Origin of the sequence: Peptoniphilus olsenii, assembly GCF_040545475.1 — a bacterium.
GTDB classification, from domain to species: domain Bacteria; phylum Bacillota; class Clostridia; order Tissierellales; family Peptoniphilaceae; genus Peptoniphilus_A; species Peptoniphilus_A olsenii.
In genome coordinates this window covers 1-57671 of the sequence record NZ_JBEPMA010000007.1, presented here as the reverse complement: position 1 = coordinate 57671, position 57671 = coordinate 1, and the positions used below count along the sequence as shown (strand labels likewise).

The 57671-nt window shown below is 29.7% G+C and carries 55 protein-coding genes and 2 riboswitches (1 of these 57 running past the window's edge); of the genes, 7 read left to right on the top strand and 48 right to left on the bottom strand.

Annotated elements, in window-relative coordinates:
• The 3 genes in view from ABID14_RS06590 to ABID14_RS06580 are tightly spaced (each overlapping or abutting the next) and all read right to left on the bottom strand, a layout consistent with a single transcriptional unit that may run on beyond the window.
• On the bottom strand, positions 1 to 838 hold the 5' portion of the coding sequence (locus tag ABID14_RS06590) for a UDP-N-acetylmuramoyl-tripeptide--D-alanyl-D-alanine ligase (protein WP_354368381.1). It extends 698 nt beyond the left edge of the window; only the first 838 of its 1536 coding nucleotides appear in the window; it begins with the start codon at positions 836 to 838; its stop codon lies off the left edge, out of view.
• Complete coding sequence (locus ABID14_RS06585) at positions 835 to 1614, bottom strand: alpha/beta fold hydrolase (RefSeq protein ID WP_354368411.1); 780 nt, start codon at positions 1612 to 1614, stop codon at positions 835 to 837. The genes ABID14_RS06590 and ABID14_RS06585 overlap by 4 nt, the downstream gene beginning before the upstream one ends.
• The gene (locus ABID14_RS06580) at positions 1604 to 2062 is read right to left on the bottom strand and encodes a hypothetical protein (RefSeq protein ID WP_354368379.1); all 459 of its coding nucleotides are present in this window, start codon (positions 2060 to 2062) and stop codon (positions 1604 to 1606) included. Before ABID14_RS06580 ends, ABID14_RS06585 begins: the two co-directional genes overlap by 11 nt.
• 113 nt (positions 2063 to 2175) lie before the next feature.
• Here ABID14_RS06580 and ABID14_RS06575 point away from each other — a divergent pair, with 113 nt between their 5' ends.
• Positions 2176 to 2415: a glutaredoxin family protein gene (locus ABID14_RS06575; protein WP_354368377.1), complete on the top strand. Its 240-nt coding sequence runs from the start codon at positions 2176 to 2178 to the stop codon at positions 2413 to 2415.
• Positions 2416 to 2829: 414 nt separating this feature from the next.
• On the opposite strand, the gene ABID14_RS06570 is transcribed toward ABID14_RS06575, so the two are convergent.
• The 15 genes from ABID14_RS06570 to ABID14_RS06500 all read right to left on the bottom strand — a co-directional run bounded on the left by ABID14_RS06570 (position 2830) and on the right by ABID14_RS06500 (position 15697).
• Complete coding sequence (locus ABID14_RS06570; RefSeq protein ID WP_354368375.1) at positions 2830 to 4626, bottom strand: oleate hydratase; 1797 nt, start codon at positions 4624 to 4626, stop codon at positions 2830 to 2832.
• Positions 4627 to 4827: 201 nt separating this feature from the next.
• Positions 4828 to 5400 (bottom strand): TetR/AcrR family transcriptional regulator, encoded by a 573-nt coding sequence (locus ABID14_RS06565; RefSeq protein ID WP_354368373.1) that lies wholly within the window; start codon positions 5398 to 5400, stop codon positions 4828 to 4830.
• Between the two features lie 116 nt (positions 5401 to 5516).
• On the bottom strand, positions 5517 to 5684 hold the full coding sequence (locus tag ABID14_RS06560; protein WP_354368371.1) for a hypothetical protein: 168 nt from the start codon (positions 5682 to 5684) through the stop codon (positions 5517 to 5519).
• A 6-nt stretch (positions 5685 to 5690) separates the two neighbouring features.
• Entirely contained in the window at positions 5691 to 6227 is a 537-nt protein-coding gene (locus ABID14_RS06555; protein ID WP_354368370.1) for an NYN domain-containing protein, read from the bottom strand.
• Positions 6228 to 6231: 4 nt separating this feature from the next.
• Positions 6232 to 6939 carry a 23S rRNA (guanosine(2251)-2'-O)-methyltransferase RlmB gene (gene rlmB, locus ABID14_RS06550; protein WP_354368368.1) on the bottom strand — a complete coding sequence of 236 codons (708 nt, stop codon included), beginning with the start codon at positions 6937 to 6939 and terminating at the stop codon, positions 6232 to 6234.
• Positions 6940 to 6947: 8 nt separating this feature from the next.
• On the bottom strand, positions 6948 to 7706 hold the full coding sequence (gene thyX, locus ABID14_RS06545; protein WP_354368366.1) for an FAD-dependent thymidylate synthase: 759 nt from the start codon (positions 7704 to 7706) through the stop codon (positions 6948 to 6950).
• On the bottom strand, positions 7703 to 8110 hold the full coding sequence (locus ABID14_RS06540) for a Mini-ribonuclease 3 (protein WP_354368364.1): 408 nt from the start codon (positions 8108 to 8110) through the stop codon (positions 7703 to 7705). Before ABID14_RS06540 ends, thyX begins: the two co-directional genes overlap by 4 nt.
• Entirely contained in the window at positions 8095 to 9492 is a 1398-nt protein-coding gene (cysS, locus tag ABID14_RS06535; protein WP_354368362.1) for a cysteine--tRNA ligase, read from the bottom strand. Before cysS ends, ABID14_RS06540 begins: the two co-directional genes overlap by 16 nt.
• 40 nt (positions 9493 to 9532) lie before the next feature.
• The gene (locus ABID14_RS06530; RefSeq protein WP_354368360.1) at positions 9533 to 10027 is read right to left on the bottom strand and encodes an NUDIX hydrolase; all 495 of its coding nucleotides are present in this window, start codon (positions 10025 to 10027) and stop codon (positions 9533 to 9535) included.
• 187 nt (positions 10028 to 10214) lie between these two features.
• Positions 10215 to 11093 carry a CPBP family glutamic-type intramembrane protease gene (locus ABID14_RS06525; RefSeq protein WP_354368358.1) on the bottom strand — a complete coding sequence of 293 codons (879 nt, stop codon included), beginning with the start codon at positions 11091 to 11093 and terminating at the stop codon, positions 10215 to 10217.
• 42 nt (positions 11094 to 11135) lie between these two features.
• On the bottom strand, positions 11136 to 11558 hold the full coding sequence (locus ABID14_RS06520) for a helix-turn-helix domain-containing protein (RefSeq protein WP_354368356.1): 423 nt from the start codon (positions 11556 to 11558) through the stop codon (positions 11136 to 11138).
• Positions 11559 to 11573: 15 nt separating this feature from the next.
• Complete coding sequence (locus ABID14_RS06515; protein WP_354368354.1) at positions 11574 to 11741, bottom strand: hypothetical protein; 168 nt, start codon at positions 11739 to 11741, stop codon at positions 11574 to 11576.
• Positions 11742 to 11898: 157 nt separating this feature from the next.
• Positions 11899 to 13488 carry a CTP synthase gene (pyrG, locus tag ABID14_RS06510; RefSeq protein WP_354368353.1) on the bottom strand — a complete coding sequence of 530 codons (1590 nt, stop codon included), beginning with the start codon at positions 13486 to 13488 and terminating at the stop codon, positions 11899 to 11901.
• A gap of 293 nt (positions 13489 to 13781) precedes the next feature.
• Positions 13782 to 15005 (bottom strand): sensor histidine kinase, encoded by a 1224-nt coding sequence (locus tag ABID14_RS06505; RefSeq protein ID WP_354368352.1) that lies wholly within the window; start codon positions 15003 to 15005, stop codon positions 13782 to 13784.
• Positions 15005 to 15697, bottom strand: a complete 693-nt coding sequence (locus ABID14_RS06500) for a response regulator transcription factor (protein WP_354368351.1) — start codon at positions 15695 to 15697, stop codon at positions 15005 to 15007. The genes ABID14_RS06505 and ABID14_RS06500 overlap by 1 nt, the downstream gene beginning before the upstream one ends.
• A 95-nt stretch (positions 15698 to 15792) precedes the next feature.
• On the opposite strand from ABID14_RS06500, the gene ABID14_RS06495 reads away from it, so the two are divergent.
• A complete protein-coding gene (locus ABID14_RS06495; protein ID WP_354368349.1) occupies positions 15793 to 16716 on the top strand; it encodes a YihY/virulence factor BrkB family protein in 924 nt (307 codons plus the stop codon).
• Here the strand turns inward: ABID14_RS06495 and ABID14_RS06490 are convergent.
• From ABID14_RS06490 to ABID14_RS06470, 5 genes are all read right to left on the bottom strand, one after another.
• Complete coding sequence (locus tag ABID14_RS06490) at positions 16713 to 17312, bottom strand: ComF family protein (RefSeq protein WP_354368347.1); 600 nt, start codon at positions 17310 to 17312, stop codon at positions 16713 to 16715. The two genes, ABID14_RS06495 and ABID14_RS06490, sit on opposite strands and share 4 nt — an antisense overlap.
• Entirely contained in the window at positions 17296 to 19479 is a 2184-nt protein-coding gene (gene recD2 / locus ABID14_RS06485; RefSeq protein WP_354368345.1) for an SF1B family DNA helicase RecD2, read from the bottom strand. The genes ABID14_RS06490 and recD2 overlap by 17 nt, the downstream gene beginning before the upstream one ends.
• Before the next feature lie 180 nt (positions 19480 to 19659).
• Positions 19660 to 20544: a histidine racemase CntK family protein gene (locus tag ABID14_RS06480; RefSeq protein WP_354368343.1), complete on the bottom strand. Its 885-nt coding sequence runs from the start codon at positions 20542 to 20544 to the stop codon at positions 19660 to 19662.
• An 89-nt stretch (positions 20545 to 20633) separates the two neighbouring features.
• Positions 20634 to 21803 carry a methionine adenosyltransferase gene (metK, locus tag ABID14_RS06475; RefSeq protein ID WP_354368341.1) on the bottom strand — a complete coding sequence of 390 codons (1170 nt, stop codon included), beginning with the start codon at positions 21801 to 21803 and terminating at the stop codon, positions 20634 to 20636.
• A gap of 67 nt (positions 21804 to 21870) precedes the next feature.
• Positions 21871 to 21964, bottom strand: a riboswitch (SAM riboswitch).
• A gap of 43 nt (positions 21965 to 22007) precedes the next feature.
• Positions 22008 to 22961 (bottom strand): AEC family transporter, encoded by a 954-nt coding sequence (locus ABID14_RS06470; protein WP_354368339.1) that lies wholly within the window; start codon positions 22959 to 22961, stop codon positions 22008 to 22010.
• 150 nt (positions 22962 to 23111) lie between these two features.
• On the opposite strand from ABID14_RS06470, the gene ABID14_RS06465 reads away from it, so the two are divergent.
• From ABID14_RS06465 to ABID14_RS06450, 4 genes are all read left to right on the top strand, one after another.
• Entirely contained in the window at positions 23112 to 24020 is a 909-nt protein-coding gene (locus tag ABID14_RS06465) for a hypothetical protein (protein ID WP_354368337.1), read from the top strand.
• 59 nt (positions 24021 to 24079) lie between these two features.
• Positions 24080 to 24289 (top strand): DUF1858 domain-containing protein, encoded by a 210-nt coding sequence (locus ABID14_RS06460; RefSeq protein ID WP_354368335.1) that lies wholly within the window; start codon positions 24080 to 24082, stop codon positions 24287 to 24289.
• A gap of 90 nt (positions 24290 to 24379) precedes the next feature.
• Positions 24380 to 26380: a YcdB/YcdC domain-containing protein gene (locus ABID14_RS06455; protein ID WP_354368333.1), complete on the top strand. Its 2001-nt coding sequence runs from the start codon at positions 24380 to 24382 to the stop codon at positions 26378 to 26380.
• 73 nt (positions 26381 to 26453) lie between these two features.
• Entirely contained in the window at positions 26454 to 27494 is a 1041-nt protein-coding gene (locus ABID14_RS06450; protein WP_354368331.1) for a polysaccharide deacetylase family protein, read from the top strand.
• Between the two features lie 301 nt (positions 27495 to 27795).
• On the opposite strand, the gene ABID14_RS06445 is transcribed toward ABID14_RS06450, so the two are convergent.
• The 10 genes from ABID14_RS06445 to ABID14_RS06400 form a co-directional block, all read right to left on the bottom strand.
• Positions 27796 to 28356, bottom strand: coding sequence for a manganese efflux pump MntP (locus ABID14_RS06445; protein WP_354368329.1), 561 nt, complete (start codon positions 28354 to 28356; stop codon positions 27796 to 27798).
• Between the two features lie 248 nt (positions 28357 to 28604).
• On the bottom strand, positions 28605 to 28832 hold the full coding sequence (locus ABID14_RS06440; protein WP_354368327.1) for a glutaredoxin family protein: 228 nt from the start codon (positions 28830 to 28832) through the stop codon (positions 28605 to 28607).
• A 50-nt stretch (positions 28833 to 28882) separates the two neighbouring features.
• Positions 28883 to 29233, bottom strand: coding sequence for an ArsR/SmtB family transcription factor (locus ABID14_RS06435; RefSeq protein WP_354368325.1), 351 nt, complete (start codon positions 29231 to 29233; stop codon positions 28883 to 28885).
• A 6-nt stretch (positions 29234 to 29239) separates the two neighbouring features.
• The gene (rsmA, locus tag ABID14_RS06430) at positions 29240 to 30091 is read right to left on the bottom strand and encodes a 16S rRNA (adenine(1518)-N(6)/adenine(1519)-N(6))-dimethyltransferase RsmA (protein ID WP_354368409.1); all 852 of its coding nucleotides are present in this window, start codon (positions 30089 to 30091) and stop codon (positions 29240 to 29242) included.
• Positions 30084 to 30635, bottom strand: coding sequence for a ribonuclease M5 (rnmV, locus tag ABID14_RS06425; protein WP_354368323.1), 552 nt, complete (start codon positions 30633 to 30635; stop codon positions 30084 to 30086). Before rnmV ends, rsmA begins: the two co-directional genes overlap by 8 nt.
• Entirely contained in the window at positions 30632 to 31396 is a 765-nt protein-coding gene (locus ABID14_RS06420; RefSeq protein ID WP_354368321.1) for a TatD family hydrolase, read from the bottom strand. The genes rnmV and ABID14_RS06420 overlap by 4 nt, the downstream gene beginning before the upstream one ends.
• Before the next feature lie 10 nt (positions 31397 to 31406).
• Positions 31407 to 33374, bottom strand: coding sequence for a methionine--tRNA ligase (metG, locus tag ABID14_RS06415; RefSeq protein WP_354368319.1), 1968 nt, complete (start codon positions 33372 to 33374; stop codon positions 31407 to 31409).
• A gap of 648 nt (positions 33375 to 34022) precedes the next feature.
• Complete coding sequence (locus ABID14_RS06410; RefSeq protein WP_354368317.1) at positions 34023 to 34754, bottom strand: amino acid ABC transporter ATP-binding protein; 732 nt, start codon at positions 34752 to 34754, stop codon at positions 34023 to 34025.
• A 1-nt stretch (position 34755) separates the two neighbouring features.
• The gene (locus tag ABID14_RS06405) at positions 34756 to 35526 is read right to left on the bottom strand and encodes an amino acid ABC transporter permease (protein WP_354368315.1); all 771 of its coding nucleotides are present in this window, start codon (positions 35524 to 35526) and stop codon (positions 34756 to 34758) included.
• A 1-nt stretch (position 35527) separates the two neighbouring features.
• Entirely contained in the window at positions 35528 to 36367 is an 840-nt protein-coding gene (locus ABID14_RS06400; RefSeq protein WP_354368313.1) for a transporter substrate-binding domain-containing protein, read from the bottom strand.
• A gap of 91 nt (positions 36368 to 36458) precedes the next feature.
• Positions 36459 to 36625: riboswitch (Lysine riboswitch) on the bottom strand.
• Positions 36626 to 37041: 416 nt separating this feature from the next.
• On the opposite strand from ABID14_RS06400, the gene ABID14_RS06395 reads away from it, so the two are divergent.
• Positions 37042 to 37740, top strand: coding sequence for a GntR family transcriptional regulator (locus ABID14_RS06395; protein ID WP_354368311.1), 699 nt, complete (start codon positions 37042 to 37044; stop codon positions 37738 to 37740).
• Between the two features lie 90 nt (positions 37741 to 37830).
• On the opposite strand, the gene ABID14_RS06390 is transcribed toward ABID14_RS06395, so the two are convergent.
• The 15 genes from ABID14_RS06390 to ABID14_RS06320 form a co-directional block, all read right to left on the bottom strand.
• Positions 37831 to 39006 carry a M20 metallopeptidase family protein gene (locus tag ABID14_RS06390; protein WP_354368309.1) on the bottom strand — a complete coding sequence of 392 codons (1176 nt, stop codon included), beginning with the start codon at positions 39004 to 39006 and terminating at the stop codon, positions 37831 to 37833.
• A gap of 19 nt (positions 39007 to 39025) precedes the next feature.
• On the bottom strand, positions 39026 to 40003 hold the full coding sequence (locus ABID14_RS06385; RefSeq protein WP_354368307.1) for a molybdopterin-binding protein: 978 nt from the start codon (positions 40001 to 40003) through the stop codon (positions 39026 to 39028).
• Entirely contained in the window at positions 40003 to 40785 is a 783-nt protein-coding gene (locus ABID14_RS06380) for an XdhC family protein (protein ID WP_354368305.1), read from the bottom strand. Before ABID14_RS06380 ends, ABID14_RS06385 begins: the two co-directional genes overlap by 1 nt.
• A complete protein-coding gene (gene yqeB, locus ABID14_RS06375; protein WP_354368303.1) occupies positions 40775 to 41584 on the bottom strand; it encodes a selenium-dependent molybdenum cofactor biosynthesis protein YqeB in 810 nt (269 codons plus the stop codon). The genes ABID14_RS06380 and yqeB overlap by 11 nt, the downstream gene beginning before the upstream one ends.
• Positions 41577 to 42149, bottom strand: coding sequence for a nucleotidyltransferase family protein (locus tag ABID14_RS06370; RefSeq protein WP_354368301.1), 573 nt, complete (start codon positions 42147 to 42149; stop codon positions 41577 to 41579). The genes yqeB and ABID14_RS06370 overlap by 8 nt, the downstream gene beginning before the upstream one ends.
• Positions 42139 to 42855, bottom strand: coding sequence for a selenium cofactor biosynthesis protein YqeC (gene yqeC, locus ABID14_RS06365; RefSeq protein WP_354368299.1), 717 nt, complete (start codon positions 42853 to 42855; stop codon positions 42139 to 42141). Before yqeC ends, ABID14_RS06370 begins: the two co-directional genes overlap by 11 nt.
• Positions 42856 to 42908: 53 nt before the next feature.
• The gene (xdh, locus tag ABID14_RS06360) at positions 42909 to 45542 is read right to left on the bottom strand and encodes a selenium-dependent xanthine dehydrogenase (RefSeq protein ID WP_354368297.1); all 2634 of its coding nucleotides are present in this window, start codon (positions 45540 to 45542) and stop codon (positions 42909 to 42911) included.
• Between the two features lie 14 nt (positions 45543 to 45556).
• Complete coding sequence (gene hydA, locus ABID14_RS06355; protein ID WP_354368295.1) at positions 45557 to 46927, bottom strand: dihydropyrimidinase; 1371 nt, start codon at positions 46925 to 46927, stop codon at positions 45557 to 45559.
• Positions 46928 to 46939: 12 nt separating this feature from the next.
• Positions 46940 to 48652 (bottom strand): adenine deaminase, encoded by a 1713-nt coding sequence (ade, locus tag ABID14_RS06350; RefSeq protein ID WP_354368293.1) that lies wholly within the window; start codon positions 48650 to 48652, stop codon positions 46940 to 46942.
• Between the two features lie 80 nt (positions 48653 to 48732).
• On the bottom strand, positions 48733 to 49332 hold the full coding sequence (gene xdhC / locus ABID14_RS06345; protein WP_354368291.1) for a xanthine dehydrogenase subunit XdhC: 600 nt from the start codon (positions 49330 to 49332) through the stop codon (positions 48733 to 48735).
• Positions 49322 to 50209, bottom strand: coding sequence for a xanthine dehydrogenase subunit XdhB (xdhB, locus tag ABID14_RS06340; RefSeq protein ID WP_354368289.1), 888 nt, complete (start codon positions 50207 to 50209; stop codon positions 49322 to 49324). The genes xdhC and xdhB overlap by 11 nt, the downstream gene beginning before the upstream one ends.
• 1 nt (position 50210) lies before the next feature.
• On the bottom strand, positions 50211 to 52514 hold the full coding sequence (gene xdhA / locus ABID14_RS06335; protein WP_354368287.1) for a xanthine dehydrogenase subunit XdhA: 2304 nt from the start codon (positions 52512 to 52514) through the stop codon (positions 50211 to 50213).
• A 727-nt stretch (positions 52515 to 53241) separates the two neighbouring features.
• Positions 53242 to 55002 (bottom strand): ABC transporter ATP-binding protein, encoded by a 1761-nt coding sequence (locus tag ABID14_RS06330; protein ID WP_354368285.1) that lies wholly within the window; start codon positions 55000 to 55002, stop codon positions 53242 to 53244.
• Between the two features lie 49 nt (positions 55003 to 55051).
• On the bottom strand, positions 55052 to 56260 hold the full coding sequence (locus tag ABID14_RS06325; protein WP_354368283.1) for a lanthionine synthetase LanC family protein: 1209 nt from the start codon (positions 56258 to 56260) through the stop codon (positions 55052 to 55054).
• A gap of 33 nt (positions 56261 to 56293) precedes the next feature.
• Positions 56294 to 57226 carry a CPBP family intramembrane glutamic endopeptidase gene (locus ABID14_RS06320; RefSeq protein WP_354368281.1) on the bottom strand — a complete coding sequence of 311 codons (933 nt, stop codon included), beginning with the start codon at positions 57224 to 57226 and terminating at the stop codon, positions 56294 to 56296.
• Positions 57227 to 57671: the final 445 nt, after the last annotated feature.

The window sequence follows — 57671 nt, the reverse complement described above, 5'->3', positions numbered from 1 at the left end:
TAAAAATCGCTATTCCATCTTGTGGCAAATCCTCAATCAGTTCATATTTTGTCCTTTGAATATTTTCTATAGTTTTAAAAAGATGCATATGTGTAGGGCCTATAGCAGTAATAATTCCTATATCAGGCTGAACTAATTGACTAACCTCGTGAATCTCACCTGGAACTTTAGCTCCAAGTTCTGCAATAAATACCTCTCTATCTCTTTCCAATTCATTGTTAATTATCTTAGAAAGACCCATTGGAGTATTAAAAGAAGATGGAGTATTTTTTACTTTTAATCCTTCACTGAGAATAGTATCAGAAATAAATTTAACTGATGTCTTTCCAAAAGAACCTGTAATCCCCAAAACTTTAAGTCCATGATTTTGTTTATAGTCTTTAATTTTATTTTGAGCACTGTCAAAGAAACCTTGATTTATTTCTAATTCACGTGGCAGCGCCAGCGAATTTGAAAAAAGTAAAACTTTATATTGAAAATAATAAAGTAACAAAAACATTAAAGTTGCAATAATAGCACTTAACACAAAATTATTAGTGAAATAATATAAAATAGTCGCTATTACAACAACTATCAAACCAACAATCCCATTTACGCTATTGTGTTTTGCTACTAAACGATTAACTCTATCAGTAAATACAAGCGGTGTCTTTTCTTCTGATTGTTTTGCATAATAAAATCTATTTAGTTTATTTCTATTATCCTGTAAAAAATTATTAAAATCTTCATTGTCATAACCTTCTAGTTGCAACATATGCAGAGGATATAATGTCCTCTTTTTGCTAGCAAAAATATAAATAAATAATAAAATAATCGAAAAAATAATAATTTTAATCATCTGTTATCTCCTAAAAATGAATTTAAAACTGCATTAAATGTCCCAAAGTCGTCTATATAAGAATAATGACCAGCACCATCTAAGACAACTAGACCCGAGTTTTTAATTTTCTTCTCGAATATGTGTGCCATATAAAGTGGAGTTGCATCATCATTTTCGCCCCAAATTAAAAGAGTCTCTGCGTCTATATTCTCAAATTCTTCTTCAGTAGACTCATTTACAACTTTTACAAAACACTTACGCATAATCCCATTGGCATTTTGATAATCGTCAGAACCATGTTTTTTATAAAACTTTTTGAGACTTTCCTCATTGCCGCCATGGGTAAGTAAATAAAGTTTTTTCATTAATTTAAAGGAATATACTTTAAAATAATAAGACAACTTTCGCTTTGGCAATACACCTGATGCATCTATCAATACAAGCTTTTGTACTTTCAGCGGATTTTTTGCTCCTAAAATAGTTAGAGTTTTCCCACCAAAAGAATGCCCAATAAATGTAGCTTTTTCGATATTAAATTTTTCTAACAAAGTGAGCAAGAACTCATAATAATCATAAGTACCCATGACAAAATCCGGGTCTTCAGTATCTCCAAAACCCGGTGCGTCATATGCGTAAACTGTATATTCACTTGGCACTGCTTTAAGAATTGGAGTTATTGACTCAATATATGCACCCCATCCATGTAAAATAACACAGATTTTATCTCCGCCATTTCTTTTAATATATGCAGTTTTAATTCCGTTAATTTCTATAAATTCTTTATTAAAATTCATCTTCATCTTCTTCTATTGTGAGTATTTTGTAACTTTCGTCCGTTTCAGCTTTATCTTCATTAGTGATAAATAAACCTGTATCAGAAAAATCATCCTTATTATTTTTACTCACTTTATTAAACTTTTCCACATAAAGACCACTATCATCAGAACTATCAGAGACTTGTAAATTCATCTTTAAAGAAGAAAGTCTAGAATTTGTCCTTTCAATTTCTTGAAAAATTTCATCTAAATCAATCTCTGTATTAACGCCTCTATAATCATCATAAAAATATTTGCCGAGATTTGCATAAAGGTCTTTAAGTTTTCTCTCTTCATTTAAAATTTCGTACTTGAGTTTTGCGATTTTTTTAATTTCTTTTGACTCATCCACAAGTTTTTGTGATAAATAAGACAAATTTTCTTTTATATCTCTAAAATTACCATCAAAATTATCAAATAATCCCAAAAAATCACCTCGAATCTCTCTTATTATACCAAATAATTATAAGTATTTAAATATCAAGCATTCTACTTGTTTTATAAAAAGGTAAGTGGGTAAAAAAATAATGGAGGTGCACAATGGAAAAATTGACATTGTATGTGGGTACATTTTGCCCATTTTGTAAAAAAGTAGAAAATTTCATGGAAGAAAAAAATATAAATTCTGTTGAAATTAAAAATATCGATAAAGATGCCGAAGCAAGAGACTATTTAATTGAAAAAGGTGGCAAAAAACAAGTACCTTGCCTATTTATTGGCGACAAACCACTATATGAATCAATGGATATTATCAAATATCTAAGAGATAATGCACAATAATTAATTTTTGACAATCTTTTCATAAAAGTATAAAAATGCTTGAGAAATTTCTCAAGCATTTTTTAAATATTAAATCTTAAGTGAAATCCCCGTCAAATCTCATCTCGACTAAATAAGCCGCAGCAAATTAAAAAGAGTTATGTATGCGGTTAAGAGAATATTTCCCACTTACCAAGTCATCCTGAGCAAAAGCATACAAAAACATTTTTATTTATAAATACAAAACTATTTTATTGTAGTAGATTTCGTTTTAATAAATAAGTTATATTTATGGCTATAATAAAAAATTTTAAATTAACATTACAAAACAAAAAACTAGCCCCAATTAATGAGGCCAGTCCAAGTTACTATGAAAATCTGAAATTATTATTAACTTTTAAATTTTATTTTAAGATTTATTTTGAAATTTATTAATTATAGTAGTTTAAATTCTTTTAACATCGCCTCTATTTCAGTACCACTTATTAGTTTTGCAGCTACTGCAAGTTTATCAAGTGGCAAATCAACTTCTGGTCTTTCACCATCATTTAATGCACTTGCTCCAGCTAATAAATATCTAATGTCATATCTTGAAGCGAATACTTCTGGAACTTTCTTTTCTACTCCAGTTAGTACATAAACTGCTTCCATTGCACATCTGCCAGAATATTCTGTAGTAAATACTGTGTCACGTCCTGGATTATCAAGTGTTTCTACAAATTGACCCAAGAAAGCAAAGTTTACTGCATTTTCTGGAACTATATAAGGTCTATCTCCAAAACTTCTTGGCATAAATTGTGCAGTGATATATGGCATAAATACTGGAATAGTTGAGGTTTCTTTTGCAAGTCTTTCGATGTCTTCTTCTGGCACTCCAATATGGTATAGCCATTCTTTAGCAATTTCTTCTCCTGAACAATCTCTCATTCGTTTTTTGATATAATCTCCCTCTACATCTGTAAATAAGGAATATACCCACACTGCTATTTGGTCATCTGGTTGGTCCATATATTGGCCTTGTCTGTTTATAGTCCAACTCATTAGCCAACTTGAATCTTTTACTGTAACAATTCCACCAGTTACAACTTTTCCACCATATGGAGTCCTTTTTGTAATTTTTTCTATATATTCTGCAATTTCTTTACTCATTACTGTAACTGTAGCAGATTCCCAATTTGTTTTTTCAATATCTGAAGTGAATACTTCTGGATGTCCAAAATCATCAGATTTTTTTGAAATATTCTTCCAAAGTTTAAAACTACCTTCCATGTTTTCATCTATAACTGGTGCTTTATCGTTTGTTCCATAAGCTGATGCTTCGACAATTGAACCTGTTGTGACAAATATCAAATCATCTTCTGAAAGCTCAATTGATTTATCTTCTCCAGTTTGAGAGTCTACTGCAATAATCTTTGTGGCAACTTTCTTTTCTTTTGTGATATCAAAATCTATATCTTCCACATTGTAATTATACTCAGTTTTTACACCTAAATCTTTTAGCCAAGTCATCATTGGCGTTACTATAGATTCATATTGGTCGTATCTAGTAAATTGAAGTGCTGAAAGATCTGGTAGTCCTCCAACATGGTGTATAAATCTATTGATATACAGTTTCAATTCTAATACTGAATGCCAATTTTCAAAAGCAAACATTGTTCTATAGAAAGTCCAAAAATCGCTTTCTAAAAATTCATCTGAAAAAACTTCTTCTACTGAAATTCCTTGCAATTTTTCATCAGGAGTTAGCAGTAAATGAACTATTTCTTTTATTACATCTTTTGAAAGATTAAATTTTCCATTATCATATCTTTCTCCACGATTTTTAGTTATTCTACAATTACTATAATTAGGATCATCTAAATTTGTATAATATAGATAATCTAAAATTGAAACATTGGGATCTTCTCTTGAAGGAACTACACTAAATAAATCCCATAAAACTTCAAAATGATGTCCTGTTTCACGTCCTCCTCTTGCTACATAGTCTACGTCTGATAAAAGTTTACCGTCAAGAGCTCCTCCAGCAATATCATCTTTTTCTAAAAAAGTAATATTTGAAGGGTCCATCTTTGCGTCTTTAATCAAAAATCCTGCTGTTGCAAGTCCTGCAATACCAGTTCCTACAATATAAGCTTTTTTGTTTTCAATTCCTTTTGGTTTTCTAGAGTTAACAAGTCTGTCATAATCTCCATTACCAAGTTTAAGTCTTTCATCAAAAGTCTTAATATCCATAATGTACCTCCATTAAAATTAGTATTATCAATTACTGTATTTATATTTTATCCAGTATAGATATATCTTAAAATGGTTATTATAAGGCCTTTGTTAGAACTTTAGTTGATTAAATAAAAATGTATGATTTTTGAATAAAATAAAAAAATGTGCAATTTTTAAATAAAATAAAATTTTTGCACATTTTTTAGGCATTTGTGTTTAATTGTCTAGTTCTTCACTTATACGCAGTGACCTTTCAATATTTCCATCAAATAATTTTCCTATTCTATAAATCACAAGTTGAGGCTCTTCTTTCATTCCATCTTGTATCCACTTGTCTAAAAGCCCGACAAGTGCTGCACGATAAAAATTCCTAATTAGAATTTTATCCTTTTCCTTTGCTATGATATTTTTAGATTCACATTCGTTTTTTATATATTTTTCCATAACTGCTTCACATACTTTAAATAAATAATCGTCAGTATCTTTTTTGTCTATAGATTTAAAAATATTTTGAGTAGCTTTTTTATTTTCCAAAATAAAGGAAACAGCATGCAATAGGCTATCTTCCCAAGAGTAAGTATTGTTAAATTCTTTATCAATTTTTTCTAATTCATCATTTAAAATCTCTTTAACTAACATATATATGTCTTCATAGTGGTAGTAAAAAGTATTTCTATTGATATCACATTTTTCTGCAAGTTCTGCTATTGTAATATTCTTTAAACTTTTAACTTCTACTATATTCAAAAATTCTCTTTTAATTAACTCCTTAGTATATTGCCTCGCCATGAGATACATCCTCTCTATTTACCTTATTTTTATATTTTTACCCATTAATTAAAAAAGAGCACCAAAGTGCTCAAAGTTAGTTAAAAAATCAATTTTATATCATAATATATCTATAATTAAAAAATAAATTTAAACAAAAAAGAAAACAATATTATTCCAACTACCAAAACTGCAAATGTAATTCCTATATCTGTAGTTGAAAAATCAGATTTATCATCAAAGGTATTTCCTTCAATTAGTTTTCTATCATCTTCTTTAAATTTATCTTCTTTATTAACTGGCATAATTTATCAATCTCCCAAAGATTTTTTAAGATTTTCTAATGCATCTAAACTCTTTTCGTCAAGTGAATATACTCTTTCTTCTTTTAACTTTTGAAGAGTCTTTTCGGTTCTGATTTTTTGACTCAATACTTCAGCTTCAAGTTCTCTTGCAGAGATTCTAGTGCCTCCTCTTGACAATATTATCTGTTGTTCTACATTATCACTTGTCGCAACTCTAACACCGGTAAATCTGCCAATATAATCAAGTTCTTTTTCAATAAAGTGATCGGCTGTCTCAAACTCCTTAGTAAAAACTACTTTGATGCCATCTTCGTTATAAACTTTGCCAGCAGATTTTTTGACTTGATAAGCATCAAAGACCAATATTATTTCTTCTTTTGTAACATGAGAAAACTCAATCATAATATTAATAAGTTCATCACGAGCATCTTCTAATGATACATTTTTTAATTTTATTAAATTGTTCCATGAATTAATAATATTATAACCGTCCACAAAAAGATAATTTTTACCTTTTTTATATGGACTTCTTCTGTTTCTCATTTTATTATCTCACTATCTCAAACATAATAACTGCAGCAGCCACTGAAGCATTTAGAGAATCAAAATCAGAAAAATTAGGAATAGTGATTATTTTATCAGAGCTTTTTAATAGATTTTTAGACACTCCCTTGCCCTCATTTCCAATAATAACTCCAACCTTTCCCGAAAAATCAGTTTCACGAATATCTTCGCCTTTTAAATCTGTGGCAAATATCCAAAAACCAACTTCTTTTAATTTTTCGATGGCTTGGGAGATATTCCCTACTTTACATACATCGATGTCATATATAGCACCAGCAGAAGATTTGACTACCGTATCATTTACTGTGGCCGCTCTTCTATTTGGAAAAATTATTGCATCCACACCAAAAAAATTGGCACTTCTGGCTATTGCACCAAAATTATGTGGGTCTTCAATTTTATCTAAAATAAAAATTTTAGCATTTTCTTTATCTTTATATTTATTGCATAAATCTTCAAGTTCCACATAAGTAAAATCACTGACAAGAGCCACTACAGCTTGGTGATTAGTTGAGCCCGCTAACTCTTGTAGCTTTTCATTATCTGCATTTACTGTTGGAATTTTTCTATCGCGAGCCATCCCTATTATTTTTTTAATAGAGCCTGTGGCATTTTTGCCTACATATACTTTTTCAACTTCTTCATTTTTTAGAGCCTCCATAACAGGCCCTCTACCATATATATATTTCATAAATATCCCTATAAATTTTTAAATTTTTCACGAATTAAATTCTGTTTACCACAAGTCATCTTACCTTCAGGACAAGGACCCTTTACACAACCAGGACCTTCATTTTTAAAAAGTGTAGGAGCTACTTGTTTTACCTGTTTTAGCATTTCAGTAGCAAGTGCTCTTATTTCCCATTGTGCTCTTTCACAGCATCTTACTGTAAAGAAATGTTGCAGGGTTCTTACATTCATTGTAACTACAATTTTCGTTTCACAAGCATTTGGAAAAACATATCTAGCATCTTCTATACACTGTTTCTCAACAGCACTTCTAGCTTTCTCCTCTGGCATGCCTTCCGCTATTAATTTTTGAGAACTTTCTTTTATTAAAATCTCAACTAAAGTATTATAATCTTCTTGATCTCTTTGCATAGCTTCAATAAAGATTTTTTTTGCTTTCTCATTTTCTTCAATTTGCGGCGGAATAATATACTCAAAATTATCAAGCTTTACATACCTTTGAGATTGCTGTGAATATGATGCGATTCTATGTCTTACTAATTGATGGGTTAAAGTTCTAGATACACCCTCAATTGCAAAAGTAAAGCTGACATGTTCTAGAGGAGATAAATGAGAAAAGCTCATCAATTTTTCTAAAAACTTTTCAGCACTCTCGTCAGTTAAGTCTTCTGAAATATCTTCAACACCAACTCTCGAATAACACAACTTTGCAGAAGCAGCTATTGTCTTTTCGGGATTCATTGTGTGAGAAATTATTTTTACCTTCATTCAATCATCTCCTTAAAAATCTTTCTTATTCTATCATATTCTTTAAATAAATATAAATATCCAAACAAAGCCTCCATGCCTGTCGCATATCTATAATCTATAGGGTCCGCATTTTTGGGGACAGTATGCGATTTAGCATTTCTGCCCCTTTTAAAAACTCTAATCTCATCTTCGTTAAGAATTGGTTCCACTTTTTCGAATAAAGCTCTTTGAGATTTTGCCCTCACAAATTTTACACTTTCTTTGTGCAACTTATTAGGATTCTTCTTGGCATCCAATATATAACTTCTGACTAGCATCTCAAAACAAGCATCACCAATATAGGCAAGAGCTAATGGAGAAAGTTCCAATATATCAGATTTAGTAAAATCCTTTATCTCTAAATAATTTAAATTCTCTTCCAAGTTGTACCACTTCTTGTATCTTTTATTTCGATGCCCATTTCTTTTAATTCATCTCTAATTTCATCCGCCCTTGCAAAATCTTTATTCTTACGAGCAGCATTTCTTTCATCAATAAGTTTTTCAACTTCTTGAGATAATTCGCCTTGTTCTTCTTCCATAATTCCTAAAACTCTAGTTAATTTTTTTAATAATTCAAGGGTTTTATTTAACATTTCTTTTGAATTATTTTCATCAAGATTCAAGTTAATATCTTTTACCAGGTCGAAAATTGCTGTGATTGCATCAGCAGTGTTTAAATCATCTTCCATAGAAGTTTCAAATTTTTTTATGTGAGCATCAAAAGATTTAAACAAGCTTTCTTCATCAGAGGTAATATTATCAAGTGTAGACTTTTTAATTGCATCTTCTAATTTAAATTTAGCATTATATAATCTTTCACGTGAATTTTTTGTTTGATCCATTACTTCTCTTGAAAAGTTTATTGGTGAACGATATTGAGTAGTGAGTAGAAAGAATCTAAGGATTTCAAGGTCATATTCTTCGGATATTTCTCTAACAGTAAAGAAATTGCCCTTTGACTTACTCATCTTTTCATTATCCACAGTAATCATACCATTGTGAAGCCAATAATTTGCAAAAGCTACATCATTGCAAGTCTCTGATTGTGCAATTTCATTTTCATGATGAGGAAATTGTAAATCTTCGCCACCTGTATGAATATCAATAGTATCTCCAAGAAGAGTTTTTGCCATAACAGAACATTCAATATGCCATCCAGGGCGTCCTTCGCCCCAAGGTGCTTTCCAGAATGGCTCTTTTTCTTTTTTATTTTTCCATAGAGCAAAATCTTGTGGATTTTTCTTGTTGTCATTTACATCAACTCTGTGTCCAGAAATCAAGTCTTCTAAATTCTTTTTAGAAAGCTTACCATAATCTTTAGCATGAGTTATATCAAAATAAACATCTCCATCAACCACATATGCCGCCCCTTTATCAATAAGAACAGAGATAAAATCTATCATCTCATCAATTAAATGAGTAGCTCTTGGGTTCATAGTTTCATAATCATATAGATGAAGTCCTCCAGCATCTTTTTTAAATTCAGCAATATATCTTTGTGCAATATCAGATACCGTGACACCTTCATCATTAGCTTTATTAATCATTTTGTCATCAATATCAGTAAAATTTACAACAAATTTTACATCTAAACCTTTGTATAAAAAATATCTTCTCAAAGTATCAAAAACTACCAATGGTCTTGCATTTCCCACATGAATGAAATTGTAAACAGTGGGACCACAATTGTATATAGAAACTTGTCCATCTTTAATTGGTATAAAATCTTCTTTTTTTCGTGTCAGAGTGTTGTATAATTTCATAAATAACCCCCATATAAAAAAACGCCTCACGAGAGACGAATTATTTAAAAATATTCTCAAAAAAAGACTCATAATAACCAAGGCCAATAAATTTTTTATCCTCAATCATTTTATAGATTTCATCTACAGTAGCAAGTTTTACATCCATGACTTCCTCTTCTTGCAACTTAATGTCTTCCAAAGAAATATTTTTCCTAACTAAAAAAATGTGAAATATAGTGTTTCTTTCAGTAATTATTCTTTTTAACTTCAAATCAGAAATAGCAATATCAATTCCCAGTTCCTCTTTAAACTCACGTGCCATACCCTCTTTGGAGTCTTCGCCACTAATAACAGAGCCACCAGCAGAGCAGTACCACATACCCGAGAAAGATTTCTTTTCAAGGGATCTTCTCTGAATGATAAATTTACCATCGTCCCTTAAAATCCAACCCTCGACAATTAAATGGTATTCGCCAGCCTTTAAAGTATCGCCTCGCCTGATTACTTTAGTTTTCCATTTCCCTTTTTTATCATAAACATCCCAATATTCCACATCAAATCTCCTTACGAAATATTTTACACTATTTGAGCACTAATTTAAAGGATATTGTAATTTAGAAAAATGCTAGAATAGAAATATGATTAATAGTTTACCAACCATTTATTGTTTACTATTTAGAAATTATTTATTTTTTAAATTAGATTGTTATTTAAACGAAACCAATAACTATTCTTAATATTTATATAAAATTAATTGATAGTATTTTCCAAATTAACACAAGATTTATAGGAAAAGTTTTTATAAACTCGTATGTGTACTTAATTTGTTTTACAAACAATAGTAGTATATTTTTTTCTAATTCTAACACTTCTTTCCCTTTTTTCAGTAACATTTGTAAAACTATCAAAATAATAGCAGTTACTAACAATAAAATACCTGTCATTTTATTAGGAGTTTCTAAAGTAACATGAGTTCCAAAAGATAAATTCTGCACACACATAACTAAATTCACCAATATCATTGAGTTTATCGCATAATGCAGAAAAATTGGATATATAATATTTCTTGTATATACATAAACTACACCTACAAATATTCCAACTATTAGTGGATTTATAAATCTATTATAATGCATCAAGGCAAAACATATAGAAGAAAAAAGTATTCCTCCATCTATACAATTATCAGAAAACTTATTTAACAAGATATATCTAAAAATATATTCTTCAAATATTACAAAAATAGGCATCATCAGCATAATATATGAATCTATACGACCGTCTTGAACCGCATTCTTCTCTATCTGGGAAATAGGCGTAATTAAAAATGCTATTCCTAAATATAAAAAACAATATTTTAAACTAAACAGTATTCTATAAATATCTAACTCTTTTAAGTCATGTTTTAATTGTTGTAAAAATTCTCTTATATATAAACCAAAATATAAACTATATGCAATAAAAATGCATAATGGCATAGTAAAACTTCTAATAATTACAAAGCCAAGCTGTGTCTTTATATTAAAAGTAAGAGTTCCCAAAAATAAATATAGCGCAAACGTTATAATATAAGCGAATCCAGCGTCTTTTAGAACTTTTTTTCTATTGTCTTTTTCCATATTATATCTCCAAAAAAAATTTAATAAATTAATATCTCGATTTTAAACCATATTTTTCTTCCGTGTAATAATAGATATAATTGTTAATATTATCAAATCTAAAGGTTTATTAAAAAATAAACTTTTATTATTTTCAATATCCTTCAATCTGTATTTGTGAGAGTTTTCATGAATAAATAATTTTTCTGCAACTATTTCTACATTATTATCACTATCTAGTATATATGTTTGTAACATGTTTATCAACGTGGCACTGTATTCTTTTCCACTAAATAATATATTTGCTAGATTATCTAAATAAAAATTTAGAGGGATATGCCAATAATCATCTCCAGGGCTAAATTTTAAATTACAGTAACTGCAATTGTTATAGTAAGCACATGAACATGTAAATGAAGGGCAATGTGTTTCGCAAAGCAATTTTATATCATTTGTTGGACTATTAATCCATTTTATGTTTTCCATATATACTTCTCCTTTCTATTTTCTTTTTGAAGTGCAAGGTAAAGGTATTCCTCCACCCACAATTACACAACCATTCTCAACTACACACCATTCCACAACACATAAAAGATGAATAGCCGAAGCATTAGTTTCACTTTTACTTTTACTAATTCTTTTCTGTATAGGTTTATTAATCCAAACCATATTTACCTCCTATCAAACAATTTAATTACCGTATTTTTATATTAACAAAGATTTACAAATATTACTAAATAGGTTTAACGAATACAATGAATGTAACTTACGAATAATAACAAAAAAGCAGAGATAATATATACCTCTGCAATATTTTAAATACAATTTATTTTGTCAATGCTGCTTTTATAAATCCGTCAAATAATGGATGAACTTTTGTTGGTCTTGATTTGAATTCTGGGTGGAATTGGCAAGCTATGAAAAATGGATGGTCTTTTAATTCTATTATTTCTACTAAATCATTGTCTTCATTGATACCAGAAAATTCTACTCCTGCTGATCTTATTTGACCTCTAAAGTCGTTATTAAATTCATATCTATGTCTATGTCTTTCGAAAATTTTATCTTCTCCATACAATTTAGAAGCTAGGGTGTCTTTTTCGATTGAACATTCATAATTACCAAGTCTCAATGTGCCACCGAGATTTTTGATGTCTTTTTGATTTTCAAGTAAGTCAATTATTGGATTATTTGTTTCTGGGTCAATTTCTGTTGAGTTGGCATCTTTTAATCCTAATTTATTTCTAGCTACATCTATGAGTGCTATTTGCATTCCATAACAAATACCAAAATAAGCAACATTATTTTCACGTGCAAATTTACTTGTCAGAATCATTCCTTCTGTGCCACGTGATCCAAATCCTCCAGGCACTATTATTCCATCTAATCCTTTTAATACATTTATATCTTCTTCTACTTCTTCTGCATCTATCCATCTCAGATTAAGTTTTGCACCATTTTCGCAACCTGCATCTTGAAGTGCTTGATATACTGATAGATATGCATCATGAAGTCCTACATATTTTCCAACTAAACCAATGGTAACTTCTTTGTCTAAGTCCTTGAATCTTTCTACCATTTTTTGCCATTTTTTTTCAGATGGTGGTTGATTTGTAAGTCCTAATTCTTTAAGTATATAATCATCAAGTCCTTGTTTATGAAAAACGAGAGGCACTTCGTATATTAAATCTACATTTTTAGATTGAACTATTGCATCTACTGGTACGTCACAGAATAATGATATTTTTTCTCTCAAATCTTCTGTTACGACTCCATTTGATCTAATTATTATTACATCAGTTTTTATGCCATTGCTCATTAGTTCTTTAAATGAATGTTGAGTTGGTTTTGTTTTTAGTTCGTCACTTCCTGGTATATTTGGAACTAGAACTGTATGCACAAATAATACATCTTCTTTTTTGTTTTCAGAGTGTATTTGCCTTATTGCTTCTAAAAATGGAAGAGATTCTATATCTCCAACTGTACCGCCTATTTCAGTTATTACAACATCTGCACTAGATTCTTTGGCTGCTTTGTAAACGGCATTTTTAATTTCATTTGTTATATGTGGAATCACTTGCACTGTCGCTCCATTATAATCGCCACGTCTTTCTTTTGCAATTACTTTTGAGTATACTTTTCCTGTTGTAATTGAAGCTCTTTTTGTTAGTTCTTCATCTATAAATCTCTCATAATGTCCTAGGTCTAAATCAGTTTCCGCACCATCTTTTGTCACAAAAACTTCTCCATGTTGAAAAGGACTCATAGTACCTGGATCCACATTTAGATACGGATCAAACTTTTGCATAAATACGCTTAGTCCTCTTTCTTTTAAAAGTCTACCAATACTTGCAGCTGAAATTCCTTTTCCAATTCCAGATACAACTCCACCAGTTACAAAAATAAACTTTGTCATGATTCCTCCTAAATTAAATGATATACGCACAAATTTTTCTACAACTAAAAAAAATTATTTATCAAGACACAAAATTCCATCACAAATAATTCTTATACTATTGACTGTAAAATATGCTAAAAAATAAACACAAAAACAATTATATACATATTCTAACAAGTTTAGTATTATACAAATATATTAATAAAAACAAAAAAAAGGCAATTTATGAAAAATTGCCATTATGAAAACTTCTTCGGTTTTCTTTTATTTTATTGCAAAGTGCTTCTATTGTCAACAAGTTTAATATAATTTTACGTTTCTATATCTTTTTTCAATTTAATGTAAACTTTGAAGTAATCTCCGTCAATATCTATTATAATTTCTCCACCAAGGATGTCTACTAAATCTCTAACTATATGCAATCCCAAACCTGAACCTTTGGCATGACGCGATCTATCACCTTTGACAAGTTCTTCAAATAGTTCTTCCGAAGATATATTCAGTTTATATTTTGACAAATTTTTTATTAAAAAATGTATCTCCTCATCTCTATCTATAAGATTTACATAAACTCTAGTTTGTTCTTTAGAATACTTACACACATTAGAAAATAAATTTTCAACTATTCTTACAAATAGATTTACATCGGTATAAACTAATATCTCATCGCTGTTGGAATCATAAATAAATTCTAATTCGTTTTGTTTAAATAAAGAGTCATAGTCGCCATATATTTGGTTTATAAGCTCATTCATTTCTATCAAAGATTTTTCTACATTTATATTTTTTGAATTGGCTTTAGAGGCAAATATCAAATCTGAAATGAGGATTTTTAACCTCTTGGAGTTTCTGTTTAGAACTGCAATAAAATTTCTAGCTTCATCATCGAATTCGTCTTTTTTTGACAATAAATCAGAGTAGTTGATGATTGAAGTTAGTGGTGTTTTCAAATCATGAGAGATATTTGTGATTAAATTTACTTTTAACTTTTCTCTTCTTAGATTTTCTTCTACTCTATCTCTATCCCTTCTTTTATAATCTTCCATTAAGCCTGCAATTTGTCTAAGATACTCATTTGTAAAACATTCTGGTATTTCAAAATCGTAACCATATAGTATTGAATTTACTACTTCAAGTGTAAGCACATTCTGCACGTAATTTAATTCAAGTGTCAGTATTGCTCTTAAAACCATAAATATTAAAACAGTCAGAAGTCTTATTTCTGTTTCTGTATAGCAAAGATATATAACTACTACAACAGATACTAGTAAATTTATAGTGCCAAGAACATTAAAATTTTTAAATTCTTTATACTTAAACAAATCATAGGTAAGTATTGTTGAAATAAACGAATTTCTGTAAACTTTAATTGCAGAAACTACAAAAGTAATCATCGCAGAATAAAGAAAAGGTTGAGATAAATTTAAAAATTCAAATATTATAATATTAGTTACAAGTACAGTTTCTATAAATACATCATCAAAAAGTATTGTCAAAAAATATTTTAATTTTCTTAATAATTTACCTAACTCCATCACTTGTCCTCAATTTTATAACCCATTCCATATACTGATTTTATTAGGTCTGGCTTTCGTGGATTTATCTCTATTTTATCTCTTAAATGAGAAATGTGAACAGATATTATTTTTCTGACATCAATTGCATCTTCTTCCCACACTAATTCATAAATTTCATTTGATGAGAATACTTTGCCGGGATTTTTGGAAAGTAGCACCAAAATTTTGTATTCATAGGGTGTTAAATTTATATTCCTATCTTCTATTTTTACTTCTTTTGATTTATCGTCAATGGAAATCCTACCAACTTTTATCAAATCATCTCTTACTTCACAAGAGCCCAATGACACATATCTTCTGATTAAAGAATTTACTCTTGCTGTTAATTCTACAGTGTTAAAAGGTTTAGTTATGTAGTCATCGGCACCTACATTGAGACCAATTATTTTGTCTGTAATTTCTGATTTTGCAGAAAGTACAACTATTGGGATATTGGTAAATTCTCTTATTTTAATTATTAGAGATATTCCATCTATCTCTGGCATCATTATGTCGACAATAGCCAAATGAATTTTATTATTTTTTATTATCTCGAGTGCTTCTTTTGCTCCATATGTAGGAAAAACATTATATCCTTCTGCTTTTAAATAAATTTCTATTGCATCTACAATATCTTTTTCGTCATCACAAACTAATATATTATAATTCATTATTATCCTCCTCTCTCCATTTTATCACAATTATTATAAAACAATTTTGATTGTTCAATCAAAACTTTTCCTATATAATAAAATAGAGGTGTAAAATGAAATCGCTAAAAAATTTTTTCGAAAAATCAAAAAATAAAAAGCCTTTTATCTTTCTTGATAAACTTTTATATAGGTTAGTTGAACACGACACCATAGCTTATGGTGCAAGTCTAACATATTTCTTGGTATTATCTATTTTTCCATTTTTAATTGCTTTAATTAACGCAGTTAACTTTTTTGGATTAGTTAATTCCAACGAGATACTAAATATAATTAGCTATCTTCCTGCAGATGTAAAAAAAATAGTATTAGGATTTTTGTCTGAAATATCGAAATCATCTTCCGGAAGTTTTTTAACTATTTCATTTTTCTTGGGTTTATTTTCTGCGTCTACAGCAATTTTTAAATTGATAAAAATAATAAATACATCTTATGGTTTTAAAGAAAACAGGAATTTCTTCAAACTTAGATTTACTGCACTAATATTTACTATAGCCTTGATTTTTATGATTTTCTTGCTATCTATCAGTCAAGTTTTTGGAGAGTTAATTCGTCAGACACTAACTCAATATATCGACACCGAAGGGCTAATAATATCAAATTTTTCAGGCCTGAACAAAAGCTTAATACCTTTTATTTATATGATTATAACTTTCATGTTACTATATAAATTCTCGCCATCATCTTCTAATAGAGATATGGTTACATTTAAATCGGTAATTCCTGGTGCTGTATTTTCATCAATTATGCTAATTGTGGCTACACTTGGTTTTGCCTTTTATGTCAACAACTTCGGATCATATAACGTAACTTATGGATCACTTGGTGGAATTATAGTATTTTTAGTATGGCTATTTTTAATATCTATTATTATTTTAATAGGTGCAGAAATTAATGCAACAATATTTTCAATGAAATACTTCTCAAGTCTAAATAATTGGCCAAGGCACGATTCCATTATAAAAGATGTTGTAGATTAAGCTATCTCTGTAGCTGCTATTATGGCAGCTACTTTTTTTATATTATTCTTCTTGGCAGTTTTTACAAGCTCATTAATTGTGGCTCCTGTGGTAATTACATCGTCCACTATTATAATATTATCTTGATAGGTTAAAATGTCAAAAGCATTATTTAAATTTACTTTTCTCTCTTTCTTATCTAAGCCAACCTGAAAAGGAGTCTCTATTATTTTTTCAAAAACTTCCTCGTATTTTAAATCTAATTCTTTAGCAATATATCTGGCCAATATTTCTGATTGATTAAAACCTCTTTTATTCTTTCTATTCTTTGTCATGGGTACAGATGTTATAACATAATTAGCTAAATTGTGTTTAAGTAATTTCTCAATCATATAATCTCCCAAAACTCTCGAATGTGAAATCTTGTCATTAAATTTAAAATCCAACAATATCTCTTTGAAAATACCCGAATAAGTAGCTCCTACTTCTATAAATTCTAAATTCTCTATCGGATAATGAAAAATTGGTTTGTCATTAATTAAAGTCTTGCAATCATCACATATTAACTTTTTATAAGTTTTTTTCTGGCAGTTCACACAATTATAATATTCTTTCATCTTTTGCCTTCACCAATTTATCTGATAATTTAGAATATCTCTTTCTGGTTTTGTTATTATCTATCATTCTTTGCAAATAATTATAAATGCCCACTAAAACTACAACTTTTGATGCACGAGTTATTGCAGTATATATTAGGTTTCTTGTAAGTAAAATTGGCGGAGCCCAATAAATAGGAATTATGACAATAGGAAATTCACTCCCCTGTGATTTATGTATTGTCATTGCATATGACAGAGAAAGCTCCTCGGCACTGTCTTTATCATACTTTACTTTTCTTCCACCATCAAATGTCACTTCAAGTTCTTTTTTTTCTTTATTAATTTCTGATATATAACCCATATCACCGTTGAAGACCCCTTTATTGGTGTCAGAATAAAATTCATTTTCAATTTTGGCTTCAAGCTCATAATTGTTTTTCATCTGCATTACTCTATCTCCTAATTTAAATTTAGTTCCTGAAATTTCTATAACTTCTTCAGATTTATTTAAATGATTTTGCAAAACTTTATTTAAATTTAGAGTTCCTAGATTTCCTTTTTTCATTGGGGTTAGCACTTGTATATCCTCAGCTGTAACATTAAAATAATTAGGAAGTCTTGTAGTTATTAAATCTTTTATTGTTTCAAGCCCTTTTATCTCTCCATTTTCATGAATCATAAAAAAATCTCCACGATTTAAAATTGGCGTGCTTCCATTATTGATTAAATGGGCATTTTTTACAATCATCGATTCATTTGACTGTCTAAAAATTTCTTCTAAATTTACGTATTGAAACACTCCCGAATTTAAAATATCTGATAAAACATTGCCTGCCCCAACCGACGGCAACTGATCTTTGTCGCCAACTAAAATTAATCTAGTGGGATTATCAATTGCACGAAGAAGAGTCTGCATAAGAAGTATATCAACCATACTCATCTCATCAACAATTAAAACATCACACTCTAGCTCTTCAATATTAGTATATTCGAAGCCTTCACCAACAGCAATTTCAAGTAATTTATGGATAGTAAAAGCATCTCTTCCAGTCTGCTCTTTCATTCTCTTGGCAGCTCGACCTGTAGGAGCAGCGAGCTTTATTTTTTTATCTAGCGACTCAAAAATGTCAATTATAACTTTTAAAGTCGTGGTTTTGCCCGTACCTGGTCCTCCTGTAATTATAAAAACACCTTTTTCGATTGATTCTTTGACAGCATTTTTTTGTGTAGCAGAAAGCTTTATATTGCGAAACTCTTCAACCTCTTTAATTTTTTTGTCAGTATCAATATCTTCTGTAAAAGATATATTTAATTTATTGAGTTTACCAGCAACATAATTTTCCGCTTGCAAATATCTAGCTATATAACAATTAAACTCATCATCAACTTTTTCCACAAAAAAATTCTCTTCAAAAGCTAACTTTCTTATGACATCTTCTTTACTGTCAAATTTAACTTTTAATACATTTTCAGTTTTCGAAATCAGCTTTTCCATTGGCAGATACGAATGCCCGTCTCTTGCTGCCATAAGTAAAGTATATTTAAGACCTGCAATTTTTCTAAAATCAGAATTTTCTTCTATGCCTAGAGATTTTGCTATTTCGTCACAAGTTCTAAATCCCATTCCTCTGATTTTACCTATTAAATCATAGGGATTTTCATTTACTATTTCTATTGAATCGTCGCCATATTCTCTATAAATTTTAATTATAGAATTTGAAGAAATATTATATTTTGAGAAATATAAAAAAACTTTTCTCATCGCATATTGCTTATCAAGAGCCTCTTTTATATCCTTATATTTTTTTCTACCAATTCCATTTACTGATAACAATCTCTCGGGACTATTTTCAATAATTTCTAGAGTATTTTCTTTGAATTTTTCTACTATTCTTTTAGCCATGCGTTTTCCTATATGCGGAATCATGGAGGAAGAAAGATAATTTATTACTCCTTTTTCTGTTTGAGGCAAATTTTCTTTATATTCTTCAAATTTAAATTGCTCTCCGTATTTGTTGTGATATGTAAAATCGCCTGTAAACTCATAATTAGAATTTTCGACAAAAAAACTCGTATAACCAACGACAACAGTTTCACCATCTTCTGTTATAATCTTTGCAACGGTATAACCATTCTCATCATTTTTAAAAATTATTTTCTCGACGCTTCCACATACGCTAATCAATTAGAACACCTCCATCATATTGTATCAGTTTTTTTAATATAAATACAGAAAAATCCGCTTAGAAGAGAGTGTACCTCCATTATATTAATATATATTTAAAATTAATTTTATAATAAATGAAAAATCCGCCCCGAGGGACGGACTTTAGCATTCATATTTTCATTCAAAAGTTAAACTCTATTAGTCTTGTTCTTTTGCTTCTTTTTCTCTTTCCAAAACTTCTTGTTCGTGTTCTTTAGTTACTTGGTCTACAACTTCTTTAGGTATATCAATTGAAACTTTATCTATCTTGCCCATTTCAACTGGTCCACCAATCATATATTTTCTTCCATCTTCAAAATCGTAAACAAAAACTTCGAGTTCTCCCGATACTTGTTTTACTACGACTTTGTAATCTTCTTCTAAATTATTAATATCTGGATTAATAGTGTTTAATACTGCTGCAGTACCAGAACCACATGATGATTCTTTGACCAAAGTTTCAGTTTTTGGAACATAAACATATGGAATAATTGAATTTTCATCTTTGTCGTAAAAAATTACACCATAAGCTTCAGATTTGTAATCTGCTTTAATAGCTTTGATAGCTCTAGTTACAAAACCTTCATCTTCATCTCTATCATCAATTACAACATGACTTATACCTGGAAAATTCACAAGTTTATAATTTTTGCCTTCAAGTTCAATATCAACAATATTATCTGGTTTTTCCATAGCTACATAAGCTGTTTGTTTTTGAACATCAGCTATTACATCAGTTGTGCCCTCTTTACCACTTACATAAACTTCTATATCGACAGGACCTTCTACATCATAAAAAGAAGCTGAATAGAGTCCATAGGCTCTTGTAGCATTTGCACAAAATTCTCCGCCCATCATGTCTAGTCTAAGTGGTGCACCTTCGTATGCTGGTGATATAAAGCCAACTTGCTCTACAGAGCTATCAATTTGTTCTCTGATGCAATCTGTATATGCTTTTCTGTAACCCGGATACACTGGCCAAACTACAAATCCTGTAATATTTCCGCCTGGATTTGCTCTAAAATAATTAAAACTTTTCTTCATAATCAATCCTTCTTCTCTAAAAAATATTAATCTTACTTATCACTTGTTACCCAATATAAAAAATATTGTTACAAGTATATTGTAATAAATTAGAGATACTTTTTCAAAGTTTCTACTTTATCTGTCTTCTCCCAAGGTAAATCTAAATCATCTCTTCCGAAATGACCATAAGATGCTGTTTGTCTATAAATTGGTCTCAATAAATCAAGGTTTTTAATAATAGCTGCTGGTCTGGCGTCAAAGTTTTCTTTTACTATCTCTTCAATTTTTTCATCAGATAACTTTCCAGTTCCAAAAGTTTCAACATATACAGCTGTGGGTTTACTAATACCAATAGCATAAGCAAGACCAATTTCTACTCTGTCACATATTCCTGCTGCAACAAGATTTTTTGCAATATATCTTGCATAATAAGTTGCTGATCTATCTACTTTAGTAGGGTCTTTACCTGAGAAAGCTCCACCACCATGGCGGGCAAAACCACCATAAGTATCAACAATTATTTTTCTACCAGTGAGGCCTGCATCTGCCATAGGACCACCAATTACAAATCTACCAGTAGGATTTATATAGTAAAGTGTATCTTCATCAATTAATTCTTTAGGCACCACTTTATCAATTACTTCTCTTTTAATATCTTCACGGATTTTTTCGATATCAACTTCTGGTGCATGTTGTGAAGATATTATCACATTCTTGACTTTTTTAGGAACATCTTCTTCATATTCTATTGTGACTTGTGATTTCCCATCGGGTCTTAGATAATCAAGAGTTCCGTCTTTTCTAACTTTAGTAAGTCTTCTAGAAAGTCTATGTGCAAGTGAAATTGGAAGTGGCATAAACTCTTTAGTTTCATTTGTAGCATAACCAAACATAATTCCTTGGTCACCTGCACCAAAAGAGTCAAGAAAATCAATTCCTTCTTCTTTATATCTATCTACTCCCATTGCAATGTCTTTAGACTGTTCTTTGATTGCAGAAAGTACAGCACAAGTCCTTCCATCGAAACCAAATTTTGCCCTATTATATCCAATATCATCTAATACTTTGCGAGCTGTTTTTTCAAAATCAACATATACATTTGTGCTGATTTCACCAGTAATCACTATCATTCCAGTAGAAGCTAAAGTTTCACAAGCTACTCTTGCATTCTTATCTTCTTTTATAATTTCGTCTAAAATCGCATCAGAAATTTGGTCACATATTTTGTCAGGATGACCTTCTGTTACAGATTCAGAACTAAATTGCCATTTCTTCATTTTTTCCTCCTTAAATTCACCCAATAAAAAAACCTCACAAAAAGGTGAGGAAAATAAAAAAATATTAACCTCATCTTTCAGATTAAAATCTGTGGGATTTGGCACCAAAAAAGGTTGCCGGGTTTCACAGTGCCCATTCACTCCACCACTCTTAATAAGGTATACTCATTAAATTGTAGCCTAAATTATAGCACAAAACTATAATTAATACAATAAATTAAAAAAATTCATTAAACTAATTCCAATAGGATAAGTCAAAATACTCATCACAAAAGAAAAAGTAACTATCTTAGAAGCCAAAAAATAATCCGAATTCATTTGCTTAGTAAATATAAAACAGTTGACTGCGCAAGGTGTCGCCCAAAATACATATGCAATACCAAGTTCCATATTATTAAGTCCAAGTAATATTCCAATTGGTATCATGACAATAGGAGATAAAATTGTCTTTATAAGAGCAGATGTGAAAATTATTTTTGTATCAGAAGATGCTTTTTCAAATTTTAAGCTAGCTCCTATTAATATCAAAGAAAGAGGCGTTGAAAGGCGAGAAATCATCTCAATTGAACGTTCAATCCCAGAATAAACTGGTATATTTAAAAAGTTAAATAATCCTCCCAATAAAATTCCAATAATCATTGGATTTTTGATAATCTTCACAAAAATATCTAATAGAGAGATTTTTTTATTTTCACTTTCTCCATAATAAGTAAGCACTACAATGGCAACTATATTGTATAAAGTTAAACCAAATGCAACCACTATAATAATATGTTCAAGAGACTGAGTCCCATTATATATCATGTCCAGAATTGGAAATCCAACATAAACAAAATTAGATCTGTAAGAGCAATGAATAAATGCCGATAATTTTTTGTTGTCATTTTTAATTATTAATTTGCCAATTATTAAAGATAAAATAGTAATAATTAGAACACCACTAATTATATATATTACATAATTTAAATGTAGCGATTTTATATTTGCACTCTTGATATCATAAAATAATTTAAATGGCAAAGCTATGTAAAAGACAAGCCATGTGGCTTTATCTACAAAATTAGAGTCGATAAAACCTCTCTGTTTTGCCAAATAACCAATTGCTAATATAAAAAATATAGGAAATACAATATTAAATCCCATCAGTAAACTGTTCACAAAATCACCCACTTCATTATATTTCAAAAAATGACTCTTGTCGAGTGAAGACTTTTAACATAGAATAGTGTTTAGATGAAATATTTACTAATATTTTAATAGATTATGAATATATAATCTTAATTGCTATTCAGGATACAAGGAGGAAATATGAAAAAAATTTTAGGAATACTCACTTCGGCATTAATAGTTGCTTCAAGTACGATGGTTTATGCAGGTGCTAAAGTTTCTAGTCAAAATATAATATATGATGGCGAAAAACAAGATATCAAAGGATATATTATTGAGAATAACAATTATTTTAAACTCCGTGATGTAGCTGCACTCTTAGAAGGTAAAGATGTAGGTTTTGATGTGGTTTATGATTCTGATAGAAATGCAATCAAAATTGAGAGAGATGGCAAATATAAAAAAACCGCTGACGATTTAAAACCACTTAAAAATTCTATTAATGAACCAAAGAAATCTACACATAAAGTTTTAGTTGACGGAGAAGAAGTTCGATTTACAAGTTACACAATTGACGGGTACAATTATTTTCAACTTAGAGAACTTGGCAAGGTTGTAGGATTTTATGTTGACTTTGATAAAGAAAATTCCGATGTTATTGTAAAATCTGAAAAATTAGATCCAAAACCTCTTGTAAATAATCAAGTTTCTGTTAAAATTACAAATTATGTGACAAGTTTTGATGAAAAATCTCTTAAAATTTCTGACAAGCCTAAACTTAAAATTGAAGATTTTTTTGAAAATATTAAATCTAATGTTGTAGGAACAACAGAAGGACAATTATCTGCTGGGTTAGAATATATTAAGGCAGAAGATTTAGTAGAGGTTACTCCACTTTCTGCAAAATATGTGGGTAAATTTACCTATAAACCACAGATAAAAATTGTTCAAGGAGAAAAAGAGAAAATTTTAGATTATGATGGCGAAATTGACATCGAAAAAGTTTTAAAAGATAATGGATTTGAACCTAAAAATAATTTTAAAATTACACTTGGAACAAGTACGGGAGAGGGCATTTTTGACAGTTATTCTAGCTTTAATTATAGCTAATAAATAGTTTTAAACTACCCTTCTCGGGTATACATTTTTAACAGGGAGGTGTTTTTTAGATGGAAATTAAAAAAGATATGCTTATAGGCGAAATTCTTTCAAAAAAACCTGAATCAATTGGTACGCTAATGAGTTTTGGAATGGGATGTATTATGTGCCCTTCTTCTCAAATGGAATCACTAGAAGAAGCCGCAATGGTGCATGGTATTGATCCTGAAGTTCTTGTATCTGCGCTTAATAGTGATAACAAGGAAAATTCTGAAGCATAATATACAAAGGGAAGTTGCGGCTTCCCTTTTTCTTTTACATATGAAAGGTTTAATATTCATAAATAAAAAGCATACGAAGGAAGTGTTTTAATGAAAGTTTATAAAAAATTGGCTCTTACTACCATATTGACTGCAAGTTTAATCAGCCCAACTTTTGCAGCTACTGAAAATACAAATACCAAAAATTCAGAAATACAAAATATTTCTGAAGAAAGTGTAAAGGGCGAGCTAGAAAATCTCAAAAAAGTATTTAATATCTCAAATGACTATGAATATTTTAATATATCTCGAACATCTTTAGATGAAAGATTTGAAAATAAATTTTTACAAGATTTAACAAAAAAGAAATATATTACTAATTACGAGTGGTCCGACGATAAACTGGGAAATATTTATGTTAGTGTCAACTCTGATGGAGATTTAGTTTCCTATTCCAAGAATACAGTAAATGAAGATAATAAGAATAATAAAATAAATCTGTCTAAAAATGACGCTGAAGAAGAAATCAATAAAGTTTTAAATCAAGCTATAAATAATTTTGACAAAAATTATGTATTACAAGATTATTCCATCGATAGATATACAGGAGAACATAATTTTTCTTATATGCGAACTATGAATGGAATACCTTTTGTAGATCAAAATATAGTAGTAACTTACTCTCCTGTTCACAAAGAAATTAATTCTATAAGTATAGCATCTAATTTTGGTGAATTTGTATCTTTTATTAAGGATTCACATTTCAAAAAAGAAGATAAAATTGGAATGAAAAAATCAAAAGAGATTTTGCAAAAAGAGTCCCCATTAAAATTATCTTATTTAATTAAAAATGATAAATCTGAGAGAGTATATTATACACAAGTGCCAAATATTAACGCAAGAACTGGCGAAATATCTGATAATGATTTTTACTCTGGGTATGGTTATGCAAAGGACGCCGCAGAAAGTAGCAATGCAGACGGTAGTCTTAGCAAAGTTGAAAAAGAAAAACTTAAAGGCATAAAAAATTTAGCACCTCAATCCGAGGCCAAGAAAATTGCCAAAGAAATAATCGGCGATGGCTATAAAGTAAAAAATATTTCGACTTATTCTCACGACAAAATCTATACCTATGAAATTACACTATTAAAAGGTGAAATACAAGCAGATGTCATATTAAACGCAAAAACTCTGGAACTTCTTTCAGTTTCAAATTACGAAAATTCTAAAAATAATCAAAAATTAAAAGAAGACGAACTTAAAAAAATGGCAATTGAAATTACCAGAGATTATGCAAATACAAATGACTTGAACTTCAAAAAAATGAAGGTAACTTATCACAAAGAATATGCAGATATTTTAATACCACGTTATGTTTATACAAGGCTTGTAATTGGAGATGGCGTTAAAATCCAAATAAATTATGACAAAAATTTAAATTCATTTTCACGTGATTATTCTGCTGTGGAGTTTAATAAAGAAAAACTTAAACTCACACCAGAAGAAGCAACTGAAATTTATTTTAATTCAAAAGATTTCGGTTTAAAATACCAAATGACAAATGAAGGTCCAAAACTATTTTATGGATCAATAAATTCTATAAATCCACAGATTGGTGAAGATAAAGTACTACGTGATATAAATGGTAATATAGTTAATTTCAAAGAACAAATCAACTATTCAGATTTAAATAATGCAAGAAATAAAGATGCCATCAATTATATGACAAATGCAGGATTAGGCATTGTGAATAAAAACCTAGCTGACAAGGTGACTTATGGTGAATTTATAGATTTACTTGAAGGTTATGACGTAGAACCTTTAAATGCCATTGGCTTAAATTACGGTATTAAAAACTTAGAAAAAATAAAAGATAAAAATATAATAGAAAAAGACGCCGTTAAAGCTATTGTATATTATGACAATCTCGAGAAGTTCACACAAGCAAAAAAAATTTTTAAAGAAGACATTTTTGAAAATCAAAAAAACTTAAAAGAATATGAAAATTACTATATCATAGCTAAAGGTTTTGAACTAATTGGAGATGAAATAAAACCGGATGAAGAACTGTCTCTAGAGGAAATATTGTATTTGATTTATAGAGCATTATAATAAAAGTATATTGTAATCTTTTTGTTGTTGAATCTTTGTTTCTGCTGATGTATATTATCAATGGAGGTTTATTATGCAAAGTACGGATAAAGATTTGAATACAACTCAGATAGATTATGAACATAGGCGTAGAATTCAAAGAAGAAGACGTGCCAGAAAAATAAAGAGAAGACGTCAAATACTTTCTCTATCTATTTTGACTATTATTATTTTGACTCTGGTTATTAAGTTAATATCTTGCTCTAATAAACAAGTTATTAAAGGATATTCGCCTGCCCTTATGTGGTATTATACAAATGCAATTACCGAAGAAAGAACTCAAAAGTTGTTTTATTCATCTGAAGAAATTTCTAATCAGGTGCTAGAACCAATTACTAAAATAAAAGATGAATATTTAGTAGAAGGCTCCAATCACATTAAAAAAGTAGATAAATATGCATATGATGCTGGTGAAATTTGTAATTATATTGAAAAAGACTCAAATGATTTAAATAAGAAAATTGTATTTCTAACATTTGATGATGGACCCAATTTACAAATTACACCGCAAATATTAGAAACTCTCAAAAAAGAAAATGCACGTGCCACATTCTTCTTAGTTGGAAAATCTATAACAGAAAAGCATGCACCTGTAATGAGAGAGATAATAACTAATGGTAATTCAATAGCAACCCATTCATTTACACATAATTATTCACTTTTATATCCTGGAAGGACAGTAAATCCCGACAGAGTAATAACAGAAGTGCAGATGACTAATGAAGCACTCCGTAAATTTTTTGGCGATAATTTCTACTCAAGCGTATTTAGATATCCAGGTGGAGAGATGTCTTGGAACAATACTAAAGCAGCAAATGATTTGCTTGCCAAAAACAATATAAATTGGATAGATTGGAATACACTAACTGGAGATGCTCAACCAAAAAGCGATAGACCAACTACCACAGCTGGACAAGTAGAATATGTAAGAAAATCTCTACAAGAAAATAAATCAACAAATATCGCCGTAGTATTATCTCATGATGCAATTAATAAACAATTGACAGCTGATTCCCTTTCTTCAGTGATAAAATACTTTAGAGATAATGGATACGAATTTGGAATATTGAAATAAATAAAAACGATAGGCTATTTAACTAGCTTATCGTTTTTATTTATTTCAATATTATTGTTCAACTATTATGATATTTATGATAATTAAATAAAAAAATAAACCGGGAATCTATCTCGACCACTAAACCAAGATAGGTTTCTAATTTTATTTTAATTTTTCTATATGAATTGTAAATTTAATTTCTGTTCAAAATTATTCTTGTTTAAAAAAGTTTTTGTATAAAATGAACAAATTTAAGCAACTGCATTATAATCCCAAACCGATTTATATATTCTCATTTTCCTAACCCAAAATTTATTTATCATAAAAATCCTAAATGTTCAAATAAAATTTTAGCACCTAAAAATATAAGAACAATTCCTCCAGCAATTTGTGCCTTATCTTTAAATTTAATTCCAAAATCTTTTCCAATTTTAACACCAACAAGAGATATGAAAAAAGTAATAACGCCAATTATAATTGCAGCATAATAAATATTTCTATCTAAAAAAGCAAAAGATACTCCAACTACCATAGCATCAATAGAAGTAGCAATAGAAAGCATAAGTAAATTTTTAAAATCCATTATACCACTGTCCATATCACATGTTTTATCTCGAGATTCTCTAATCATATTAATTCCAATGATAAGTAAAAGAATAAATGCTATCCAGTGGTCAACAGCCTTTAGACTATCTGCAAAAACTGATCCAAGCCTATATCCTAGATAAGGCATAAGTGCTTGGAAAAAACCAAAAAACAGTGCAACAATCGTTGCATTTTTTAAAAAATCTCTTTTCATAGAAAGACCTTTGCATATAGAAGCCGCAAAAGCGTCCATAGCTAAACCGATACCTAATAAACCATACTCAGCTAAATACATTAATTAATCACCATAAATCATATAATTCTAAAATACCAATACTCTAAATTAATACGAATTTAAATTATACACCAGAAAATTATTAATTCAAGACTTTATTCAAAATATTTTTAATTTTCTTGTTATATTATGAACTTAATTTCTGTTTAAAATAAATCCTATTTTAGAGAAATTTTATTAAATGCATCGATAATTTTTTAATTAATACCAAAAAAAGATGCCTTAACGGCATCTAATTTAGTCTAATCTTATTTTAATAGTTCATCTAGTCTATTTTTGTCAAAACCTACAATTTGCTCATCATCAACACAGATTACAGGCACTCCTGTATATCCCATTGCAATAAGCTCATCTCTTGCTTCTTTGTCAGATTGAACATTTTTTTCAACAAAATTAATTTCTTTGTCTTTTAAATAATCCTTAGCCATAGTGCAATAAGGACAAGTATTACTTGTATAAACTGTTACTTTACTCATATTCATTCCTCCTACTTTTTATTATACCCTTTTCGATTTTTATAAATCAATTATAGCTTGTGCATTGCATGATCAATTCCATCTTTAAAAATGCAAAATACATGCTCGTCATCAAGCGAATAGTAAGCTCTTCTGCCAATTCTTCTCACTTTTATAAGTCTTTGGCCTCTTAGAAAAGCAAGTTGGTGTGATATTGAGGACTGGCTCATATCTAAAAGTAGCGAAATATCAGATACACATAGTTCACCTTTACTTAATGCATAAATAATTTTTAACCTTGTTGGATCTGATAATGATTTAAATATTTGCGATAGAATATCAATAAGATCTTCATCGTCTCTAAATTCTCGAATATCTCTTTCTAGCTCTTTATCAATTTTGTCAATATATTCTTCTCTCATTTAATTTTACCCCACACTTCTTAAATTAATACTCAAAACTTTAAATTCTTCAAGCTCCAATGATTCTGCTCTCCTTGTTGAATCAATATTTGATAACTCCAAGGCTTTTTTTATATCCTCTTTTGAATAATTCAATTTTGAATTTGTTAGAGAATTTAATATAGTTTTTCTTCTAGTAGAAAATGCTGCTCTTGTGACTTCAAAAAGAAAATCTGTATCAAAGTCTTCTCTTTGTTTTATTTTGAGTGTTATAACTGCTGAATCTACATTTGGTTTTGGCATAAATACAGTCTTTGGCACATTGAAATTGTATTTACAATCACTGTAGTAGTTTATAAAAACTGAAAGTGAGCCATAATCTTTAGTATTAGGTCCTGCAGATAGTCTTTTTGCTACCTCCTTTTGAACCATAACCGTTATAGACAAAATATCTACTTTCGAAAGTATAAGTCTTTCTACAATAGGTGTAGTTACATAATAAGGTAGGTTAGCTACTACTTTAAAGCTCTCGCCATTAAATTTTTCTTCTACAAAATCTTCAAGATTAATGTCTAAAATGTCACCAAATACAATCTCCACATTTTGATAAGGTAAAGTTTCTTTATGCACTTGTTTTAATTTTTCATCGATTTCGACAGCCACTACTTTTTTAGCCCTAAGAGCAAGTTCTTCTGTCAGCGTACCTACACCAGGTCCAATCTCAAGCACATTATCATTTTCTGTAATATCAGCTGCATCTGCAATTTTTCGCACAATATTGCCATCAATAAGAAAATTTTGCCCTAATGATTTAGTAAACCTGAATCCATATTTATTTAATATTTCTGTAAGTCGACTGGGTTTATATAATCTATCTATTAGAATTCACCTGCCTCAAAGCTTTTTCAAACTCTTCTCTAGTTATACCAAAGGAGTTTAATTTGTTTAAAGTTTTCTTAGCATTTCCATGCCCAATTTTTAAAATTTCAGAGAGTGCTTCACGTCTTTTACTAGCATCATCAGAATTAACTAAATTATTTTGTATTAAATCTTTCATAGTATATTCTTCTGATTTTGTAAATTCCGTAGCTCTTGCAGCTTTTAATGCTTTTAGTATCTCTTGGGGACTGGCATTTTCTACGCCTATATCTCCTTTTTTAGTAGACACTTTTTGTGATAAGTACGCATGCTTTGCCCTTGGAATTTCAGTCACGATTTTCTCCCTGATTTGCGATCCCACGAAATCTGAATCGGTAAATATGATTAGACCATTTCTTTTTTCAACTTCTTTTAAAGTTTTAATTAATTTTTTACCAAATCCAAATCCGTGTGTGAAATAGATTTCTGCATCAACTGCTGCTTTAACAGCAGTGATATCATCTCTTCCTTCAACTACAATTGCCTCTTTAATACTCGGTTTCATATTCCAAAAAACCTCAAGGTATTTTCATCCGTCTTTTTGACTAATTCATCTACAGTTATACCTCTTAAATTTGCAATATAATCTGCCACCAGTTTAACATATGACGGCTCGTTCCTCTTACCCCTATGAGGAACTGGTGTCATATAAGGACAGTCTGTCTCCAAAAGTAGCCTATCAAGAGGCACTTCTTTGGCGACTTCTTTAGGCACTTTTGAATTTTTAAATGTAACAGCACCACCAAGAGCTATATAATCACCCATTTTTATATACTCATGCATCATCTCAACAGATTGAGAATAGCAGTGGATTAATGCTGTAAATTCATATTTTTCATGTGCCCTTTCCAAAATATCAAAGGTTTCCTGTGATGCGTCACGCGAATGAATCACTATGTTTTTACCTAACTTATCTGCAAGCTCGATTTGTCTTTCGAAAACTTCTCTTTGTACATCTCGAGGCGAATTGTCATAATAATAGTCGAGTCCTATCTCACCTATTGCAACTACTTTTTCATTTTTAGAAAGCTCAATTATCTCCCTTTCAACATCATCTGAATAAGTTTTTGCTTCATGTGGATGAACTCCAATACATGCATAAATATTTGAATATTTATTAGCAAGTTCTACTGAGTTTTTTGAAGATTCTAAATCTGAGGAGTTATTGACAACAAGATCAATCCCCTCTGCCTTTAGAGCTGTTATTATCTCTTCTCTGTCTTTTTCATAGGCTACATCATCTAAATGTGTATGTGAATCTATCAAAGTATTCCTCCTAGCAAATTTTTGCTCCGTCTTTAATGTCTTCTAATGTTGAAGCAATAGAAATCTCTTTATTTTCATCTTCAGCTGCAAGAAGCATTCCTACAGATTCAACTCCACGAAGCTTTATCGGTTTTAGGTTTACAAGAACTAAAATTTTCTTTCCTGTAAGTTCTTCTTTAGAGTATTTACTCTTCAAATTTGTTACTATTTGTCTTTCTTCTGTACCAATTTTTAACTTTAATACATATAATTTATCTGCATTAGGATGATCTATAACTTCCAACACTTTTGCTACTCTAATGTCTAATTTTTCTAAGTCATCAATTGTAACTTCTTCTTTTATATCTTGTAATTTAGAATTAGATGTTTCTTCAGATTTTTTTGCATTTATACGTGATTTTAATAAAGCTTCATTTTCTGCATTGAATTTTTCAATTTCTTCATTAATATCGAGTCTTGGGAAAATAACATTCCCTTTTTCAACTAAAGTGCCATCTTCAATTAATCCGAATACTTTAGAATCGTCCCAATTTATATCAGCTTTAATACCAAGTTGTTTTCTAATTTCTAAAGAAGTATTTTCTATAAATGGATGAATTAAAATTGAAACTATTCTTAAAGTCTCAGCTAAATTATATAGAACAGTCAACAATCTATCCCTTGAATTTTCATCTTTTGCAAGTTTCCAAGGCTCAGTTTCATCTACATATTTATTTGTTCTTCTTATTAACTTCCAAATAGACTCCAAAGCATTTGAAAAATGATAATGTTCCATAGCTTTTTCCACTTCATCTACTACAGAAACTGCCATATCTTTAAGATTATCATCTACATCTTCAGATACATTTTTATCTTCTATTATTCCATCATTATACTTTGAAATCATGGACACAGTCCTAGATAATAAATTACCCAAATCATTAGCAAGATCAGAATTTAATCTTTGCATAAACTTTTCTATATTAAATGAGCCGTCAGAACCAAAAGAAAACTCTCGCAATAAGAAATATTTTAACGCATCCACACCATATAAAGAAATTATAGGTTCAGGATATATGACATTTCCCTTCGATTTACTCATCTTATCATTGTCAAATAAAATCCAACCATGACCAAAAACTTTCTTAGGAAGTGGCAAATCAAGTGCCATAAGTATTGCCGGCCAAATAATTACATGGAAACGAATGATTTCTTTACCTACAAAATGAACATCCGCTGGCCAAAACTCATCCATTTTTGAATTTTCTGTGCCAAGTCCAAGAGCTGACAAATAACAACTAAGGGCGTCAATCCATACATAAACAACATGTTTGTCATCAAATGGTACTTTAACTCCCCAATCAAAAGTCGATCTTGAAACCGATAAGTCCTCTAGCCCTTCACCAGTTTCAAAAAAGTTTTTGACCATCTCATTTTTTCTAAATGCAGGCTCTATAAATTCCGGATTTTTTTCATACAATTCTAAAAGTCTATCTTTATAATTTGATAATCTAAAGAAATATGACTCTTCATGCGTTAAATGAGTTTCTCTTCCGCAGTCAGGACAAGTATGCCCTTCACCTAATTGAGCTTCTGTCCAGAATGCTTCACAAGGTGTACAGTAGTATCCTTCATACTCACCCTTATATATATCGCCTTTGTCGTATAATTTTTGGAAAATCCTTTGAACATTTTTTTCATGAACTTCGTCTGTTGATCTAATAAAAGCATCATAGTCAATGTCTAAAGCTTCCCAAAGCTTTTTAATATTTGCCACAATTTTATCTACATAAGCCTTTGGCTCCATGCCAAATTCTTTAGCCTTTTCTTGAATTTTTTGACCATGTTCGTCTGTTCCCGTTGTGAAAAAAACATCATAACCTTGCATTTTCTTAAATCTCTTCACACAGTCTGTAGCAACAGTACAGTAAGTGTGCCCAATGTGCAAGTTATCGCTCGGATAATAAATTGGTGTGGTAATATAAAACTTTTTATCCATAATATCCTCCAAAAAATAATAATTTATTTATTCTAAAAATTTCATTCAATTTAATATGTAAATATTTAAATTAAAAAATTTTAACTATACCACAGAAAATATATAACGTCTATGGTATATACATAGATTATTATATCTAATACATATAGTAAAATCAATTTACATTTATTGTATCTATTGTAAGAGCTAACATTTTGTGATTTTGTTAAATTTATTCGATATAGAACTTAATATAATATCTCTTTTGTATATTTACTAAATATCACTAAAGTTATAGTTGCTTTTATCTTACGTCAAATATTATAATTAGTATACACAAATAGTATTATATATGATTTTTCTAAATTTTAAACTTAAAATGCAAAGTTTTACTAAAGTAAACAAGAGTTTTAACAAAAGTAAAATCGTGCATACTTTTGTTAATAACTCCACAAATAGTTTAAAACAACATAATACTTCTATATATCAATATAAAAATTTAACCTTATTATTATGAAACTCATGAATTTTATATTCTTATGCACTAACTATAATTATATTTTTAAATAGCTTTATTATGACTAAATAAAAATAGACAAACTCTCTTTTCTTTGTAGAAAGAATTTGTCTATTTTTTATAAATATACTATGAAGAATATTCTTAAACTCTTATAAAACTTTCGATAGAAATTTTTTTGCTCTATCACTTTTTGGATTTTCAAAAAATTCCTTTGAATTAGCATCTTCTGCTATTATTCCTTTATCCATAAATAAAACTCTGCCCGATACATCTCTAGCAAATCCCATTTCATGTGTTACTACAATCATTGTAAGTCCTTCTCTTGCAAGATCTTTCATGACATTTAAAACTTCTGATACCATTTCTGGGTCAAGGGCTGATGTAGGCTCATCAAATAACAAAACTTCAGGATTCATAGAAAGAGATCTGGCAATTGCCACTCTCTGTTTTTGCCCTCCAGATAAAGATTTTGGATAAGCATCTTTAAATGGATACATACCAACTTTTTGTAAAAAACTTTCAGCTATTTTTATAGCCTCTTTTCTATTTTTTTTCAAAACTTTAACTTGCCCTATGACGCAGTTTTCTAAAACAGTCATATTATTAAATAAATTAAAAGATTGAAAAACCATTCCAACTTTTGTCCTGTATTTATTAACTGCTATCTCGTCATTTAATATATCTTTACCATGAAAATTTATTCTACCGCCATCAGGTTCTTCCAAAAGATTTATGCATCTTAATAGAGTAGATTTTCCTGACCCAGATGAACCAATTATAGACACAACTTCACCTTTATCGATAGTAAAATTAATATCTCTTAGAACAGAATTTTCTCCAAAACTTTTTTCGAGATTTAAAACTTCAAAAATATGCTCCATCTCAGACCTCCTTATTTACTTCTATTGGCATAGCTTGTGATTGAGAACCATATATCTTATAGGAATTAGGTCCATCTAATTTATTCTCAACAATTTTCATAACTTGGCTTACAAGCATTGTCAAAAATAAATAAATTAAAGCAGTTATAAAAAACACTTCAAAAAATCTCAAATAGGTGCCAGCAGCTGATTTAGATACAAAAAATAATTCAGATACTGATATAACATTTAGAACTGAAGAATCCTTAATATTTACTATAAATTCATTGCCCACAGAAGGGATTATATTTCTCACAGCTTGTGGGAGTATAACTTCTATCATAGTTTGCCAATGACTCATACCAATGGAAAGAGCCCCTTCTCTTTGACCCGAGTCAACAGAAATAATACCACCTCTTATAATCTCTGCCATATAAGCACCAGTGTTTATAGAAACTATAATAAGAGCTGATGGCATAGGTGCCATATCAATATTAAAATATTGAAGTGCTCCATAATAAAACATCATCGCTTGAACCATCATAGGCGTACCACGAATAACTTGAACATAAATTGATAGAATAATATTAACTATCTTCAAAACAACTTTTTTGAACGCATTATCCTTATTATTAATTGGAACCGACTTTATTATTGCTATAAAAAGACCAACGAAAAATCCAATGAGCGTTCCTACAACCGCAATAATAATTGTATTAATGGTTCCTTGCCAAAATAGAGTACCATATTCATTTAATAAAAACTTTATCCAACCGAAAAAATTAGTAGGCATATTATTCTCCTAAAGGTTGATTTTCGACAGCTTCTTGCATTATTTTTTCTCTTTCCTCTTGAGAAATATCTTTTAAAGCTTCATTAACATCTTCAAGTAGCTTTTCATTATCCTTAGAAATTCCAACTGCAATTGATGTATCTTCAACAGAAGTTTCAAATCCATCTCCTTCATCAAATTCGACAAAAGTCAAATTATCATTTGAAGTAGTAGCAGAAATAGCACCAGGCTTTTCAGAAATATAACCATCAATTTTGCCTGACTCTAGAGCAACAATCATAGCAGGAAAAGTTTCTAAGGCACTACTTTTTTCTACACCATCAATCTGATTAATAACATCATAGTGAAAAGTATTTAATTGACCTGTAATTTTTGCTCCCTTAAAATCAGCTAAACTATTTGCACTTGCATATTTTGAATCCTTTTTTACTACTATAACAAGATCAGAAGTATAATAAGTGTCGGAAAAATTTATTGTTTCTTTTCTTTCTGCAGTTGGGCTCATTCCAGCAATAATTAAATCAATCTTTCCAGAAGTAAGAGCTGGTGTTAGACCATTCCACTCAGTTTTTACAATTTCTAATTCTTTATCAAGTGAGTCGGCAATTCTTTTTGCAATCTCCACATCATAACCGCCAGCATAGCCTCCAGCTGCAATTTTATAGCCATTTTCCTCATCTGTTTGAGTCCAGTTAAATGGAGCATAATCACATTCCATACCGACTCTTAAAACTGAATCATCGCCTTTTGTTTTTGCTACACCATCGCCTGATGGATTACAAGCTGACAACAATGTTACCATACCTAAACTAACCGCTACTGCAATCTTTCTTAAATTCATAATTTCCCTCCAAAAAATTTTCGGGCTATTAAAGTAATAAAAAAAACAGTCTGGGTATCCAAACTGTTAAAATGCCAATGCATATGTTTTAACTTTAGATAGCTCCCCACATTTGTGACAGTCATACAAATATTATTTGCATGCCCAGCATATTGATAGTACCAACAATATACTTCGGCGAAGTTTCCTTTCATTAATCATCATCGCATGGACTTGCTCAGAAAAACTACTGATAAAATTCGCACCTCTATCGTACTTTTACATACAATTATTAAATTGTTCTATCCATTGTATTAATAATACTGTGAATTGTCAAGGACTATTTTCAAGTTTTTATTAAAACTAAACAACAAATTAAAAATCTTATGATAATCTAAAAAATTTTCGCTTAACTATTTTAATAATCAAAAACTAATTAAGTTTTAAAATAACATATTAATATATTGTATTTCTATTTACAAAAAATAAATCATTTATAGATAAAAACTATAAAAGAAAACCTTTTATTAATCAAGCTAGCTAGCAAATTTAATACCATAGGCAAATTTTGTACTATAATATCATCGCTAAATTTCAATATATAGCAACACTTTATCTTTTAAAAAATTGTGTTTTATGCTATAATTATCCTTATACATTACAGGAGGTTTTTTGCATACTAGTAAAATATTATCATGGCGAATACAAATGACACATATATGAAAGAAAATAAAATAAAACGTATCTTCATAAAAGATGAAGCATACGAAAGACTCAACAAGCTCATAGTTACAGGAAAACTTGAGCCAATGACTAAGATTAAAATCAATGATTTGTCAGAAGAACTTGGTATAAGTAGGACTCCTCTAAGAGAAGCTCTGTTGAGACTTGAAAATGACGGACTCATAATATCAAAAGCAAATAGATGGACAATGGTTGCTCCAATTAATATTGACGAAGCATTAAATATTTATCCAATAATAGCAGCACTAGAGTCCCTTGCACTAAGACAAGGATTTGATAAAATTACAGACGAGGATATAACTGAACTGAGTCAAATAAACGAACGAATAAATCAAATAAACCCAGATGATGACTTATTAGAAAAGATTAACACAGACAATCTTTTTCACAAAAAAATTATAGATATATCACAAAATATTGAAATATATCCAATAATAGAAAATCTAAAAAATAAAGTACAAAGAATGGAACTATTTTATTATACAGAAATACAAGGTTATTCAAAGACTTATGATGCACATAAAATTATTATAGAAAATCTTAAGAAAAGAGATTTAGAGAAAAGTATAGAAGCACTTAAGAAAAATTGGAAAGATACTTTAGAAATCTTTGAAAAAATAAGCCATCAAGAAGCAAAACTAGATGATTAGATAAAAATAACTGGAAGTTAAAATATTAATTCCAGTTATTTTTTGTTATATTAAGAATATATTGAAACAAATTTTATTTTAATTAATTATCTATTTCCCCATCTCTTGTCCTTCTATAACTGAATTTGCTAGAATTTCCGCAGCTGTTTTTATACCTTTATCAGAAGCATAAAATTTCCTACTATGCAGTGGATTTTTTTCTATCCCTTCTTCTGCACTTCCAAACCAATACATAAATGCTGGGACTTTTTGCATATAAAATGCAAAGTCTTCACTTGCCATAGTTGGCAATATATTTTCTATATTGCTCTTCCCAACTGTTTTTTCAGCTACTCTATGTGCAAATTCGTACATATCTTCTTTATTATAAACCAGGGGAATATTATCAATAAAATCAATTTTATATTTACATTGATACGCCGCTGATTCTTGCGAGACTATATCCTTCATTCTTTCGACTGCTATTTTAAAATTTTCTTCATCAAGCGATCTTATTGTTGCACTTAATTTTACAGAGTCTACCACTAAATTACTTGTGCTACCTCCATTTATAGAGTTAATAGATAAAAGGGTTGATGATAATGGATTTGTATTTCTGCTTATTACAGTTTGCAAAGACATTATAATATTTGCAGCACATACTATTGGGTCAATATTTAAATGTGGATTAGAGCCATGGCCGCCTTTTCCTTTTATTTCTATATTGAAATTTGTCTTGGTAGACATTAATGCACCTTTTTTTAGTATTACTTTTCCAGATTCAACCATCGGCCAATTATGAAAACCAAAAAACATATCAATTTTTAATTTGTCAAAGAGTCCAGCATCAATTAATTCTTTTGCTCCTTTTGTGGTTTCTTCTGAATTTTGGAATACAAAAACTACATCACCCAAAAGTTTATCTTTATTTTTAATGAGTGCTTTTATAGTTGCCAAAAGCGTTGCTGTATGAAAATCATGTCCGCACGCATGCATTATTTTCTTATTTTTTGATTTAAAACTAATATTAGTTTCTTCAGTTTGATTTATTGCATCAATATCTGCTCTTAATCCTACAGTTTTACCATTTTTCCCTGACAAAAGTCTGCATACTAATCCCGTTTTTATAGGAAAGTTTATTATTTCTATATCTTCAAACTTTTCTACAAAGTTCTTTATTACTTCTGTAGTTCTATATTCTTCTCCAGATATTTCTGGATGCTCATGCAAATCATGTCTAATTTTTATTATTTCTTCTAAATCTTTTTTGTCTATATTTATAGTCATTCGTATCCTTCTTTTTATATTATAAAAGTCCGCCTTCTCCTAATTCTGTGAAATCTTGTTTTTTAAGTTCTATTCCCGCAAAAATACGCGGCAAGAAAATATCAAAACTTGTAAATTTTGCATGCATTGATGCTCCTGGAACTCCCACTAAATAAGTGTTTTTGTTTTTCCCAACTGTTAGCATATTACCCGGCTGAATTGGAACACCTTGAATTATAAAATTATCACACATATTTTTTATTGCTCTTGGCGTTAAATCGTCAGGGTCAACACTCATTCCTCCACTAAATACTATTAAATCACAGTTCAAATTTAAAAAATTTCTTGCTGCTTCTTCTATCATATTTATATCATCTGGACATTTTACTATACCCACAATTTCCGCCTCAAATTTTGAGAGCTTTTCTCTTATCACAGGTTCAAATAAGTCATCTATCCTGCCATAATAAACTTCACTTCCAGTTATAATTACTCCAACTTTTAATTTTTTAAATTTTTCCACTTCAAATATTGGACCATATTCTTCCGCGATACTTAAAATATTTTCTACTTCTTTTTCTTCTGTATATAGTGGGACAATTCTTGCTCCAACTAATTTATCGCCTTTTTTTACTGTTGAATAAGATTTTATTGTGGCAAAAGTGTATATTCCTCTTTTGTTCAGTTTTAAAAGTGCATCTCTTTTTATAGTAAACATACCATATACATCACTTATAAAAGTTATTTTACCCTCTGAGATTTCAGATAAGCTTATATTTTGTCCTATGAGTTCATTTGCAACTCTACTTATGGCATCTTCTTCATGTACTTGACCATCTTCTAAATCGCCAACATAGATATTATCTTTGCCTATATCTTTTAACTTTTCAATATCATCTTCTTTGATTATATGATTTCTTCTAAATAAAACTCCTTTAAAACCGTCACTTTTTATGCCCGTTAAATCATGTAAAATAGGTTTTCCTATTGCATCTTCAATCTTTACCTTTTTTATCATCAACTCACCTTGTTCTCTTTTTCATTTTTTACTGCCAATATTTCTGACATAATAGAAATTGCAATTTCCTCGACACTTCCGTTATCAATATCAAGCCCTACTGGTGAATGAACTTTATCTAATAATTTTTCTCCAATTCCTCTTTCTTTCAAACTATCAAAAACAGATTTAATTTTATGTTTAGATCCAATCATACCAATATATTTGTAGTCTTCTTTTATTACAGATTGAAGTGCGTCTAGATCGTTATTAGGGGTACAAATTACTATAAAAGTGTTATCTCTATTGAAATTGATATTTGCTTTTGCATCATCTGGGTTTAATGCATAATAATTTTTCACATCTTTTAAATCTTCTTTTTCTTTAAATTCTTTTCTATCATCGACTATTGTCACATCAAAATTTGTCTTTACAGCGACTCTAGCGAGCTTTTGACCTACATGACCCGCACCATAAATTATTAATTGTGGTTTTGGTTTAAACACTTTTATATATCCTTTGTTGTTTCCACCACATAACATTTTTAAATCAGAACTTTGATTTAATTGATGATCAAAAATTTTATCTTTGCCTTTTTTAATTGCTTCCATAGCTTCTTTAGTAACCTCATACTCCACAGGCCCACCGCCAATTGTACCTATTGTAGTGCTATCTTCAAATACTGCCATCATAGAATCTATGGCTCCTGGCACCGAACCTTTACTTTCGGTAATAAAAACTAGGGCGGCTCTTTTGCCTTTCTCTACTTCTTTAACAATATTATTTAATATTTCAGTTTGCATTTTTGCATATTCTCCTTTTAAGAATTAATAGGGCCTCAAGTGTTCCTCCTCCAATGGCTCTCGCCTTATCAGATATCGTGACAGCATTTGTTTTATTAATTCGAGGGTCAACATCTCCAATTTTTAAACCTTTATTGACCTCGCTTCCATCTGCTATCATCCCACGCACCATACCATCTAATCCTGATTTTACTTCTTTTCCATCTACAGTTGCTACAACTTCGCCTTTGCAAACTACTTCTCCAATATCTTTTATTACTTTAATAGTTCCATCACTCGGCGAACGCAAAATTCTTTGGATAGTGTAGCCGCCAATATTTCCTGGAACTCCAGTATTTTTTTCAGGTTCTCCCTCAAAAATAAGTCTAGCTAAATCATGTCCTCTATTGGTTTCAATTACAACATCTACATCCTTTCCAGCTACAAAACCAGGCCCTAGTGCTATTGTAATGGGAGCCATATCTTTTGATGTACCTATATTTTTCTTTGCAAGGATTCCATCAACCACAGCAATTGGTTTTAATTTTTTTACATATTCAGCATTTTTATCAGCAATAATTGGTATGATATCTGAAGCCCAGCAACTTTTAATTTCTTCTAAATTTGATACTTTTTTAATTATCATATCTTCGATTTTACTTTCACCAGTTACCATCGCCTCGGCACATGCAACATATCTTCTTATACAAAGTGGTTTTTCTCGTTCCAAAATAAGAACTTTAAAACCTGCTCTATAAACTTTTTGTATAGAGCCTGTTGCCACATCTCCCCCACCTCTAAATATTACTAAATCATTCATACTTTTCTTTTATCTCCTGCAAATTATTGTAAGTGTCAATATCCCATAGTTCTGATATATCATCTATTAGAACTTCATTTTTATTTTCTCCTTCTACTAAAATCATACCGCCCTCATCATATTCCAAATTCAAAAGAGCATCTCTATATTTATTGGAAAAAATTACTGGAGCTCCTCTTCGTTTTTCTGTCCTAGGATAAGTAATATATTCATTTTCTTTATATGCATCAATTAATTTTTGCACTGTTTCTGGACTTAATAGAGGTTGATCTGCAACAAAAAACATCATCGCACTATCTAAATCAGTGTTTTCAATTCCAAGTTTAATAGAACTGGACTTGCCAACTTTGTTATTGTCATTATAAATTGACACGAATCCTCTTTTATCTGCTTCATCGAGAATCTCAGCATAACTGCTGACCACAATCACTTCATCAATTTCACTTACACCCATCAAATCGAATACATATTCAAATAATTTTTTGCCCTTGAGCTCCAATAATAGCTTATTTGTTCCCATTCTTTCTGAAAGTCCTGATGCCATGATAATTGCACTAATCTTCATAATATTCCTCCTCTAAAAGTGAACCACTAATATATTTAATACCTTCAGTATTATTTTTTAAATAACTAATTACTTCTCTTACTCTAGTCCTCTCATTCTTAGTTTCAACTTGGTTGAAGAAGACAAATTTCTCTTTATTAAAATTTTTAAAAGGTCCTGGATTTGAATTTATCAATTTTAGAAAAACATCCTCATTTACAAATCTGTCTTCTATAACTTTTTTAAATTCCGCATAATTATATATAAAATCTTCTTCAATTTTTCTGTCAATAGTTTTAGCAGAAAAAACTGCTATATTCTTATTACTTATATTATATATAACAGGCTCATGAGATTTCCACATTTTTAATGGTAAATTTCTACATCCATCTGCCTCTATTATAATGTAGTTAAAGTCTTTTTTTATTGAATTTATATCATGTTCGGTGATAGAGCTAAGTTTATTTTTCTGCGGCAATAATTTTCCAATAGCTACAATTATATTTTTATCTTTTACTTTTTCATAATCTGTAAAACTATCATATATAAAATCAGCTTCTTTATTTGTAGGCCTTTTTATTTTAGTAGAAGTGCAAATCAGTACCCTACCTTTATTCCTTAACTCTTTTGCAAGTTTATTCATCAATGTGGTCTTGCCACCACAACCAGTAATTGAAATAATATCGCCATTTTTTATTTTTAATAATTTAGAAATATTTTTATACATATTTTTCCTCAAAAATTAAGGATTGCACATAATGAGCAATCCTATACTAGAATTTATTTATCTTTTTTCAAAAAATCTTTCTTAGGTTTGCTATATGCAGTATCTTTCATTGGAAATTCATTTCTCAATATACCATCAAAGGCATAATAAGCACCTTGAACTGCAGATGCAATTGGAATTGTCGATATTTCACCAATACCCTTCGCTCCATATGCTATATCCAAAAGCTCTTCCTTTTCTACAAGTATTGTATATATCTTTGGAACAGCAGGAGCTCTCCACAGTCCTAATGTACCATACTTTGCTTTTACTACAGAATTTTGAACTTTTAAATCTTCAGTAAGTGCATAGCCAAGTCCCATTACTACTCCGCCTTCAATTTGTCCTTCAATAGTTGTCGGATTTATGACTTTCCCAGAATCATGTGCTGCATGAACTTCTTTAACTGTGCCATCATCATTTAGTATAACAACATGAGTTGCAAATCCATATGCTATATGCGAAACCGGATTTTCTTTATCTGAACCTAGTGGGTCCGTTGGATCAAAATATTCATAAAAATATTCTTTACCCTCTAAATCTTTAAGAGAATTTTCTTTTAAATCTTCGGCAAGCTTTTCAGCAGCTCTTCTAACTGCTTCTCCAGTAATTAAAGTATGTCTAGAACCAGAAGTTGTACCTGAGTCTGGCGATGTTTCTGAATTGGGCGTCATTATCTTTATTTTATCATAGGATAGTCCAGTAGCTTCGCCAGCAATTTGAAGCATGACAGTTCCTACACCTTGTCCAATTCCAGTTGCTGCACAATATAATTTACAAATTCCATCTTCTATTATAAATTTTGCTCTACCTTTGTCAGGCAATCCTACCCCTACACCAGCATTTTTCATGGCACACGCAATCCCAGCATGTTCCTTATTTTCTTCATATACATCTTTTACTGCCTCTAAAGTTTCTGCCAATGCAGTTGAACAATCTGCAATCTGACCATTGGGCAAAACTTGACCAGGTCTTATTGCATTTCTATATCTTATTTCCCATGGTGAGATACCAACTTTTTCTGCCAAAAGATTTATATTAGACTCCATAGCAAAATTTGATTGGCAAACCCCAAAACCACGAAAAGCTCCTGCAGGTGGATTATTAGTATAATATCCATATCCATGAATATCCGTATTTTGATAATTATATGGCCCCACTGAATGTGTGCAAGCTCTTTCTAAAACAGGTCCACAAAGTGAAGCATAAGCACCAGTATCAAAATATATTTCTGCTTCCATTGCTTGAAATATTCCATTTTCATCACAGCCAATTGTAAAAGTGGCAGTCATTGGATGACGTTTAGGATGCCATCTTAATGATTCGTCTCTTGTCATCTTATGCTTAACAGGTCTTTTGAATAAATAAGCGGCAAGTGCTGCTGGAGGCTGAACGGACATATCTTCCTTACCACCAAAGCCTCCTCCAACTAATGTATTTTCAACTACTATACGTTCGGGCTCATCTTGCCAATTAAACATTATAGAAAGTTCTTTTCTAGTATCATAAACACTTTGGTCAGATGAATAGACTTTTACTCCATCTTTATATGGAAGTGCAACACAACATTCAGGTTCTAAAAATGCATGCTCGGTAAATGGAGTTTTATATTCTTGTGTTACAGTATAAGCACATTTTTTCAAAGCTTCCTTGGCATTTCCACGGCTAACATGTCTTTCTTGGCATAGATTTCCATTTGGATGTATATTTGGTGCATCTTCTGCCATCGCTTCTTCCACAGAACTTATTGGTTTTAATTCTTCAAGTTCTACCTTTATTAATTTTTTGGCCTCTTCTAGCACTTTTGTATTTTCAGCTACTACAAAACACAAAGCATCTCCTAATGACTTTGTAATTTCGCCTTTTTTTACAAAAACATTCCAGTCTTGTTGAATATGACCTACAATATTATTTGGAACATCCTCTGCTGTCAATATCCCTACAACACCTTCTAATTTTAATGCTTCGCTATAGTCAATATCTATAAACTTTGCTCTTGGATACTTTGTTCTGACACACGATCCATGTAACATTTTTTCTAGCTCAATATCATCTGCATATATTCCTGTACCTAGAATTTTTTCTTTTGCATCTATTCTATTAGTTCTAAAACCAATTTTTGCATCTGAATCTTTTTCTGTATCTGTTTTATAATCTCCTCTAAGTATAGCAGCGGCAAGTTCAATTCCTCGAACTATTTTTTCATAACCGGTACATCTACAAATATTATTTTTAATACCAAGGCGAATATCTTCTTCACCTGGCTTAGGATTTTTTCTAATTACAGATACACCGCTCATCACCATACCCGGTATGCAAAAACCACATTGTACTGATCCTGCTTTTGTAAAAGCGTAGACAAAAGCATCTTTTTCTTGTTGAGTTAGACCTTCATTTGTGACAACTTCTGCATCTTTAAGTTTTGATAATCTTAATACACAAGATCTTTTATTTTCTTCTCCAACTAAAACTGTACAAGTACCACAAGCTCCTTGACTACAACCATCTTTTACAGATTTAAGTTTCAAGTCATCTCTTAAAAATCTAAGCAGAGTTTTATCTTCGTATGTTTCGTAAATTTGTCCGTTTACTTTTATTATAAAAGGCTCTTGATTATCTACTTTTTTATCAATAAGTATATTAGCCATAATTCACCATCTTTCTAGAATTTTCTAGGTACAAATTTTCCTCTACCTTTTTCCCCCAAGAGGAGGTCATTATTTACAATAACTTTTCCTCTCGCAATTACCACATCAACTTTTACAGCACTTACGTAATTTTCATAAGATGTGTAATCACAATTTGAATGTCTATTTTCTTCTTTAATAGTATAATTATCTTGTTCAAGCACAACTAAGTCGGCATCAGCACCAATTTTTATTTCACCTTTGTGTGGATACATTCCAAATATTTTACTTGGATTTGTGGAAAGTAGCTTAACAATCTTTACTAAAGATATATCTCTCTTCAAGCCTTCAGTTATCACCACTTCTAGCCTTTCTTCCACTCCTGGTGCTCCTCCTGGACAGTTTATGAAATTATCTTTATGAGGTAATTTATCTTTTTTATAATTAAAAGGACAGTGATCTGTCGCTATTACATCAACATCACCATCTTTTATACCTTGCCAAAGTGCTTCAATATCTTCTTTTTTCCTAAGAGGAGGTGCCATTATATATTTGATTGCCTCTTCATTTCCACCTTCAATATATTTTGTTTCATCTAAAGTTAAATACTGAGTACAAGTTTCGCAGTAGAGATTTTTTACGCCACGCTTTCGTGCAAATTTTATTTCATCTAAACCTTTTTTACTTGAAGTATGCACTATATATAATTTTGGATAGTCTGCCATCTCACTTAAATAAATAAGTCTGTTTATCGCTTCTGCTTCAGTCTCTTGAGGTCTAGTTTTTGCATGAAATACAGGTTCTAAATTACCTTCTCTTATAGCTTCGTTTCTAAGCTGTTCAATTGCTTTATCATTCTCACAATGAACACAAACAACCGTCCCAGTTTCTTTCGCCTTTTTGAGGACTCTAAGCATTTCACCGTCATCAAGTTTACCACTATAAGTGGTATAAATTTTTACTGAAACTATCCCCTCATCGTATAAATCTGAGATTTCGTTAAGTAAGTTATCGTTTAATTCATACAATGCTCCATGAAAAGAATAATCTATCACAGCTTTTCCATTAGCTAAATCATGATAATGACTAATCATACTTTTTAAACTCGAACCTCTATCTAAAGCACCAATATGATCGACAATAGTAGTAGTCCCACCATGTGCTGCTGCAATAGTTCCCGTATAAAAGTCGTCAACCGAAATATATTCACCCAAATCTAAATTCATATGAGTGTGCACATCTACCCCGCCGGGCAATACAAATTTATCTTTTGCATCAATTACAGTATCTGCTTCACTAACTATATTTTCATCAATTTTTATAATTTTTTCATCCTTAATCAAAAGGTCGCATTGTTTAATTTTATCGTCTAATACAACATTTCCATTTTTAATAAGTATTGACATTTTTTCCTTCTTTCATGCATTTATATCTATAAATTCAAATTTTTCAACATCAAAAAGACCTTTGTCCGTGAGTTTTAACTTTGGTATAACTGGCAGGCTCATAAATCCAAGAGTTAATATTGGGTCTAAGTCATAATTATTTACTCCCAAATTTTGATAAATTGCATCTAAAATTTGTTCTAATTTTAAATTAGTTTCTTCAATTGAAAGATTTGTCATTAGACCAGCTATCTCAAGAGGCAAGCTAGCTAATACTTTTTTATTCTTTATCACAACTACTCCGCCATTTAAATTTACAATTTCATGCATTGCTTGATATATATCTTCATCACTTTTTCCAATAATCATAATATTGTGAGAATCGTGAGCTATTGTCTGAGCAATCGCTCCATTTTTTATACCAAAACCTTTTATTATTCCCTTGCCAATACTTTTTATACCTTTATGTCTTTCTATAACAACTAGTTTTTGATAAGTATCATCAGCAACAAAAATTCCATTTTCAACTTTAACTTTTTCCGTCAACTTCTCTGTTATGAGTTCATTTGGATTAATTCCAATTACATTTGCAAAGTTAGAATTCATTTCAATTTTAAAATCATCAATATCATAATCGTGAACTCTTAATTTGCCAAAACTCTGTTTTTTATCTTCATCGTCAAATTCTATTAACAATTTATCTCCATCTACAGCAAGATTTCCTTTTATAAATACTTTTTCTATTTCAAAATTTTCTAAATTATCAACTATTATAAAATTAGCCTCATAACCTGGGGCAATAGCTCCTTTATTTTTTAAACCATAACATTTTGCCGCATTTATAGTTGCAATTTTTATAGTATCTATTGGTTCTACTCCGTTCTTAATTGCAATCTTAATATTTTCATTTACCGAACCTTTAGTCAATAAATCCTTTGGATGTTTGTCGTCAGAACAGAAAACTATATTGTCAATATTATTTTTATTTATACCCTTAGTTAAGGTTTCTGCATTTTTAGCAGAGGTTCCCTGTCTAATTTGAACGACCATACCTCTTGAAATTCTTTCATTCATTTCTTCGATTGTTGAACATTCGTGGTCAGTTTTAATTCCTGCTACACAGTATGCATTTAAATCTTTGTCAAGAACCCCAGGAGCATGTCCGTCAATTGGTTTATCTTTAAATCCATTAATTTTACTAAGCACCGCTTCATCACAGTTTAAAACTCCAACATAGTTCATCATTTCACCAAGACCTAATATTTTTTCGTCATCTTTTAACTTATTGAGTGTCTCAAAGTCTAAAACGGCACCTGAATTTTCAAAAAATGTTGCTGGTACACATGAGGGTAGCATAATTCTTATATCAACTGGAAGATTTTTGGACTCATCTATTAAATATCTAATCCCTTCTATTCCAAGCACATTTGCAACTTCATGTGGATCGGCAATAATTGTTGAGACACCATTTTTAAGTAAAATTTTGGCAAATTCCCGTGGGCTAACCATTGATGATTCTATATGTACATGAGAATCTATTAAACTCGGGCACACAAATTTATAAGAAAGATCTATTTCTTTTTTGCCCTCATAACTACCAACCCCCAAAATTACTCCATCTGCTACTGCAATATCTGCATTAATTATTCTGTTGGAAAATACATCAACTACTTTTGCATTCTTAAAAACTATCTCAGCATTTTCCATCCCTCTTGCCATTTGAATTCTTTTTTCTAAATTTTGCATAAATACCTCTTAAATTAAAAGTCTCGCAAAAATTCACGAGACTTTATTCATTTTATTATCTACACATTCTGCCTATTAAATTACATAAAATCTTCTTTGTTATCTTCGTTAATCCTGTTTACTTTATGCTCAGGCTCTAATTCAAAGCCATTTGTGATATTATTAGCCTTTTGTACTGCCAATAAAATATTTTCGTAACCAGTACATCTACACATATGGTTAGCTAATTCTTTGCGAAGTTCTTCTATGGTATAGTATTTACCTCTAGCAATGATTTCTGTTGCAGATACTATGAAACCTGGAGTACAAAAACCACATTGAACTGCAGCTTCATCTACAAAAGCTTGCTGAACTATTGAAAGTGAGCCATCTTTTAGAGTGATGCCCTCAGTTGTCCATATATCCTTTCCTTCTGCCCATATAGCCATATATATGCAAGAATTAAAAGAAATACCATCAATTAGAACTGCACAGGCTCCACATTCTCCAACTTCACAACCTTTTTTAACTGAAGTTAACGAAAATTCATTTCTCAAAAAGTCTGTAAGTGATGCTCTCATATCAACCATTTTGGCTACTGGCACTCCATTCACCTTACATTTTACTAATTTATATTGCGGTTCAAAATGTAAAACTTGTTCTTCCTTTGGTTCATAAGGTCCATGTTCGTTAGTGTGCATTTTGACCTCCTTTATATTTAACTTCAATTTCTTTTAAACTTCTATAACAAATTTCATACAATAGTTGAGTTCTTAAAGCCTTAGATGCCCTCCAAGAATCACGCGGTGCAAGTTCATCTAATGCTTTTTTAGCAAATTCTTTCATGTTTTCATCATTAAATTCTTTGCCCTTAAACCAGTTTTCTGCCTCAAAAACTCTAGTAGGAGTTGGCCCTGCAACACCATAAGCAGCCCTAGCATCTTCTACTATATTATTATCAGATAATTTTATATTTACTGAACATGATGAAGTGGCAATATCCATAGCATTTCTCATTGCATATTTAAAATAATGTCCGTGATAATTTTCATAGGATTCTTTTTTTATTTTAATTGCTGTTAAAACCTCGTCAGCTTTGATATCAACCTTTCCAAATCCAAGATAAAATTCAGTAGCAGGCACTTCTCGAACTCCATTTGCTCCTTGAAGTTCAATAATCGCATCATATGCCAACACTGTAGTTGCTGAATCTGCGGAAGGAACGCCATTGCTAAGATTTCCTCCAATTGTAGCTATATTTCTAAGTTGAGGTCCACCAGCTGTGTCAACAGCTTCACCAAGTGTAGGACAACACTTTTGAACTAGATCATTTTCTGTAATTGTTGTAAAAGATGAAAGTGCACCTACTCTTAGACTACCGTCATCTAATATGTCTATACCTCTTAGTTCATCGCAAAGATAAATTGATATAAGTTCACTGCCCGCCATTTTGCCTTCACGTATTTTTATCAAAACATCTGAGCCTCCACCAATTAAAATTGCTTTTGGATGAGCTTGTCTTAATTTTATAATATCTTCTATAGTATAGGCTTCATAGACTTTCTTAATATCATACATTTTATTCCACCTCTTCTAAATCATTATCAATTAACCCAGCTTCTTTAAATAATGGGAATAGAACATGCGGTGTCATTGGAGCTTTATCTACTTCTACTCCTGTCGCATTTAAAATAGCATTTCTAATTGCAGGGGCTGGTGAACAAGTTGGTGGCTCACCCAAAGATTTTGTATTAAATGGAGAAGTTGGCTCTGGATTTTCTACAAAATAAACTTCAAATCTTGGGTGATCCATTGTAGTTGATAATTTATAATCCAACAAGTTTCCATTTAAAATTCTGCCATATTTATCATATTTTAATTCTTCAGAAAGAGCAAAACCTACAGCCATTGACATACCACCATGAGCTTGTGCCTCTGCAAGCCTTGGATTTATTAACTCACCACAGTCGTGAACATTAATAAGTCTTAAAATCTTGACCTTACCAAGAGAAATATCGACTTCAACTTCTGCAAAACTTGCCCCAAAAGAATAAGCATTATTTCTAATAGTATATGTGGACTCAGCCGTAATATGCTCACTGTCTAAAGGATTATATAAAGATCTCATTGCAACATCTTCTATTGTAGTAACTACCCTCTTATCAGTTTTTCTTATAATATTACTATTAACTATATCTAGTTTTTCAGGTGCCATATCATTTAATTTAGCAGCTTTTCTCAAAATCTTTTCTTTAAAAATCTTGCCAGTTTTAGCAATAGCAAAACTTGCCATATAAGTTTGTCTTGAAGCATAAGCACCAAGTCCAAAAGGAGTGATATCAGTATCTTGATGACTTATAATGTGGACATCCTCAAACTTCATACCAACAGCATCGGCCGTCATTTGTGAAAATGCAGTATCTCCACCTTGTCCAATTTCAGTCTCTCCAAGTTGAACTTGCATTGAACCGTCTTGATTTAGTACCATTCTACAAGAAGCAGTTTCAAGAGATATTGGATAAACCCCAGTATTGTACCAGAAAGTTGCCATCCCTATTCCTCTTCTAAAGTTTCCTGTTTGATTTTTATATTCTTCTATCTTTTCATCATAATTAATTGCACGTCTTCCCACAGCTAAACATTCTCTAAAAGAATCATAATAGTTTTCATTGTGAGAAAAACCATCAACATAACCTTTTGGCATAATATATTTAAGTCTATATTCATAAGGATCAAAGCCCATTTTGTGGCAAATATCATTTATATGCGATTCGCCTGCAAACATAGCTTGAGGTATACCATAGCCCCTCATAGCACCAGAAACTGGAAGATTTGTATAAATAGTATATGCATCTGCCTCTACATTATCGCAAGGATATTGTTGATGAAAACAACCCATAGCCTTAGAAGCTATTGAATGTCCGTGTGATGCATAACCACCATTACCTGCAAAAACTTCAATTTTTCTAGCTGCAAAAGAACCATCAGATCTAACATGTGAAATAATATGAATCTTCATTGGGTGACGAGTCCTTGTACTAGAAAAAGTTTCTTCTCTTGAAGTGTCAAGTACCACAGGATGACCACCAACTTGTGTAGTTAAAAAAGCACCAAGTGGCTCATAAAGTGCATCTTGCTTGTTACCAAAACCTCCGCCTATATAAGGTTTAATAACTCTTATTCTACCCCAAGGCACTCCCAAAGCTTGACCACATACGCGTCTTACAATATGTGGAATTTGTGTAGAAGCAACTACAACAATTTTATTACCTTCCTCATAGGAATAAACAATACCATTTTCAATATGAGAATGTTGAACAATTGGCGTTTCATACCAACCTTCAACTTTTGTCAAACCTTCTTCTTTGATTGCCTCTTGATAGTCTCCCCTATTATTTGAAGTATGAGCCAAAATATTTTTTGGACAATCGTCATGAATTGGAACATTTGTCCCTTTCATAGATTCCATTTGATCAAATGCAGCTTCATATTCTTCATATTCAACTTTTATCTTTTCGATAGCTCTTGAACAAGCCACACTGTTTTTTGCAATTACGACAGCAACATCATCACCATAATATCTAACATGAGTATTTAAAAGATTTCTATCGGCCTTATCTTGATGTGAAGGATCAGTTGACCAAGGATGCCCCGCTGTAGGAAAACCCCATTTAGGAACATCAAAACAAGTTACAATTTTTACAACATCTTCTATTTTTTCAGCTTCAGATGTGTCTATAGAAATTACTTTGCCATGTGCTATAGTTGAGTGTAAAATTTTTGCAACATATGAATTAGCAGACACTAAATCTTCAGTATATTTAGCACGACCAGTCACTTTATCATATGCATCTACTCTATCAACGTTTTTACCAACGTACATAGTTTACCTCCCCTTAAAATCTAAATTAAAACACAATTAAACATTGAGTTAAAATTTTGATATTTAATATGTTACAGAAAATGTTTTTTATATCTACAGACATTATCTGTAGTCAAATAAAATATTAAATATTAAGATCTAATATAATTATTACCCTCTTTCCCAGATAACTATATGAAAGTTATCGGACATAAAGCTTCTATTATCTAAAATAAATATTTAAGTCTAGTAATAAGTGAAATATGATAACCTTTCCACAATCATTTTCTACAAAGTCTAATTTTAAAATAATATTATTATGTAATTTTATTAAATATTTTATAAAAAGAATCTTAATATATCTCTATATTCTATATAATAACACTAAAATACAAAAAACAAAAGAATTTTTCATGACTAATATGTTACATAATTTTTATTTTATTAAAATAATAGAATTGACTTGATAAATTAAATTTTTCTTAGCATCAGGAATTAAATATTTAGTTAAAATCTACGTTCAAATAAGAGAAAATTAATAATAAAATACTATGAGAATAGAAAGTCAACAAAAATATTCCCCTAAAAAGTAGGGGAATATAAAAAACCACGTCATATTATAATGTCATTTAGGCTAACTTATTCATGAATATCAGAGAAAAAATAAATCATTTAAACAATCCATTTTTTGATTATATAATAATTAAAACTGGTACAAAACTCCAACATATTTTAAATAGAAGGCTATTTATACACCCAAAAGTTTTTTATAAAATATCCCATCTCTAATTAAACTTTCATGACTTCCTCTCTCAATTATCTGTCCATCTTTTAAAATAATAATTTCGTCTACAAAACCTACAATATTAAAAAATTTATGTGCAATTATAATTCCGATTTTATTTTCTAAAATATCTTTATATAAACTAGAAATTTCTCTCTCTGTAATAGAATCCATTGAAGCATTTGGCTCATCTAATATATATAAACTACTCTCTTTTGCAAATGCCCTTGCAAGAGCAACTTTTTGCCACTGACCCATAGATAAATTAACTCCATCATCAAACCACATACCTAATTGTGTATCTAATTTCTTATCATATGAGTTAATTAATTCTAGAAAATTAAATTTGAAAGCTATTTCTTTTATCTTTTCATCTTTATTCATAATCGCTAAATTACTATAAGATATATTTTTTCTAAAACTTGCCTCATATTTAACAAAATCTTGAAATAGAGTTGAAATTTCTTTTAGCAAAGATTCTTTATCAATATCCCTAACTTCAATGCCGTTAATTAATATATTTCCCTCATAATTTCTATAAAATCCCATAATTAATTTTATTAAAGTTGTTTTTCCACTTCCATTCATTCCTAAAATCGCAATTTTTTCATTCTTATTTATATGTAGATTAATATTTTTAAGAACATATTCCTTTGAAGAGTTATATTTATAATATAAATTCTTTATTTCTATTTCTCTTATTTCGTTTATTTTTATTTTATTAGAAATGTCCTCTTCTTCCAAATCAAAAAACTCAAATAATTGTCCGATAAATAAACTTTGATTAACCATATTTGATAATCCTAAAAGGATTGAAGTTATATTAGACTTAGAATTGGAAATTGCTCTAATATAAGTTATAACATCTCCAATTAAAATGTTACCAAAAAATCCCAATGAAATTGTGTAATAGAAAATAAATCCATCCACTAATGTTTCTACTACACTAATTAAGGTTGACCATTTTATTTGAGATTTATTTATCTCTAAATCTTCCTTATTAAATCTTTTAATAAGGTTTTTATATTTATTTATAAAATAAGAAAAAAGATTATAAGTTTTAAGTTCTTTATAAAAATTCCCATAAGACAACAAGTATGTTAAATACCAGCTTTTTCTACTATCGTTCGTTCTCTGTTTTATTATCTCAAATCTTTTTAAGTTAAACTTATTATTTATAATGTATTTAAATATAGGAATAACCATAATAACAGCAACAAGCCAAACTCTAAAATTTATTAAAATGAAAATATAGGAAGAAAGAGTAATCAACTGAGTTATTATGGACATAAAGTTTTCATAATAAGATAAAAGATTATCTCCTCCTTGATTCTGTGCCCTATTCATTATGTCATAAGTTTTTGAATTCTCATAATCAGACAAAGATAGTCTAGATGCCTTTAAATATATTTTCTCTGAAAAATATAAATTAAATTTCATACTATATTTAGTATTATAATATCCTAGAAAATTTGAATAAACCGAATTAAATAAATCTATAGAAATATAAAGTATAATATAAAAAATTATATTGTTTAAATTTCTTTCCGTTTGAACTCCATTTATAATTTTTTGCATTATAATAAGAGAAACAGGAGAAATAATACCATTTATTATCATAGATACTATAGATATGAAAATATATTTATTATCTATTATTTTCATATTATGAATAATCCAAATTAAATTTTTAAATATATTTTTATCATATTTTTTTTCTTTCATTTTTAGTCCTAATATTTATCCTAGTTAAAAATTAAATAAACTAATCTTTTTAATCTATCATTATCAATTTTCCAAAATTGGAAATATAATTCATACTATTGTTGAGAGTTAAGTATACTCCAGTAAATCCTTGCAGGAAACTAATATCGCCAAAATATATATCATCTATATAAGAATTAAGCCCTTTTTTAGTTATTTCATTTATGATTAGCTCAATAAACTTATCTTTTATATCTAATTTTTCTTGTAAATATAATTTCCTAAAATATTTATCTGAAAAAGAATAATCAATTATTGATATTACAGAAGAATATCCATGGCACAAATTAGAAATGTTCAAGTTTAAGTCATCTTTATATAAAAGATTTATAAGTTCTCTTATGTAAAAATTTTTTTCTTCTTCATATCCTAAATATGAATAAGTTTTTATTAAGCCTCTTAAAATTCCCAAGTTACCATTACACCAACTCGACTTATAATTTTCTAAATCTAATTTATATTTTTTGTTATATAAATCATCAAGATTTAATTTTACAGGCCAATAAAGTACATTATTTATTTTCTTACAAAAATTTTTGTAATAAGCTAATATTTTTTCTATAGCATTGTCTAAATCTTTAATATTATATCCTTTGCTTTTTGCTTTTGCTAACACTATAGCAATTGAAATAATTCCGTGGGCCATTCCAAAATTTAAATGTCCATGTGGAAAATTTATAGTTTCTAAATCATTTTTTTGCATTTCTCTTTTTATAAAAAATTTATTATCTTCCATTGTTATTGATACTAAATATTTAATTATATTTTCTATTCCTTTTTGTTCAAAATTATTATCTAGAAAATAGTACAAATCTCCTGATAATCCACCTATAATATCATAAAAATTATAATGAATGCTTTTATATCCTTCATAATTTTTAAGTAAGTTCAGTGTGATTTTAAAAAATAAATTATCAACACTTTTTGAAAAATCTTTTAATAATCCTGTTATAATCGAAAATTCTTTCAACACAAAAGCAAATTGTCCTAATCCTCCAATCATACCACAATTATATATTATATTTCCTTTATTGAATTCATCTCTTATAGCCTTATAATAATCATAAACTTTCCTTATATAAATATCATTATAATTATTCAATAATAATTGATTTATTATCATAATATCATTTGAATCTATTATTTTATCTCTATTTATAAAATAATTTGACATTCTATCATTAATATTAGTAATCTTTTGCTCATAATTCTTAATCATAATAGGCACCCTTATTTTAATTCAAGTTAAAATTCAATTATACTTTTTATTTAATAAAAATGGAGTATATACAAGTATAGCTGTTATTACAGATACAAGTAAAAATTCTTTTGTAAAAATAAAATCTTGATTGTAATCTGCACTCGTTACATTAGCCATAAACATATTGTGCAAAAGATGAATGAAAGTTACCACAAGAACACTTCTACTCTCCATATAAATGAGTCCAAGCACTATCCCAATAGTAATGCAAAATACAGTAATATCTATACCTGCATAAAGGCCTTCTATTCCAGAATAAAACACAAAAAAATACAAGGGCAAATGAGATAAGCCCCACATAATGCCAGTTAATAAAACTCCTATTCTATTACCATACAATGATTGATATCTTGTCTGTAAAAAATATCTCCAACCATATTCTTCACCCATAGTAAATATTAAATTAATGATTGTGCTAAATAATCCTATGGTAAATGTACCTATTACTCTCGTTAAAAGATCAGTAACATCTACATCTGATTGAAAGTAAAAATTTAATATTCCCATTCTAAATGTATCTATTAAAATTACAACAAAAGCCCATTTAAGAAATAAAGCAAAATTAAATTTTCCTCTTAATCTCTTATCATCTATAGTTAACACATAAAGACTAATTACCCAACCCAAAGACACGACAAAATTTATATTATTTAAGACTTTTTCTGAAAATAATGACAATATATAAAAAAATATAAATATTATAAAGTATAAGGAATATATCAGACTAAATTTATCTTTAGATAAATCTTTTAACTTAAAATCTTTTTCTAATAAAATTGCAATAAAAGCAGGAACTAAACTCATGACAAGTGTTATAACCCCTATATTATCTGCTTTATAAAAATATTTACATGTAATCCCTATCAATAAATCTATAAAAAGAACTATAAATAAGAAATATTTTATTTCTTTTTTTGTGCTCATATTAACTCCTCTCTTACTATATTTATTAACTCACTCATTTTTTTTATTAAATATTTTATTATTAAGAAAATCACTACCATTTTAAAAAAATCTATATTCTTTAAAATGGTAGTGTATATAAATATACGAAAAATGTAATCTTTATAACTTTAAATTTTTAAATTTCATAGTTTAATCTATACTAGAAAATTTCACAATCTGTGTCAAGTCCATAATATTATGTAAATTAATCTAGTACAATATTTAATCTATCATTTGCCTTAGCTATCAAATAAATACTTAAAAGGTTCTGTCAAGGGGAAAAGCGAAGCGTACCTTGACAGGTTCTTTTTAGTATTTATAATCTTTTGAGGCAAATGATGATTATCTAAAATTTAATATAGCTTCTTTGAGTAGATATCCACTCTTCATTTATATCAATTAATATAGCTCCTATTAATCTTAT

Bases quoted from the DNA above. Each gene is read 5' to 3' on its own strand.
- ABID14_RS06435 (WP_354368325.1), bottom strand. From the start codon at position 29,233: ATGAGAGAAGAATATATTGACAAAATTGATAAAGAGCTAGAAAGAGAT.
- ABID14_RS06405 (WP_354368315.1), bottom strand. From the start codon at position 35,526: ATGCCTACTAATTTTTTCGGTTGGATAAAGTTTTTATTAAATGAATAT.
- yqeC (WP_354368299.1), bottom strand. From the start codon at position 42,855: ATGTATAAAAATATTTCTAAATTATTAAAAATAAAAAATGGCGATATT.
- ABID14_RS06400 (WP_354368313.1), bottom strand. From the start codon at position 36,367: ATGAATTTAAGAAAGATTGCAGTAGCGGTTAGTTTAGGTATGGTAACA.
- ABID14_RS06410 (WP_354368317.1), bottom strand. From the start codon at position 34,754: ATGGAGCATATTTTTGAAGTTTTAAATCTCGAAAAAAGTTTTGGAGAA.
- ABID14_RS06380 (WP_354368305.1), bottom strand. From the start codon at position 40,785: ATGCAAACTGAAATATTAAATAATATTGTTAAAGAAGTAGAGAAAGGC.
- xdhB (WP_354368289.1), bottom strand. From the start codon at position 50,209: ATGTATGATATTAAGAAAGTCTATGAAGCCTATACTATAGAAGATATT.
- ABID14_RS06495 (WP_354368349.1), top strand. From the start codon at position 15,793: ATGAAATCGCTAAAAAATTTTTTCGAAAAATCAAAAAATAAAAAGCCT.
- ABID14_RS06575 (WP_354368377.1), top strand. From the start codon at position 2,176: ATGGAAAAATTGACATTGTATGTGGGTACATTTTGCCCATTTTGTAAA.
- metG (WP_354368319.1), bottom strand. From the start codon at position 33,374: ATGGATAAAAAGTTTTATATTACCACACCAATTTATTATCCGAGCGAT.
- ABID14_RS06570 (WP_354368375.1), bottom strand. From the start codon at position 4,626: ATGGATATTAAGACTTTTGATGAAAGACTTAAACTTGGTAATGGAGAT.
- ABID14_RS06515 (WP_354368354.1), bottom strand. From the start codon at position 11,741: ATGGTTTGGATTAATAAACCTATACAGAAAAGAATTAGTAAAAGTAAA.
- ABID14_RS06330 (WP_354368285.1), bottom strand. From the start codon at position 55,002: ATGAAAGAAAAAAAATATGATAAAAATATATTTAAAAATTTAATTTGG.
- ABID14_RS06500 (WP_354368351.1), bottom strand. From the start codon at position 15,697: ATGAATTATAATATATTAGTTTGTGATGACGAAAAAGATATTGTAGAT.
- ABID14_RS06325 (WP_354368283.1), bottom strand. From the start codon at position 56,260: ATGATTAAGAATTATGAGCAAAAGATTACTAATATTAATGATAGAATG.
- ABID14_RS06450 (WP_354368331.1), top strand. From the start codon at position 26,454: ATGCAAAGTACGGATAAAGATTTGAATACAACTCAGATAGATTATGAA.
- ABID14_RS06465 (WP_354368337.1), top strand. From the start codon at position 23,112: ATGAAAAAAATTTTAGGAATACTCACTTCGGCATTAATAGTTGCTTCA.
- cysS (WP_354368362.1), bottom strand. From the start codon at position 9,492: ATGAAATTATACAACACTCTGACACGAAAAAAAGAAGATTTTATACCA.
- metK (WP_354368341.1), bottom strand. From the start codon at position 21,803: ATGAAGAAATGGCAATTTAGTTCTGAATCTGTAACAGAAGGTCATCCT.
- xdhC (WP_354368291.1), bottom strand. From the start codon at position 49,332: ATGCACACTAACGAACATGGACCTTATGAACCAAAGGAAGAACAAGTT.
- ABID14_RS06445 (WP_354368329.1), bottom strand. From the start codon at position 28,356: ATGTATTTAGCTGAGTATGGTTTATTAGGTATCGGTTTAGCTATGGAC.
- ABID14_RS06385 (WP_354368307.1), bottom strand. From the start codon at position 40,003: ATGATAAAAAAGGTAAAGATTGAAGATGCAATAGGAAAACCTATTTTA.
- rlmB (WP_354368368.1), bottom strand. From the start codon at position 6,939: ATGAAATATATATATGGTAGAGGGCCTGTTATGGAGGCTCTAAAAAAT.
- ABID14_RS06390 (WP_354368309.1), bottom strand. From the start codon at position 39,006: ATGACTATAAATATAGACAAAAAAGATTTAGAAGAAATAATAAAAATT.
- ABID14_RS06440 (WP_354368327.1), bottom strand. From the start codon at position 28,832: ATGAGTAAAGTAACAGTTTATACAAGTAATACTTGTCCTTATTGCACT.
- ABID14_RS06560 (WP_354368371.1), bottom strand. From the start codon at position 5,684: ATGCCAGTTAATAAAGAAGATAAATTTAAAGAAGATGATAGAAAACTA.
- ABID14_RS06565 (WP_354368373.1), bottom strand. From the start codon at position 5,400: ATGGCGAGGCAATATACTAAGGAGTTAATTAAAAGAGAATTTTTGAAT.
- rnmV (WP_354368323.1), bottom strand. From the start codon at position 30,635: ATGAAACCGAGTATTAAAGAGGCAATTGTAGTTGAAGGAAGAGATGAT.
- thyX (WP_354368366.1), bottom strand. From the start codon at position 7,706: ATGAAGGTAAAAATAATTTCTCACACAATGAATCCCGAAAAGACAATA.
- ABID14_RS06525 (WP_354368358.1), bottom strand. From the start codon at position 11,093: ATGGAAAAAGACAATAGAAAAAAAGTTCTAAAAGACGCTGGATTCGCT.
- ABID14_RS06370 (WP_354368301.1), bottom strand. From the start codon at position 42,149: ATGAAGATTAGTGCAATTATCATGGCATCAGGACTTTCAGAAAGAATG.
- ABID14_RS06480 (WP_354368343.1), bottom strand. From the start codon at position 20,544: ATGAAGAAAAGTTTTAATTATTTTAGAGCAAATCCAGGCGGAAATATT.
- ABID14_RS06460 (WP_354368335.1), top strand. From the start codon at position 24,080: ATGGAAATTAAAAAAGATATGCTTATAGGCGAAATTCTTTCAAAAAAA.
- ade (WP_354368293.1), bottom strand. From the start codon at position 48,652: ATGCAAAATTTAGAAAAAAGAATTCAAATGGCAAGAGGGATGGAAAAT.
- pyrG (WP_354368353.1), bottom strand. From the start codon at position 13,488: ATGACAAAGTTTATTTTTGTAACTGGTGGAGTTGTATCTGGAATTGGA.
- ABID14_RS06520 (WP_354368356.1), bottom strand. From the start codon at position 11,558: ATGGAAAACATAAAATGGATTAATAGTCCAACAAATGATATAAAATTG.
- ABID14_RS06505 (WP_354368352.1), bottom strand. From the start codon at position 15,005: ATGGAGTTAGGTAAATTATTAAGAAAATTAAAATATTTTTTGACAATA.
- ABID14_RS06455 (WP_354368333.1), top strand. From the start codon at position 24,380: ATGAAAGTTTATAAAAAATTGGCTCTTACTACCATATTGACTGCAAGT.
- ABID14_RS06585 (WP_354368411.1), bottom strand. From the start codon at position 1,614: ATGAATTTTAATAAAGAATTTATAGAAATTAACGGAATTAAAACTGCA.
- ABID14_RS06395 (WP_354368311.1), top strand. From the start codon at position 37,042: ATGGCGAATACAAATGACACATATATGAAAGAAAATAAAATAAAACGT.
- ABID14_RS06555 (WP_354368370.1), bottom strand. From the start codon at position 6,227: ATGAGAAACAGAAGAAGTCCATATAAAAAAGGTAAAAATTATCTTTTT.
- yqeB (WP_354368303.1), bottom strand. From the start codon at position 41,584: ATGAATGATTTAGTAATATTTAGAGGTGGGGGAGATGTGGCAACAGGC.
- xdh (WP_354368297.1), bottom strand. From the start codon at position 45,542: ATGGCTAATATACTTATTGATAAAAAAGTAGATAATCAAGAGCCTTTT.
- ABID14_RS06490 (WP_354368347.1), bottom strand. From the start codon at position 17,312: ATGAAAGAATATTATAATTGTGTGAACTGCCAGAAAAAAACTTATAAA.
- xdhA (WP_354368287.1), bottom strand. From the start codon at position 52,514: ATGTACGTTGGTAAAAACGTTGATAGAGTAGATGCATATGATAAAGTG.
- ABID14_RS06320 (WP_354368281.1), bottom strand. From the start codon at position 57,226: ATGAGCACAAAAAAAGAAATAAAATATTTCTTATTTATAGTTCTTTTT.
- hydA (WP_354368295.1), bottom strand. From the start codon at position 46,927: ATGTCAATACTTATTAAAAATGGAAATGTTGTATTAGACGATAAAATT.